A 55399-nucleotide genomic window follows, 5' to 3' on the forward strand; every position below is an offset into this window, starting at 1 on the left:
CGGAACGTGCCGTGCGGCCGCTTCGGCGTGCCCTCCGAGCGCGGGAAGAACTCGTACCAGGACCCGTACAGCGCCCGTTCCCGCTCGACGAGCAGCGGCAGCGGCTCGCTGCTGGTCACCAGGTCCCGCAGCGGATACCGGGCCAGGACCGCGTCCACCTCCGGCGTCAACGCCGCCGCCAGCCGCGCCGCGGTGGGCAGCGAGTCGTCGCGCAGTGTCTCCGCCGCGTCGAGCAGCACGGCGCGGCCGGCGTCCTTCGGCACGCCGGCCGCGGCCCGCTCGTGGAGTTCCGCGCCCTCCTCCAGGACCAGGCCCGGGTCGATGCCGGCCGGGACCTTGATGCCCGCCGTGTGACGCCAGGTGGCCACCGGATCGCTCCAGGCCTCCACCCGGTACGACCAGCGGCCGACGGCGTCCGCGGTGACCTCGGCGCCCCAGCGGTCGCTGCCCGGGACCAGCTCCCGCATCGGCGTCCACGGCCCGGGGCGGCCCTCGGGATCCTTCAGGACGACCTGGGCGGCGACCGCGTCGTGCCCCTCCCGGAACACGGTGGCGGTGACCTCGAACGTTTCGCCCACGACCGCCTTGACCGGCCGGTTGCCGCTCTCCACGGCCGGGCGGACGTCCCGTACCGGGATACGGCCGATGGCCCGGGTCCTCTTCATGGTCCTCACCTCCACCGTGCTCGAAAGCCGGACCGCGGGGTCCGGTTCAGGGGACAGGATGTGCGGGAAGGCGGCTACCTTCCGGCCGGGGATCTCTGCTCGGCCGCCGCCGGAGATCTCCGCTCCGCAGCGGGTGATCTCCGCTCCGCCGCCGGGGACCTGCGGTCCGCCGCCGATGGTCTTCGCGCGACCGCCGCGGCCGGGCGGGGCCGTTCGTCGAGTTCCTGCAGATAGGTGCCCTGGTTGGCGCGCAGGTACCGCTCGGCCGCGTCCGCCGCCTCCCGCGCGCAGCGCTTGCCCATCAGCACGCAGAGCGTGTAGCCGGAGTCCTCGAACGTGGTCCGCACCGTGCGGTCGTTCGGTGCCGCGAGCATCACGCGTTCCCAGGCCCGGTAACGCCGCAACTGCCGGGCGACTTCGGCTTTGGCGGGTAGCAGCATGGCGCCGATCACCTTTCGGGCTCGAGGGACACGGTCTCCCGACGGTCGGACGGCGGCCGCGCCACAGCGACACGGATCCGTAACGGCGATCGAGTTCTTCACACATGGTGCACGCGTGGCGACGCAGCGTCTTGTTGGTTCTTCAACCAGTAGCGGCCCGGATGGGCTGTTGGGGTCCCCCCTCAGCGCTCACCTGTGCGCCCCACCGCCTCAGGCGTGCACTCGTGTTGCACGAACGGGCTAGCACCCTCAGTCTGAAGGTGACTCAGAAGCGATACGCGCTCACGTTCCGTGTTCGGGGCTCGTCCGCAGACCGCGGACGAGGAGGAGCTGAGCTTCGCGGTGAGGAGCCGACCGATGAAGACCGCAGTGCCCTGCTACTACCACCTCGACGTGGAAGTCAGCCCGGAACGGGTGGGACAGGTCAGCCGCATTCTGGCCGCTCACCTGAGGTTCTGGGACCTGGACAACCTGATCCAGCCCGTCTGTGGCGGTGCCGAGATGCTGCTCAAGGCCATCGACGAGCACGCCACGGACAAGAACACGTCGATCGAGATGTGGTGGAACCGGCAGCACCTGATCACCGCCATTGGGGACAACGACCGTGCCCTGCGTCCGGACCAGGAGCTGCGAGGCTGCCTGGAGCACCTCGCGGCCATGAGCGACGGCTGGGGCTGCTGCGCCACCGAGACCGGCAGCAAGGTCATCTGGTTCTCGCAGCGCGCCCGCGCCGGCGAACGCGTCCCGCTGGTGCCGACCGCGCCCGCGCCCCGGGAGAGCGAGGGTCTCGACGTGCCCCGCGAGGTACCGGTCACGCGGCTGGCCGGCCCGGCCGTCACCGAGGACGAGATCCTGGAGGACGCCCGGTGACCCGCCGGCAGACACGGCAAGGGGTGTCCGCCTGGAGCGGGCGCCCCTACCCGCTGGGTGCGGACTACGACGGGGAGGGCACCAACTTCGCGCTCTTCAGCGAGGTCGCCGAACGCGTCGAGCTGGTCCTCGTCGACGACGACGGCATCCACACCGAGGTACCGCTCACCGAGGTCGACGGCTTCGTGTGGCACGGCTACCTGCCCGGCGTCGGCCCCGGCCAGCGCTACGGCTACCGCGTGCACGGGCCGTGGGCCCCGGCCGCCGGCCACCGGTGCAACCCGGCGAAACTGCTCCTCGACCCCTACACCCGCGCGGTGGACGGGCAGGTCGACAACCACCCCTCGCTCTACGAGCGGAACCCGGACGGTCCCGACCCGGCCGACAGCGCCGGGCACACCATGCTCGGTGTCGTGACCGACCCGGCTTTCGACTGGGGCGACGATGCCCGGCCCTGCCGGTCCTACGCCGACACGGTGATCTACGAGGCACATGTCAAGGGTCTGACCCGCACGCACCCCGAGGTGCCCGCCGAACTGCGCGGCACCTACGCCGGGCTGGGGCACCCCGCGATCGTGGAGCACCTCACCTCGCTGGGCGTCACGGCCGTGGAGCTGATGCCGGTTCACCAGTTCGTCCACGACGGCGTGCTGCACGACCGCGGCCTGTCGAACTACTGGGGCTACAACACCATCGGCTTCTTCGCCCCGCACAATGGCTACGCCGCCCACGACACCCGCGGCGGGCAGGTCGCCGAGTTCAAGCAGATGGTGAAGACGCTGCACGCGGCCGGGCTCGAAGTGATCCTCGACGTGGTCTACAACCACACCGCCGAGGGCAACGAGAAGGGCCCCACCCTGTCCTTCCGCGGCATCGACAACTCCTCGTACTACCGCCTGGTCGACGGCGACTGGGAGCACTACTACGACACCACCGGCACCGGCAACAGCCTGCTGATGCGCCACCCCTACGTGCTGCAGCTGATCATGGACTCGCTGCGGTACTGGGTGACCGATATGCACGTCGACGGGTTCCGTTTCGACCTCGCGGCCACGCTGGCCCGGCAGTTCCACGAGGTGGACCGGCTGTCGGCGTTCTTCGACCTCATCCAGCAGGACCCGGTGATCAGCCGGGTCAAGCTGATCGCCGAACCGTGGGACGTCGGCGAGGGCGGCTACCAGGTGGGCAACTTCCCGCCCCTGTGGTCGGAGTGGAACGGCATGTACCGCGACGCGGTACGGGACTTCTGGCGCGGCGAGGACCACACGCTCGGCGAGTTCGCCTCCCGGCTGACCGGGTCCTCCGACCTGTACCAGCACAGCCGGCGCCGGCCCCGCGCCAGCGTCAACTTCGTCACCGCGCACGACGGCTTCACCCTGCGCGACCTCGTGTCGTACAACGACAAGCACAACGAGGACAACGGCGAGGACAACCAGGACGGCGAGAGCACCAACCGGTCCTGGAACTGCGGCGCCGAGGGCGTCAGCCGCGACCCGGCCGTGCTGGAGCTGCGCACGCGCCAGCAGCGCAACCTCCTCGCCACGCTGCTGCTGTCCCAGGGCATCCCGATGCTCTGCCACGGCGACGAGCTCGGGCGCACGCAGGGCGGCAACAACAACGCCTACTGCCAGGACAACGAGATCTCCTGGATCGACTGGCGGCTCACCGAGGAGCAGCGCGACCTGCTGGAGTTCACCCGCCACGTCATCCGGCTGCGCACCGGGCACCCCGTGCTGCGCCGGCGCCGCTTCTTCCTCGGCGAGACCCTGACCCGTGCGGACCAGCCGCTGCCCGACCTCGTCTGGCTGGCGCCCGGCGCCCGCGAGATGACTGACGAGGACTGGCAGCGCGGCGACGCGCACTCCGTCGGCGTCTTCCTCAACGGCGACGCCATCGCCGAACCCGACCACCGCGGCAGCCCGGTCGTCGACGACTCCTTCCTCCTGCTGTTCAACAGCCACTGGGAGCCGATCGGCTTCCGCCTTCCGCCCGCCGCCTACGGCGAACGCTGGACGGCCCTGGTCGACACGGCCGCCCCGGAGGGCACGCCGGACGAAACGGAGCACAAGGCGGGCACGGCCCTGACGGTGGGCGCCCGAAGCCTGGTCCTGCTGTCCCGCCCCTCCCGGGCAGGCCGGGCGGGCCGGAGCGAGGCGAGGTGACGGGGGACCAGGACCGCTGTACGGCGAGGACCCTTGCCCCCGGCTGCCCGCGGGTGGTGGGTGGCGCGTCGCGCGCGTGTGCCCGGGGCGCGGGCGACGACAGGAGTGCCCGGTGGGAGCGGAGTTGGCCGGGGACGAGGGCCCTCGGCAGCCGTCGGGGGCCGACGGCCTGCTGAGCGCTCGCGGGTCCCCGGGGCCGTGCCGCGCGGCCCCGGAATGCCCCGGTCCAGTAGTCACGGCGCCCTCGGCGCAGGCTTCCTCCCCGGCAGACGCCCGGCATGAGCCCCGGCAGGGAACCGCCCTGGCGTGCCGCCACCGCGCCTGCTCGCCGTCACGGTCGACGGCACCACCCGGCCACCGCACCGTCCCGGCGCGGCGGCCCTTCGGCGCGCATCCGCCCAGCGGGAAGGAACCGGCTGAGGCCCCGCGGGGCCCGTCACCGCCCCCGGCGTGCCGTCACAGTGAACTGTGCCCCGTCGTGGTCGCGCAGCACCGCCTCCGTGCTGCCCTTCGACAGCACGCTGCCGCCGTGCAGTTCCGCGGCACGCGCGCAGGCCTCCACGTCGTCGACGGTGAAGTGGACCTGCCAATGCGGGCGGATCGCGGGGTCGGGGGCCGCTTCCAGGGCGCCCGACTCGATGCGGGCGACCACGTCGCCGCGGCTGCGGAGGACGACCTCGCCGCCCTCGTAGTGGACCTCGCAGCAGCCGGGGCTCTGCGACGCCCAGTCGAGGACCTCGCCGTAGAAGATGGCCGCGTCGAAGGCGTCCCGGGTGTGGAGCGTGATGAAGGCGGGCTGCGCGTTGCGCCAGGTCTCCCAGTCGGTGAAGAGGTCGCCCTCCCAGATGCCGAAGGTCGCCCCGTCCCGGTCGGCCAGCAGCGCCGCCCGCCCCGGCGCCAGGGAGATCGGCCCGACCGCGACCGTGCCCATGCGTTCCTGCACGCGCGCCACCGCGTCGTCCGCGCTGCGCACCGCGAAGTACGGCGTCCACGCCACCGCCATCTGCCACATGGTCGCCACCCCCGCGATTCCGGCGACCGGCGACCCGTCCGCCAGCGCGATCCGGAACCGGTCGCCGAGCTTGGCGGGCCGCCACTGCCAGCCCAGCACGGCCCCGTAGAACTCCTCGGTCGCCTTGACGTCCCGGCTGGTCAGGCTCACCCAGCAGGGCGCCCCGAACACGGAGTGCGAGGAGAGGACGTCCTTCGTTCTTGAGGGAGTGGACATGTCGTGGTTCATGGCAGTCGCGTCCTGATCTCGTCGGCCTGGCAGCCACCGAAGCAATGGCACCAGTGTCCAACCGGAACCGTTGTGGGCGCCTGCCGAGTACCCCGGCGGGGGCGCCGAAACGAAGTCGAGAACCGGCCTGGTCCGCCCCGGTGGCACCGGGCGCGCCGAGTGACGACGATGGATGGGTCGGACACTGCGTCAAGGTACTCAAGCACCTGATGAGGCCTCGGGGGCAGCGGCGCACCGGACCCGGAGGTGACCATGCCCACGGACGGGGGCTCGGAGCGGATCCTCGCACTGCAGGAAGAGATCCAGCAGCTGAAGGAGGCGGTCGTCTCCCACGCCGTCGTGGACCAGGCGATCGGAATGATCGTGGTGCTCGGCCGGGTCTCCCCGGACCAGGGATGGGTCGTGCTGAAAGAGGTCTCCCAGCACACCAACATCAAGCTCCGCAACGTCGCGGAACTGATCCTCGTCTGGGGGCGCACCGGCATGATGCCCCGGGAGATGCGGGCCGCGCTGGAGGACGCCCTCGATCGCACCGGCCCGACCCAGATCCCGGGAGACTCACCGGGTGTCGGTGAGCAGTTCCTCACGCAAGTGGGCGAAGCAGCTGCTGAGCAGCCGGGAGACGTGCATCTGCGAGATACCGAGCTGATCCGCGATGCGGCTCTGCGTCATGCCCCTGAAGAACCGCAGGTAGAGGATGATCCGCTCGCGCTCCGGCAGCGCCTCCAGGCAGGGCCGGACGGCGACGCGGTTGACGACGGTGTCGAACGCCGGGTCCGGCCCGCCGATCGCGTCCCCGAGGGCGTAGCCGTCGGTGCCGGGCATCTCCGCCTCCAGCGACAGCGCGGAGAAGCACTCCAGCGCCTCCATGCCGGTGCGCACCTCGCCCTCGGTGAGCTGGGCGTACTCGGCGATGTCGGCGACCGTGGGGGAGCGGCCCGCGGTGGTCTGCGACAGTTCCTTGACGGCGTGCCGCACCCGGTTGCGCAGGTCCTGGACCCGGCGGGGCACGTGCAGCGTCCACATGTGGTCACGGAAGTGGCGCTTGATCTCGCCGGTGACCGTCGGCACGGCGTACGCCTCGAAGGCGTTGCCACGCGCCGGGTCGTAGTGGTCGACGGCCTTGACGAGCCCGAGGGCCGCCACCTGGTACAGGTCCTCGAGGGCCTCGCCACGGCCGCGGAAGCGGACCGCGATCCGCTCGGCCATGGGAAGCCAGGCCTCGACCAGTTCGTCGCGCAGGGCCTTGCGCTCGGGCCCCTCGGGCAGTCGCGCGAGCCGCCGGAACGCCTCGGCGGTGTCGGGGGCGTCATCGTGGGGGTGCGTTCGGGTGCTGTCGGCGATACGCATGGTGCGCACCTCTCTGAGCAGGTGCGGAAGGGACGGACACCATGGGAAGCGCGGACTCGGACCTCACGGGGCACCCGGGGCCCGGCCGGCCGGCTCCCACGGACGTGCCTCCTGTCCGAAGCACTTCACTGCCCATTCCCGGGCAGGGGCATAACCAAACAATTCAGACAATACGGCATTCGGGGTGACTTGGTCCCGCCGACGTTTCGAGGCGTCGCTCGACCCCCGACCTCGCCTCGGACCCGCCGGGACTGTCACAGGGCTGACCGTGGCCGCACGGGCCGGAGACCTTCGCGAGGAGCCGGCCGGCGCCCTCGTCGGGGTCCAGCGGTTGATCCGGCGGCGCTCACGTGGTTGATCTTCACTCGGGGAAGTGATGTGCGGCACGCCGGAGCAAGCGCTTTCACGCGCCGCCCCCGGATAACCGCTGGGCACGGCTTGATCACCGATCAAAAGGGGTGAACTGCCTGGCCACAGCGCATTCTGCTCATTTGACAGTGCGCTGAGACCACAGATAGGAAGCAGCTTCCAGAGGTCGAGAGGGTGCAGCGTGTACGAGCCGAACGTGGTCGGGGACTGGCAGGAGTACGACGAGCATGCCGGTCTGCGCGTCCGCGTCCACCGTCTGGAACCGGCCGAGCCGCCCCGCGGCCGGGACGACGCAGCCGACGGGCTGACCTACTTCTGCCTCCGCGTGACGGTCGAGAACCGCGGCAGCCGGCATCTCGGCGTCCACCTCGAGGACGGGCAGATCGACGTGCGGCTCGGCCCCGACGGGGAGAGCGCCTTCATCGACTGGCGCAACTCGCAGTTCATCGAAGGCTTCGACGTCTATCCGCTGCGCCGGGCCACCGCGGTGCTGTACGCGGCGGGCGCCGAGGCGTCTTTGAGTCTGGTGGATGTCCAGGTCCAGCTGCGCGTCGAGGAGGAGTGGACCGACCGCCGGCTCTGGTCGGGCGGCATCGGTGTGCACGAGGGCCCTGCCGGGGCCCAGCAGGGCGCTGTGCGGGACAGTCTGGCGCACCAGGTGAGCGTCTTCCTGCGGGACCAGGCGGAGGAAGGCACCGCCTGATCCGGCGTCAGGGCGCCGCGGAGGTCAGTGCGCGATGCCGTCGATGATCTCGCGGGCGCCCTGCCGTAGCAGGGCCACGGCGACCGAGGTGCCGAGCGTGGCCGGGTCGAGTCGGCCCGCCCACTCGTGGGCGTTGAGCCGCGTCTTGCCGTCCGGGGTGAACACACAGGCCCGCAGGGACAGTTCGCCGCTGCGGTCGACTCGCGCGAACCCGGCGATGGGGCTGTTGCAGTGCCCCTGCAGCACATGCAGGAACATGCGCTCGGCCGTCGTCTCCCGGTAGGTGTCCGGATCTCCGAGGCCGCTCACCGCGTCGATCAGATCGGCGTCGTCCTCGCGGCACTGCAGCGCCAGCACGCCCGCGCCGATGGGCGGCATCATCGTCTCGGTCGAGAGGATCTCGCTGATCACGTCCTGGCGGCCGATGCGCTCCAGCCCGGCGACCGCGAGCAGCAGGGCGTCGGCCTCGCCGGCGTGCAGCTTCGCCAGGCGCCGGTTGGCGTTGCCGCGGAACGGCACGCACTCCAGGTGCGGGTGCGTGGCGGCCAGTTGCGCGACCCGGCGCACCGAGGAGGTGCCGACGCGCGTCCCTGCGGGCAGCTCGTCGAGGGTGAGCCCGCCCGGGTGGATCAGGGCGTCGCGGACGTCGTCCCGCTTCAGGAACGCGGCGAACACCGTCCCCGCCGGAAGCGGCCGGTCGGCGGGCACGTCCTTCACGCAGTGCACGGCGAGGTCGGCCTCCCCGGCCAGCAGCGCCGCGTCGACCTCCTTGGTGAACGCGCCCTTGCCCTCGACCTGGGACAGATCACCCATCCACTTGTCCCCGGTGGTCTTCACCGGGACGACCTCGGTGCGCACGGCGGGATGGGCGACGGCCAACTCGGCCCGGACGCGCTCCACCTGGGCGAGCGCCATGGGGGAGTCGCGGGAGACGATGCGGATCAGTTCGGGGACGGACATGCCGACACGATAGACCCTCCCGGGGGAACGTTCGTGCCGAACCTCCCCCGACCGTCCGGCGGCGCACGTCACTTCGGGACGAGCGGCTCGCTCAGCTCGACAGCGCGCAGAGCCGCGGTGAGGGCCCGCTCGTCACCGATGTCGAGGGCCGTGTCGGTGAGCTTGATGACGTGTTCGTCGCCGTGGGCGAGGGCGCGCTCCAGCACTTCCTCCGCGGTGCGGCCGGGCGCGGGGAGGCGGTCGGCGGGAGCGGTGGTGGCGTACATGGCGGTGACCGCCGCCGACGCGGTCCACGCCGCGTGCAGGCTCGGCACCCACAGCTCGGACGGCAGGGAACCGAGCACCCGCAGCACGGCGTTGGGAGCCGTCGCCGCGTGCACCAGCATCGTCTCCTCGCCGTGGCCGTGGGCGGTGTAGCGGTGGGTGGCGGCACGGACCAGCTCGGTGAGGCGAGCCCGGGCGGTGGCCGGGTCGGTCACGTCGCCCGCCCAGCGCGGCAGCCGTCGTACGGCCTTCAGCCGGTCGAGGAACCCGCCCCGCGGATCGGTGACCGGCGGCACGGCGTCCAGGGCCCGCGCCGCGCTCGCCGCGGCGGGCAGCGGGGCGATGCCGGACACGGGACGGTGCCGGGCCGCCCAGTAGCCCAGGCCGTGCGCGAGTTCGGCGAGCCGTGGCGCGTTCTCACCGGCTTCCAGGGCCCGTACGGCGTGCCCGACGCGGATGACGGGGTGGGTGGAGCCGCCGTAGAGCCCGGGCAGCAGGCGGGGCCACCAGGTGGCGAGGACGTCCCGCCACGGCTGTCCGGCGAGGGCGCGGGTGAAGTGGCCGATCCAGTCGGCGGCCCGGCGGGGATCGCCCAGCGCCTCGCGCCAGTCGGCGTCCGTCACCGCGGTCACGGGCGCGGGGAAGTCCTCCAGCTTGTGCCGGTACAGGTCCAGCCAGCGGTGCACGGCGTCCGCCCGGCCGTGCGCGGCGAGCGCCTCCACGACCATGGGGGCGTGGTTGGTGAGCCGGCCGAGCCGCTCCGGCCCCGAGGCGTGAAGACGGCCGAGGGCTTCTTCGAGGGTCCCCGTCGTGTCGTACGTGTCCATGCCGGGACGCTATGCGGCCGCCCGACGCCGCCGGATCGGCCGCCGGGCGGAAGCCGGGCCGGGCCGGGGACCTAATGCCGCGGCACCAGGCACCCGGCCGGGCCGCACGGGATCAGGCGTACGGGTCGAAGGCGATGCCGGAGGGCTTCGCCGAGGCGAGGTGGTTGGCGAAACTCCCGTCCTTCAGGCCGAAGTTGGCGCTGCCGAAGTTATGCGACGTGAGCTTGTCGCGCACCCCGGCGGGGTAGCCGTTCCAGCCGACCAGCGGCGGGTACTGCCAGGTGCCCTCGTGGTTCTCCGGCGGCTCGTCGCCCGAGTTCGCGAGGCGGAAGCAGTGGGTGCCGATCCCGTCCTTGTGATAGACGATCTTCGGGTGCGTGCCGTCGAAGCGGACCGAGGACGCCGCGTGCACGGAGAACGAGCCGTGGGCGGACGTCGAGACGTACTTGACCTGGTTGTCCTGCACGAACACCGCGACGTGCTCGAAGTCGTGCCGGTGGCCGCCGATGCTGCTGCCGGCCACGGCCTGGTCCTTCTCGAAGTAGAGGGCGTACAGGATCGCGCACCAGCCGTTGTTGCACTTGTAGCGCGAGTAGCCGTTGGTGTTGTCGAGGTCCGAGGCGTCCCGGCAGTTGCCGTTCAGGGCACCGGTCGGGCTGAGCCCGCCGTTCACGACACCGTCCGAGCCGATCGCGGGCGTGGCGTAGCAGCCGTCGGTGTCGTAGTCGTAGGCGGGCTGGTACGTCCGCTCCAGCGACTCAGCGTTGGCGGGCAGGGCCCGGGGCGGGGCCGCGAAGGCCGTGGCGGGGAAGGCGAGGACCAGGGCGGCGGCACCGGCCGCTCCGGTGAGCCATCTCCTGCGCGATGTGAACGGGCGTGACGACACTGCGTCCTCCTCTTGATCCGGGCGCAGCCCAACGGCTGTGGGGGAAAGGGAGGTTCAGCTTCCAGGTTGAGCGCGTTCATGCCAAGAGGGGCGAGGGATCTCAACGGTGAATCACAAGGCAACAATTGGCGTCCGGTGTCGTTTCAGACCAGGTCGTCCGGGATGTCGGCCGCCGCCTCCCCGGGCGCGAGATCCGGCCGGAGCCGGAGCCAGGACGGCTGCCGGAGCAGTCCCTCCCGGGTGTGGGTGCTGTAGCGGACCTCGCCCACCAGCCGGGGCACGACCCAGTGCGCGCCCGGAGCGCGCGGGGCCGGGTCGAAGGGGCAGGCGCCGGTCGCGGCGGCCCTCAGCAGCGCGGCGAGTTCCGTGCGTTCGGCCTCGCTCCAGCCGGTGCCCACGCTCCCCACGTACCGCAGCCGCCCCGCGGCACGCTGTCCGACCAGCACCGCGCCCGGCAGGCCGGTGAGCCGCCCCTTGCCGGGCTGCCAGCCGCCGACCAGGACGTCCTCGGTCCGCATGTTGCGGATCTTGATCCAGGCCCGGGAGCGGACCCCCGGTTCGTACACCGAGTCCAGCCGCTTGCAGACCAGGCCCTCCAGGCCGTGCTCGCGGGTGGCGCGCAGCGCCTCGGCGCCGTGGCCGACGATCGCGGCAGGGGTCGACCAGGAGGGGCCGGCGAGGCCGAGGTCCTCCAGTGCCGAGCGGCGTCGCGCGTAGGGGAGGCGGAGCAGCGACCGGCCCGCCAGGTGCATCAGGTCGAACAGCACGACCTGGACCGGCACCTCCGCCGCCCTGCGCGCGGCCCGGGCGGGAGCGTGGGCCAGGCCCATCCGGGACTGCAGCAACTGGAAGCTCGCACGGCCCTGTTCGTCCAGGGCCAGGACCTCCCCGTCCAGCACGGCCGGCGTGGCGCCGAGGGCCGTGCCCAGCGGCCGCAGCTCGGGGTAGGCGGCGGTGATCGCGTCGCCGGAGCGGGCCCGCAGCAGCACGCTGCCGTCGCCGGGGAGGTAGACCACCACGCGCTGGCCGTCCTGCTTGGTCTCATAGGCCCAGCGCGCGTCCTGCGCGGGGGGCGGCAGGGTGCCGGGCGTGGCGAGCATGGGCGGGATCAGCGGCAGGTCCACGGGTGAGTTGTCGACGAGCCGGCGGGCGGTCACGCGCGTTTCCCGCGTCTTTCCCCTGAACGGCCTTGACGTCGAAGGACACCGCCGGACGCGGCCTGAAGGTCCGGCTGGGGCCAGGCGATGTCCGGCTGCCTCCTGTCCGCCCCGGCGGGTGACGCCGGGGCGGCCGTCTCCGTTCTGTCCGGGGGACGAGGCCTGAGTCGGTCGCCTCCGGTCCGCTCCGGCTGGTGAGGCTTGGTCCGCTGTCTCTGGTCCGCTCCGGCTGGTGAGGTTCGGTCCGCTGTCTCCGTTCCGCTCCGCCGGGTGAGGCCTGGGCCGCCGTTTCCGGTCCGCCCTTGGCCGTCGGCCGCGGCTCTGCCACGCGCTGCGGATGCCGGCCGACCGCCTGCCCGTCATGACCGTCGCCCGCCGCTGCGGCTGATCGTCCGCGCGCGTTCATCGCCGTCTTCCGCCGCTCGTCCGGCTGCACGCCGGGCGCCCGTCGACGGCATCGGCAGGACCCGGCGGACCGACCTGTCTACCGTCCAGTAATATCGCGCGGCAGGCCATCAGAGGAGGAACCGTGTCCCGGTCCGAACGCTCACCCCTGCTGCTCGCCGGCCTGCTGGCCACCGCGGGGATCACCCACTTCGCCGCCCCACGCCCGTTCGACGCGACCATCCCGGGCGGCCTGCCCGGCACGCCCCGGACCTGGACCTACGCCAGCGGTGCCGCCGAGCTCGCGCTGGCGGCGGGCCTGGCGCTGCCGCGCACCCGCAAGGCGGCCGCCCTGGCCACCGCGGCCTTCTTCGTCGGGGTGTTCCCGGCCAATGTGAAGATGGCCGCCGACTGGCGCCACCGCCCCACGCCGCAGAAGGCCGCGGCCTTCGGGCGCCTGCCCCTGCAGGTGCCCCTCGTGCTGTGGGCCCGCGGTGTCGCTCGGAACGCGGGGGGCCGGTCGTGAGCGCGCACCCGGAGGCCGGGGACAAGGTCGAGGACTTCGCCCTGCCCGACGAGACCGGCACCGTCCGCAGCCTGTCGGAGCTGCTGGCCGAGGGCCCGGTCGTGCTCTTCTTCTACCCGGCCGCCCTGACCCCCGGCTGCACCGCCCAGGCCTGCCACTTCCGCGACCTCGCCGCCGAGTTCGCCGCTGTCGGCGCACGCCCCGTGGGCGTCAGCGGCGACGCCGTCGAGCGGCAGCAGGAGTTCGCCGGACGGCACTCCCTCGGCATGCCGCTGCTGTCGGATGCGGACGGCGCGGTCCGCGAGCGGTTCGGCGTGAGGCGCGGCTTCTCCCTGGCGCCCACCAAGCGGACGACGTTCGTCATAGCGCAGGACGGCACCGTCCTCGACGTGGTCCGCAGTGAGCTGCGCATGAACGCCCACGCCGACCGGGCGCTCGCCGCGCTCCGCGCGCCCAGGGCCTGACATCGTCACGAATGCTGCGCCGCGGTTGATACCCGGCGGCAAAGGGATAATCCTGGACGATATGGAGGACTCCTCCGCTGCTGCGATCATCGACGCCCGCGGCATGGTGACGGGGTGGAGCGAGGGTGCCCGGCAGCTGACCGGCTATCCCGCCGACGAAGCCGTGGGCCGGGCGCTGCGGGACCTGCTCGCCGAGGACGTGCCGCCCGAGGCGGTGTCCGCCTGGTCGGGCACCGTCATGGTGCGGCACCGCGAGGGCTATCTGGTCGGGCTCCGCGTCAGGGCGTGCGCCGTGTCGGGCCGGGACGGGGAGCCAGGCGGTTACGTGATCACCGCCGCGCCACCCGGCCGGGCGGAGACCTCGCTGGCGGGCCGCGCGTTCCAGCAGGCGTCCATGTCGATGTCCGTCTTCGACATCAGTCAGCGCTACCTGCGGCTCAACGACGCCGCCTGCCACGTGATGGGCGTGTCCGAGGAGACCCTGCTCGGCCGGCACTTCCCGGAGACCGTGGAGGAGGCCGAGCACAGCCGCGGCTTCGACTGGCATCTCCGGCAGGTCGTCGAGACGGGCCGGCCGCTGCGGTACGAGAGCTACACCGGTGCCCCGGCCCTGAACCGGGAGCACGCCTGGGTGACCGAGATGTGGCCGGTCAGGGGCGCCGACGGCGAGCTCGTCGGCACCGCCCTGGCTGCGTTCGACAGCACCGAGCAGTACTGGGCCCGGCAGCGGCTGGCCCTGCTCAACGAGGCCGCGGCCGCCATCGGCACCACCCTGGACGTGGTGCGCACGGCCGAGGAACTCATCGGGGTCGTGGTGCCCCGGTTCGCGGACTTCGCGAGCGTGGACCTGTTCGACTGGGTCCTCGGCGCGGACGAGCAGCCGGTGGCGCCGGCCCATGAGATCACCCTGCGGCGGGTCGCCCACGGCTCCGTCACCGAGGGCACCCCCGAAGCCGCCGTGCGTCTGGGGGAAGTCGACGTCTACCCCGCGTTCTCGCCGATCGCCCGGGCCATGCGGGAAGGCCGGGCCGTCCTCAGCCAGGCAGGGGAACCGGCGTTCATGCGCTGGGTCGCCGAGCGCAATTCCCGCGCCCCGGAAGGACGCCCCTACCGCAAAGGCGTCCATTCGATGATGGCCGTACCGCTGCGGGCCCGCGGTACCACGCTGGGGGTCGCCATCGCCGTACGCGTGGCGCAGCCCGACGACTACGCCGCCGACGACGCCGTGTTCGCCGAGGAGCTCGCCAGCCGGGCCGCGGTCTGCGTCGACAACGCCCGCCGCTTCGCCCGGGAGCGCACCACCGCCCTCGCCCTCCAGCACAGCCTGCTGCCGAGGGGACTGCCCGGCCAGGCCGCCGTTCAGGTCGCCCACCGCTACCTGCCCTCCGGCTCGGCGGCCGGCATCGGCGGCGACTGGTTCGACGTGATCCCCCTGTCCGGCAGCCGCGTCGCCCTGGTCGTCGGAGACGTCGTCGGGCACGGCATCCCCTCCACGGCGACCATGGGGCGGCTGGTCACGGCCGTCCGCACCCTCGCCGACGTGGACCTGCCGCCCGACGAGCTCCTCACCCACCTCGACGACCTGGTCACCCATCTCGCCTCGGACGAGGGCGACGAGGTCGCCGAGCTCGGCGCGACCTGCCTCTACGCCGTCTACGACCCCGTCACCCGCCGCCTGAACCTGGCCGCCGCCGGGCATCCCGCGCCCGCCCTGGTGCTGCCCGACGGGTCCGCCCGGCTGATCCCCATGAGCGCCGGGCCCCCGCTGGGCGTCGGAGGGCTGCCGTTCGAGGCGACGGAGCTCCAGCTGCCCGAGGGCTCCGTCGTCGCCCTCTACACCGACGGACTCATCGAGGACCGCGACCGCGACATCGACCACGCCACCGACGAACTGTGCCGCACCCTGACCGTGCCCGCCGACTCGCTGGACGCCCTGTGCGACAGCGTGCTGAAGGCAGTCCTGCCGGAGGAACCCGGCGACGACGTGGCACTGCTGCTGGCCCGCACCCGGGCGCTGGGCGCCGACCAGGTCGCCACCTGGGACGTCACCCCGGACCCCGCGCAGGTGGCCGCCACCCGGCAGGCCGCCACCGACCAGCTCACCGCGTGGGGGCTGGACGAGACGGCCTTCGTCACCGAACTCGTCGTCAGCGAACTGGTCACCAACGCCATCCGGTACGGCGCCCCGCCCATCCAGCTCCGCCTGATCCGCGACCAGACCCTCATCTGCGAGGTCTCCGACGGCAGTTCGACCTCCCCGCACCTGCGGCGGGCGCACCAGGACGACGAGGGCGGCCGCGGCCTGCTGCTGGTCGCGCAGCTCACCCAGCGCTGGGGGAGCCGGCAGACCACCCGCGGCAAGACGATCTGGTGCGAACAGTCACTCACGCCGCTGTTCTGACCGGCTCCGTCCCGCCGCCGCGCGGCCCCACGGGCCCTCCCGCACCACGTCACACGGCTTCTTGTCGGCCCGCAGGCCCGCAGGCCCGCCAGCCAGCGGGCCCCGCAGTGTTGGGCGCCCGTCAGAACTCCTCGTGCACCTCGGGGTCCCCGCCGACCCTCCTGTGCGCCCGGTCCGCGACCGCGGTCATCTCGTCCTCGCTCAGCTCGAAGCCGAACACCTCGAGGTTGGCGCGCTGCCGCTCGGGGTTCGCCGACTTCGGGATGGGCACCGCCCCCAGCTGCGTGTGCCAGCGCAGCGCGACCTGCCCGGCCGACACCCCGTGCCGCTCGGCGATCCGCACGACGGCCGGATCCTGAAGCAACGGCGTGCCCCGGCCCAGCGGACTCCAGCTCTCGGTGACGATGCCCTTGCCCGCGTGGAAGGCGCGCAGTTCGTCCTGCGGCAGGAAGGGGTGCAGCTCGATCTGGTTGACGGAGGGCAGCACTCCGGTCTCCTTCTCCAGCCGCTCGATGTGCCCGGCCGTGAAGTTCGAGACGCCGACCGACCGGACGAGACCGTCCTCGCGCAGCTTGATCATGGCCTTCCAGGAGTCGACGTACCGGTCCACGCGCGGCAGCGGCCAGTGGATCAGGTACAGGTCGACGTACTCCAGGCCGAGGCGGGCCCGGGACTCCTCGAAGGAGGCGAGGGTCTCCTCGTAGCCGTGGTGCCGGCCCGGGAGCTTCGTCGTCACCACGATCTCCTCGCGCGGCACCACGCCGGAGACCACGGCCCGCCCGACCCCCGTCTCGTTGCGGTAGTTCGTCGCCGTGTCGATCAGGCGGTAGCCCGTCTCCAGGGCCGAGAGCACCGCCTGCTGCGCCTCGTCGTCGCCGAGCGGCCAGGTGCCCAGGCCCAGGGCGGGGAGCGTCGTGCCGTCGTTGAGCGTGTGCGTCGGGATGCTGATCACCTTCGGACCTTCCCGTTGGCTGTGTCGTCTGACTGTGTCGTCCCTCCAGCGTCACGGACGGGGCGAGCATGATCAACCGGACAGGCGGGGAACGAGGGCGGCGGAGTGGTCGCCCTCGGCGCGGATGGCTGTCACGATCTTCGGGAAGGAAGACCACGCCCACGACCAGCGGAGTGCGCATGACGGCGGACAGCATGACGACGGACGAGGCGGCGCGGCAGGCGGGGGTGGAGGTGCGGCCGGTCGCCGGGTACATCGGGGCCGAGATCAGCGGGGTCGACCTGGCCGCGGACCTCGATGACGCCGTGGTCGCCGCGATCAGGGCGGCGGTGCTGCGGTGGAAGGTGGTGTTCTTCCGGGAACAGCGGCTCGATCACGCCGGGCACGTGGCGCTGGCGCGGCGGTTCGGGGAACCGGTCGTGCTGCGGCGGCGCGGCAAGGCCTCGCCGCCGGACTTCCCCGAGATGGAGACGACCGCCGACCGGCTGGAGCTGGGCGGGCGGTTCGGCATGGAGCACGATGAATGGCTGCGGCGCCGCCGCCACACCCTGCTGCGCGGCTGGCACTGCGACCACGGCGCCCGCGTCGACCCGCCCGCCGCGACGATCCTGCGCGCCGAGACCGTCCCGCCCTACGGCGGCGACACCACCTGGTCGAACCTCGCGGCGGCGTACGCCGGGCTCTCTGCGCCGCTGCGGCAGTTCGCCGACGGGCTGCGGGCCGAGCACCGGCTCGGCGTCGGCTACCAGCCCCGGCCCGGCGACGACGCCTACGTCCGTCACCTGCTGGACCGTCAGGTGGCCTCGCTGCATCCCCTGGTGCGTGTCCACCCCGAGACCGGCGAGCGGATCCTGTACGTCAACGGCTACTACGTGGAGCAGATCGCCGGCCTCTCCCGGCCCGAGAGCAGAGCGATCCTGGAGATGCTGCTGGAGCAGGCGGTCCGGCCCGAGTACACCGTCCGGTTCCGCTGGGAGCCGGGCAGCGTGGCCTTCTGGGACAACCGGGCCACGATGCACCTGGCCCCCGGCGACACCGCCCACCTCGACCACCCGAGGATCATGCACCGCGTGATGCTCGCCGGGGACGTGCCCGTCGGGGTGGACGGCACCCCGTCGGAGGCGATCGTCGGGAGCGCGCCCGGCCGTTGGTGATGTGCGGGTCACGGGCCCAGGGCCGGGCCGAGCCGCGTCGCCCTGTCGGTGAGGATCCGCACGCGGCCCTCCGGGATCAGAGCAGGGGAATGGTCACCTCGTCCTCGACCGGCGGGGCGATCTCCTGGGCGCGGTTGCCGGTGGCCGCGTAGCAGCGCAGGCGGAGGGACTCCGGGGAGACGTCCAGGCGCAGGAAGCACTTGAAGAACGGCGGGCTGTACGTCGCCGAACTCGGCGAGAACAACGACGTGTAGAGCTTTCGCACGGGCAGCCGGAACCGCTTGGCCCGGTCGGGGCGGCGGCCGGTGCCGAGCAGCCCCGCGACCAGCCGGACCCGCCGGGTGACGCGGGTCGAGGAGCCCGGGGTGCGGGCGGGCTTGATGCCGAGGCGTTCGGCGATCACGGCCGTCGCCTCGGCCTCGGTGAGGGTGAAGAAGCGGCGCAGCCGCAGCCGGCGGCCGTAGAGCCGGCTGTAGAAGGCCAGGGAGTCGCCGCGCAGCGGGTAGCAGCGGAAGTCCTGCTCGGTGACGTTCGCGACGTTTACGCGGGGGATGGTGTGGGTGGCGTGCGTGAACGCCCCGCCCCCGCCCGCGACGACGTACTGCAGCGTGCGCCCGTCGTCCAGCCGGACCGGGTAGCGCTGGTAGTTGTGGATGTCGCCGCCGATCGCCGCCACATAGTGGTGGGCCGGGTCGCGGACGATGTCGTCGACGGTGCCGCCCCCTTCGACGGCGCATGGCTCGTGCCGGCCGTCCACGTACAGGGGCGAGCCGGTGACGAGGATCTTGGGGCGGGGCCCCCGGGAGACCTCACGCAGCCAGGCGCCCTGCTCGGCGTCGAGGGTGCCGAGCAGGCCGGTGTCGATGCCGATGATCCGCACCGGTCCGGCGTCGATCGCCCAGTACGGGCCCGGCTGGACGGCTCGCTGTGCGGGTGCCGAGCGCAACGCGCGTGCCTCGGCGAGTCGCCGGCCGTCGTCGGGACGCGGCCGGTGCCACAGCAGGGACCGCAGCCAGGCCCGGGTGAGCGGACGCGGCCGGGGCTCGGGCGGCAGGGGCGGGGCGTCGTCGCAGAAGACACGCATGAAGCCGCCGAGGTCCTCGTACCAGTCGTGGTTGCCGGGTATCGCGTAGATCGGCGCCCGGTAGTCCTGGTACGGGCGGAAGAACTTGGTGCCGTAGTCGTCCGCGCTGCCCACCGGGTAGATCACGTCACTGGCCAGGACGGCGAAGCGGGTGTCCTGACCCGTCTTCAGCAAGCCCGGCACGACGGCGTACTGGGGGTCGTCGCCCTCGCCGGTGTCGCCGATGACCAGGAACGAGAAGCGGTCCGGGTCGTCGCGCCGGATCACCTTGTCGGCCGGTGCTCCGGCCGCCTCGCGCTGCGCCACCCACCGGCCGCGGATCCGGCCGGTGGGGTCCCCGAACCAGGAGGCCAGCACGCCGTTGCGGGCGGCCCACAGCGTCTTCGGGTCCAGCCAGGAGATCTTCTCGGCCTTCGGCGGCATCAACTGCTGGTACGAACCGCGTTCGGCGGTACCCCAGCCGGCGCCCTCGGCGGTATCGCGTGAGGAGTCGGACACCGGTGCACCGTAACAATCGATCTACGGGCCGTCCGCAAGCGGGTACCTCACCGCTCGGTCGTGGGTGAGGCCGCCTCCCGCCGCGAAGGGCGCGGTGGCGCAACGGAGTTGGAGGCCGGGGCGGCAGGGGGAGATGCTGACCGCCGCTCGCTCACCAGCAGCGGGTCGAACATCACCACCACCCCGGCCAGCAGCAGGAAGACGACCGGGCCCAGCAGCATGGGCAGCAACAGGGACAGGGGCGAGTCACCGGCCCACGTCCCGCCGCTCATGTCGTGCACATGGACGCTGACGGCGGCCATGCCCGTGTAGTGCATGCCGGACACCGCCACGCCCATCACCAGGCTGGCCCCGAGGCTCGTCAGGAAGCCGCGGATCGTGACGGCCGACCACAGCGCCGCGGTCGCGGCGCCGACGGCGATCAGCACCGACAGCGCGACCCCCACCGGGTCGTAGCCGATGTCGCCGTTGAGCCGCATCGCCGCCATGCCCAGGTAGTGCATGACCGCCACGCCCAGCCCCGTGACCCCACCCGCGACCGCCAGGGTGGCCCCGCTCGTGCCGCGGTAGCCGACGATGAACACGCCGATGCCGACCACGACGACGGCAACGACGAGGCTGAGCACCGTCGTGGCCGCGTCGTACCGGATCCGGGTCTCCTCCACGTGGAAGCCGATCATGGCGATGAAGTGCATCGTCCAGATGCCGCACCCCATGGAGGCGGCGCCCAGGGCCAGCCAGCCGGCCTTCCACGACTGCGCGTCGAGCACCGAGCGCACGATGCACCGCAGCCCCAGCGCCCCTCCTAAGCAGGCCATCACATACGCCGCCACTGGGGTCACCGCACCGTAGCGGAACCCGTCGACCGTGCCGTCCATGAGCCAACTCCCCCCGAGTCCTGGCTGGTGTCCAGCAAGGTCTACGCGCAGGGATCGCCGGAGGGCAAGCCCTTACCGTCGGTAGACGGGCAACTTCCGTTCCCGGGAGTCCGATTCGGGTCAGAACGTGCGCTTCAGCAGGTCGAGCAGCGCCGACCAGTGCCGCTCGTCGCCCTCCCGGTGGTACGCCGCGGTGTCGGCCTGCGTGAAACCGTGGGGCGCGCCCGCGTACACCTCACACCGGTGGCGGACGCCCGCCGCGGTCAGGGCCTCCTCCAGGCGGTCGATCTGCTCCTGCGGCAGCGACGGGTCCTGGTCGGCGTGGCCGAAGTACAGCTCGGCGGTGACCCGGCCGGCGACCAGGTGGGGGCTGTCCGGCGCGTCCGTCGCCAGCCGCCCGCCGTGGAAGCCGGCCGCCGCCGCGACCCGCTCCGGGTAGGTGCCGGCGGTGAGCAGGGAGAGCCGGGCGCCCATGCAGTAGCCGGTCACGGCGACCGGGCCGTCGGCCACGGCGGGCGACTCCGCCAGCCTGCGCAGATAGGCCCCGGCGTCCCGCATCGCCCGCTCGGGCGTCAGGGCCCGCATGACCGGCATGACGCGTTCGAATATCTCCGGACGCGCCCCCGGGTCGATGAACTCGGGCAGATCGAACAGCGGGGCGCGGCCGGCCCGGTAGAACACGTTGGGCACCAGCACCGTGTAGCCCACGGCGGCCAGCCGGTCGGCCATGGACCGCAGCTGCGGACGCAGCCCGAAGGCGTCCATGAACAGCAGCACCGCCGGATGGGCGGCGCCGTCGGCCGGGTGGACCAGATAGGCGTCGGCGGTGCCGTCCTCGGTGGGGATGTCCACTGCGGTTCCCTGTACAGCGGTCATGGCCGGGGTGCCTCTCTGCGGGGGTGTGGTCCGGGAACCCGCCCGCGTGACCGGACGGATCATGGTCATCGTGACACGCCGCTTCCCGGGGCATTTCGCCCACCCCCGGCGGGCGGCGAGACCGTGAACGACCCTTGGCCCGGCCTTTACTCGAACCGTGAGGTATCGCCCGCGCCGTGCCGCACGATCTCGGCCTCGCCGCCGGAGAAGTCGATGACCGTCGTCGGCTCGGTGCCGCAGTCACCGGAGTCGACCACCCCGTCGAGCACGTGGTCGAGCAGGTCCTTGATCTCCCAGCCCTGCGTCAGCGGCTCCTCCTCGCCGGGCAGCAGCAGCGTGCTGGACAGCAGCGGCTCACCGAGCTCGGCGAGCAGTGCCTGGGTGACGACGTGGTCGGGGATGCGGACCCCGACCGTCTTCTTCTTGGGGTGCTGCAGCATGCGCGGCACCTCCTTCGTCGCGGGCAGGATGAAGGTGTAACTGCCGGGTGTCGACGCCTTGATCGCGCGGAACACGTCGTTGTCGATCCGCACGAACTGGCCCAGCTGTGCGAAGTCCTGGCACACGAGGGTGAAGTGGTGCCGGTCGTCCAGCTTGCGGATCGTACGGATCCGCTCGATGCCGTCACGGCTGCCCAGGCGGCAGCCCAGTGCGTAACAGGAGTCCGTGGGGTAGGCGACCAGGGCGTCGGCGCGGATGCTGTCGGCGATCTGGCCGATGGTGCGCGGCTGGGGGTTGTCGGGGTGCACGTCGTAGTACTTCGCCATCCGCCGAGCTTATGCCGCGCGTGCGGGCCGGTGGCGCAGGGTGGGGTGTACGGGCCCGCGGGCGGATACCCGCGGGTGTCTGAGGTAACGTCCCCGACCGGTGCGCCGGAGGCGGCGCGAGGAGCGAGGGGAAGACCGAGGTGGCTGGCCGAGAGGACGGGAACCGGCAACGGGAGACGCGGCCCGGCGCGGATCCGGGATGGGCGCAGGAGCTGCTGGAGCATCTGCGCCCGGCCGGGCGCGACGTCCGCAGAGTCGTGGCCTGGCTCGCCGGCGCCGTGCGCGCGAAGGTGGCCCTGCAGGACGGCGCCGGCGGCCTCGTCGCCGGCCACCGTCTCCCGCTTGACGAGGACCTCGTCCGGGACATCACCACCGGCCGGATCGCCTCCGCCGCCTGGGAGAGCCAGGAACGCCACCTGCGCCTGGTCAGGGTGGAGCACCCCTCGGACGCGTACGTGCTGGCAGTCTCCCGCGAGACCCCGTTCGACCGGCGGGCCTCCGACGTCGTCACGCACACCGCCCAGGTGATCGAACTGCTGCTGAAGGCGCGCGAGTCGACCACGGCCGGGCGCCGGCTCCGGCGGGCCACCTCCGACCTGCGCCTGGCGATCCTGCAGCTGCTGATGGTCGAGGACACCATCGCCGCCCGCCGCGTCGCCGCCGGCCTCTGGCCCGGACTGCTCGACGCCGACACGGCGTGCGTGTACGTCGTCGAGTCCGACCCCGCCGTACGCGACCGCATCGCCGAGGAGTGCCTGGCCAGCACCCGGGAGGACGCTCTGGTCGTACGCTGCCCGGCGATGGACGGCCACGTGATCGTCGTCAGCCCCCGGGACACCACCGGCGACGCCCTGCGCTCCCTGGTCGGACGGCACCCGGAGCTCTTCCTCGGCGGCAGCGTCCGCCAGAGCCTCGCCCGGACCGCCACCGCGTACGGGCAGGCCGTCAGCGCCCTCGCCGTCGCGCACTTCCGGCCAGACAAGACGGCCGTCTACGTTGAGCGCACCCACCCCGAGCGCCTGATGGACCCGGTGGCGCTGCGCGGCTGGACGGGCCGCGTGCTGCGCCCGCTCGACACCCTGCCGCACCACACCCGCGCCGAACTCCTCGCCACCAACCGGCTCGGCCTGGAGTTCACCGCCGTCAACGCCGCCAAGGTCCTCGGCGTCAGCCGCAACACCGTCCGCGCCCGCATGGAACGCGTCGAGACCCTGCTCGGCACCGACTTCGCCGATCTCACGGCCCGGGCCGTCGTCCACCTGGCGGTCAACACGCAGATCGGCCTGCCCGACACCCAGTGCGCCGACGACACCGGGGACTGCGGGCTGCGGCTCGCCGACCTGCTGTCCGGCCCCGCCGTGCGCACCTGGGCGCGGGATCTGCTGGGCCGGCTGGACGCGGACGCCAGGAACCCGCGCCGGACGCTGCGCACCTGGATCGCCGCCGGCGGCAACGCCGAACGGGCCGCCCAAGCCCTGGGCGTGCACGCGCAGACCGTGCGCGAACACGTCCGCAGCGCCGAACCCGTCCTGGAACGCCAGCTGCTCGCCGCGGGCACCGACCTGTACGAGGTGGTGCTGGCCCACCTTGCGCTGGGCGAACTCGACCTGCCCGATTTCCAGCCGCGCGCCTGACCGGCCGGCCTCCCGGTTGTGCCTTCCGGCCTCCCGGCTGTGCCTCCCGGACAACCGGTTGGCCAGGTCCGGACGGGACAAAACCGGGCCATCCGGACTCGGCTGTGCACAGGTGAGCCTCGGTGAGCGTGCAACGGGCATCGACGCGGTTCACAAGAACTCGGCCAGGGACGTAAGTTCAACGCACCGCGGGGGCACGACCGGAACGGGGGACCGGTCGCGCTCCCGCGAGCTGCACCGGTTGAGGCGTCGTACCTCCTGGTGGTCTCAGCTTCGCAGCCGCACCGGGATCTCCTGCCAGCCGAACGCGATGAACGACGGCACCTGCCGCAGACCCTCGTCGCCGACGGCCAGGCCGAGGTCCGGGAACCGGTCGAACAGCGCCGGCAGCGCGGTCAGCGCCTCCAGCCGGGCCAGCGGGGCGCCGATGCAGCGGTGGACGCCGATCCCGAACGCCAGATGGTCGTCGGCGGCGCGCGTGGCGTCGAAGACGCCGGCGTCCGGCCCGTAGTGCTCGGGATCGAGCCCCGCGGCGGCGTACGTCGTGATGATGGCGTCGCCGGCCGGGACCGTCACGTCGCCCACGGTGAGGTCGCTGACGGCGAACCGGAGCGGCAGCGACGCGATCGACGGGTGCGCGCGCAGCGTCTCGTCGACCACGGCGTCCCAGCCGATCTCCCCGGACCGCACGGCCGCCAGCTGTTCGGGGCGGCGCAGCAGGGCGACGACCGCGTTGCCGATGAGGTTGACTGTGGTCTCGAACCCGGCCCCGATGACCAGCAGCAGGGTGTACAGCAGCTCCTCGTCGCTGAGCCGGTCGCCGTCCTCGTCCCGGACCCGGATCAGCTCCGTCGTCATGTCGTCCCCGGGGTGCTCGGTCCGGTGGGCGATCAGCGCGGGCAGCACCGTCCCGATCTGCCGCTGCACCGATGCCGCGTGCTCCGGGCTCGGGTCGGAGGTGTCCATGATGTCCGCGATGAGCCGGCCGGTGTCCTCCCGCAACGCGTCCGGTACACCCATCAGTTCGCAGATCATCCGCATCGGCAGCGGATGGGCGAGTGCCTCCTTGATGTCCACGACCTCGTCGTCGGCGGCGTCGAGCGCGTCCAGCAGCTCCGCCGTGATGGCCTCCACCCGGGGCCGCATCGCCTCGGTGCGGCGGTGCGTGAAACTGGGCGCGACCAGCCGGCGCAGCCGCGTGTGGTCCGCGCCGTAGGTGGAGAGCATGTTGACCACGCCGACCCAGCCCAGGATCCAGCCCCAGGACGGGTGCTCGCCGATCTCGGGCCACAGCCGCCAGTGCAGCCGCGGGTCCTTGCTGACCCGCGGGTCGAGGATGAGCTCCTTCAGCGTGTCGTAGCGCGTGGGCGCCCAGGCGGGGATGCCGCCGGGCAGCTCCACGGGCACGATCGGGCCGAGGGCGCGCAGCCGGGCGCTCTCGCCGGCGATGTCGGCGCCGAACGGGTCGAGTGCGATGCGGTAGGTCATGGTCATGGTCGTCCTCCTGGCTGGTCGGGGGAGCGGGGGCGGAATCGGACGGGCAGTGCCGTCAGCGAGCGGTGGAACGGGCCGGGCCGCCAGGTGAGCCGCTCGCGGGGCAGCACGGGTTCGAGGTCGGGCAGCCACTGGGTGAGCCGTTCGACCGCCTCGGTGGCGATGAGCAGGGTGTGCTGTTTGACCGGACAGGCGTGCGGGCCCGCCGACCAGGACAGGTGGGAGGCGTCCCCCGGGTGGCGGTCCGCGCCCCGCTCCTGCTCGGCGGCCTGCGCCAGCGCACCGTAGGAGATCACCACCGGCACCGCGGCCCTGATCCACACGCCGTGGAAGGTGACGGGCGTACGGGCGTAGTGGATGCCGTAGTTGGCGAGTGGCGTGTCGTGGTGCAGGACCTCCAGCACCGCGTCCGCCACGGGGCGGGCGCCGCTGGTGAGGGTCGAGTAGTAGGCCGGGTTGCCGAGGATCCTGGACAGCGCGTTGGACACCAGGTTGGCCGTGGGCTCGTGGCCCGCGCCGAGGGTGAGGAACACCTGCCAGGTGACCTCCTCGGGGGTCAGCCCCGCCGGATGGTCCAGCAGCCAGCTCGGCAGGTCGTCGCCGCGCCGCTCGGTCTTGGCGGCGATCAGCTCCAGCACGTACCCGCCGAACTCCGCCTCGCCCTCCGCCGCCTGGGCACCGCCCTCGATCAGCTTGCCGAGGGCGGCGTCGAGCCGGTCGCTCGCGCTGTCCGGCAGCCCGAACAGGCTGTTGAACACCAGCGCCATCAGCGGCCGGGTGAACTCCCCGACCAGGTCGGCCTCGCCGCGCGGCCCGATCCGGCTCACCAGCAGGTGCACCGCCCGGTGCACCCGGGCCCGCAGATCGTGCGGCTCCACCAGGTCGAAGGCGTCGATCAGGGAGGTCCGGTAGCGGAGGTGGGCGGCGCCGTCGGCGAACAGGGTGTTGGGCCGCCAGCGCATCATGCCGAGCACCGGGGAGTCGTCGGGGACGGTGGCCTCCCACGGCCTCGGGTCGTGCGAGAAGGTCTCCGTGTCGTGCAGCAGCTCCAGAGCCGCCCGCCGGCTGGTGACGACGTACGCCGGCACCCCGGGCGCGAGTTCCGCCCAGCCGACCGGCCCCTGGGCGCGCAAGGAGGCGTAGTAGGGCTGGGGATCGCGGGCGAAGCCGTCCTCCCACAGGCGGACGGGCGCCGCGAGGGAGAAGGCCTGCTCGGCGGGGGAGGGATGGGTCACCGGGGCTCCGGGAGGTGGTCGTCGATCAGGTGCTGCACCAGCGCGAGCAGGGCGTCGATCGAGGAGTCCGCCTCCCGCGCGTCGCAGGTCACCATCGGGGTCGCGGGCTCCAGGTCCAGAGCGGCGCGCAACTGCTCGTGCGTGTGGTGGCGGGGCGCGTCCGGGAAGGTGTTGAAGGCGACCGCGTACGGCAGTCCCGACTCCTCCACCAGCCCGAGCACATCGAACGAGGCGTCGATCCGGCGGGCGTCGACGAGGACGAGCGCGCCCAGCGCCCCGTAGGCGATGTCGTCCCACAGCGACCGGAACCGCTCCTGGCCGGGTGTGCCGAACAGGTACAGCACGATTCCGCCCGGCAGGCTGATCCGGCCGAAGTCGATGGCGACCGTGGTGGTCGACTTGTCCCGCACGCCGGCGAGATCGTCCACCTGCGCGGACGCCTCGCTGAGCCGCTCCTCCGTGTGCAGCGGGCGGATCTCGGAGACCGAGCGGATCAGGGTGGTCTTGCCCACCCCGAAGGGCCCTGTGACCAGGATCTTCACCAGCTCCCGGGCGGTGTCGGGGAGGTGGATGCCCGTCCCCTCGGGCCGGTCGTCAACGGTGCTTGAGGTCGCGGAGGCCATCGGCCACTCTCTTCAGCAGGTCGGGGTCGAAGCGCCGGGCGGGCGGGATCGGCGCGCGGGCCAGCACCAGGTCACGGTCGAGGAGGTCGGCGGCCAGCACCCGCACCGCGGAGACCGGAAGCCGCAGCAGGGCCGCCGCCTCCACCACGGTCAGCGACCCGGACTCCAGCTCCTCCAGCAGTGCCGCCTGGGCGGCGGGCAGATCGGGCGGGGCCGGCTCGCCGCTGCCGGCGAGGACCGACAGCCGCTCCAGATGGGCACGGCTGGGCCGGGCCACGCCACCGGTCGACAGGTACGCGGGAACCAGGGGACGGCCGCCTCGGCGGCCGGTCATGCCGCCGTGTCGCCGTCGGCACCTCGGGGCCCGGTGGCCATCGCCTTCTCGCCGAGCCGCGCCACCTGCGAGTGCACCCGGTGGGCGAGCAGGTCAAGCCGCACCTCGGGATCGCCGTACGCGGCCACGCAGGTGCCGTGGTCCGTGGGCACGATGAGCACATAGCCGTGGTCCGACTCGATGACGACCTGCCGGATGTCGGCCCGGTCGGTGTCCGCGAACGCCGCCGCCGCGGTACGGCAGGCGCCCTGCACCGTGCTGGTGATCGCCGCGACCCGCTCGGCCGACGGCTGCGACAGCGCGTCGGTGTAGCCCGTCACGAAGCCGTCCCGGGTGAGCAGGACGGCGGCGACGACGTGCGGCACCTCCAGGACCGGTTCGAGCACCCATGCCGTGTCCCCCGCTGCGCGGCTGGTCATCGAGCCGTTCCCCCTTCGTGATCGTTGCTGTCGGTGTCGTCGGACGCCGCGTCGGCCGTGGTCGCGGCCGGGGCACCCTCAGATACGGCTGGAACGGCGCAGGTGTTCGATCCGGCGGCGGAACGCGCGGCCGCCGTACCGGACTGGAGGGCACCGAGAGCGGCGGCGGCCTCCTCCGGAGGGCGCCGCGGTGCCGCTTCGGGTGCGGGTACTCCGGCCGGAGCCGCGCTCCGGCCGCGGCGGCGCCGCTGGGGAAGACCGCCGGTGTCCCGCGGACGGTGGCCGGAGGCTAGGCCGTCCTGTTCCGTGTCGTAACCGTGATCGTCGTCCGGGGCGGCGGGAGCGGGGCGCGGCTCCGGCTGCGGGGGCGTGGTGGCCGGCTCGGACACGTCGGCCGGCTCGGACACGTCGGCCGGTGTGGCCGGCCGGGCCGGTGGGGCCGCGACGGCCGGGGCGGGTGTCTCCGGTCCGCCACCGCCCGGTGAGGCGGAACCGCGCGGTGCGTCCCGGGCGGCCGCCCTGCGGGTCGACCGCGGGGCGGCCGCCGCCGGAGGCAGTTCCTCGGGATCGATCTCCGTCAGCAGGTGACTGCCGACGCGCAGCACCGCCCGCACCCCGCCGTACGGCGACGGGGAGGACAGGTCCACGCTCAGATCGAACTGCCGGGTCAGCTGGCCGACGGCCGCGAGTCCCATGCGCGGCGGGTCACCGAGCTCGGTGAGCAGGATCGGCTCGGAACCGGCGACCATCCGCTGGGCCCGGGCGCGTTCGTCCTGCGTCATGCCCAGCCCGGCGTCGTCGACGGTGACGCACGCACCGTGGTGGACGGCCTCGAGGTTGACCACGACATCGGTGTCGGGCGCGGAGTGCCTCAGCGCGTTGTCGAGCAGCTCGGCGACGATGATGGCGACCGGCTCGACGGCGTGGGACACCAGGGCCGTACCGGCCGGCAGGTGGTTGTGGACCCGGACGCGCCGGTAGCCCGCGAGCCGGGCCTGACCGCCCGTCACCGCGTCCACGAGGTGGGACTCCTCCCGGGCGAGCCCCACCCAGGCCCCGCACACCACCGCGGCGATCTGGGCGCGCCGCAGCGACTGCTCGTTCTCGTGGTCCAGCTCGAACAGGGTCTGCGCCAGCTCGGGATCGTCGTAGCGCTGCTGCAGACCGCGCAGGGCGTCCTGCAGCCGGTACAGCGCCGCCTGGATCTCCCGGGTGGCCCCGCGCATCCCGGCCTGTGCCGCCGCGTCGATCCGGGTGCGCTGCGCGGCCAGCTCGGCGTGCAGCGCCTTCAGTACCTGCTCCAGGGCGGAGCCCAGCGGCGAACCGGCCAGCTGCGCGCTGAGCGGGCCGGGCACGGTGACGTGCGGATGCGCGGTCTGCCGGGCGGCCGCGGGCACGCGCCGCGCCGCCAGATGCTCGACCTCGGCCGTGAAAGCCCTGGTGGTGCCGTCGAGTTGCGCCCGCAGCGCGGCCGTCTTGGCGCGCTGCGCGGCCAGTTGCCGCCGGGCGCGCAGCAGCCCGCCTCCGAGGGCGAACGCGGACAGCGTGCCGAGCGCGAGACCACCGACGGCCAGGTCCGGTATGTCGATCATCGAGTCGATTCCAGTAGGGAGCCGGGCAGGGCGGAGTCCGAGGTGCTCTGGCGAACCACCCGCAGCACAGTACACACCGTCATTGACTGGTCTCGCACCGTGGAGCGCGACTTCGTACCGAAAGTGATCGGTGCCGCTGTGCTTCTGTGGCATCTGTCGGAATTGCCGTGCGGGGGAGGGGAGTTGGCTGTGTGGTCGGCCCTTCCCCGCCGCCCGGGGGCTCGTGTCCGGTACGTCACGGAAGTGAGAGGGGCGGGCTGTGTGTCCGTTCGGAGGGCGGGTACCCGTTCGGCGCCTGAAGAGGTCCGCTCGAGAAGGAGGTCCGGATGACCAGCGAGACGGAGACCGGCGGCGTGACCGGTACGCAGGACAAGGACTACAACCTGATCTGGTACGTCGAGGCGTGCCTGGCCAACGCCCTGCGCCTGGAGAGTTACATCCAGGACGCGGAGCGCGCCAAGGACACCGAGGTCGCGGATCTGTTCCGCAAGGCCCAGGCGGACAGCCGCAAGGGTGCCGAACTGGGCAAGGGGCTGCTGCGCGCACGCCTCGACGGCGGCTGAGGCCCACCGGCCCGCCGAAGGCCCGGACCTCGTGAGGGTCCGGGCCTTCTTCCGTTCCGAGGACACGAGAGACCCTCCCCCGGCCGGCCGGAAACCGCAGGAGACCGCGTAGGGCCGCACGGAATCAGAGCCGGAACACTCGGCTCACCCGCTCGGCGAGCTCGTCCTCCGTCATGGTGGGGGCGAGGTGAGGGCGGGCGGCCGGAGGCGCGGTCTCCTCCCGGAGCCGCCTGGTGAACAGGACGTCCGCACGGCGGGATTCGGTTCGCAGCGGGGCGCTTCTTCGGCGGTGGTCCGGCGAGCGTGATCCGCCATCATCTCGTCGGTCGCGTACAGACGCCAGCCGTGCCGGGCGGCGAGCCGACGCGCGATCGTGGACTTGCCCGCGACGCTCCGGCCGCCGATCCAGCAGACGTTCCGCATGCTGGGCGCTCCCGTAGTCATGGTGCGAGGGTCCGTGGCCCAGGGCCACGATGCCGACAGCTCACCCTTCCATCCCCGGCCCGGGGGACGGCACCGTCAGTGAGGACCGGACGCGATCTCCGATCCACGGCAGGTGAGTGGCCCCGCCGCTCCGGGTACCCGGGCGGCCCCGCCACGACCGGCCGGGCGGCTGCTCGCGGCGCCGACCCGGTCGGCCGCCGGCCCCGAGCCGAAGGAGCCCACGCACATGACGGACGTATCCGGTACCGGCCCCGCTCCGGGCGACGACCGCCAGGTACTCACCAACCGCCAGGGCCATCCGGTCTACGACAACCAGAACCAGCGCAGCGTCGGCGCCCGCGGCCCCGCCACGCTGGAGAACTACCAGTTCCTGGAGAAGATCAGCCACTTCGACCGGGAGCGCATCCCCGAGCGCGTGGTGCACGCGCGCGGCGTCACCGCCTACGGCCACTTCGAGGCCTACGGCACCTGGGGTGACGAGCCGATCAGCCGCTACACCCGGGCCAAACTCTTCCAGGAGCGCGGCAAACGCACGGACGTCGCCGTCCGCTTCTCCACCGTCATCGGCGGCCGCGACTCCTCCGAGGCCGCCCGCGACCCGCGGGGCTTCGCGGTGAAGTTCTACACCGAGGACGGCAACTGGGACCTGGTCGGCAACAACCTGGGCGTCTTCTTCATCCGTGACGCCATCAAGTTCCCGGACGTCATCCACGCCCTCAAGCCGGACCCGGTGACCTTCGAGCAGCAGCCCGGGCGCATCTTCGACTTCATGTCGCAGACGCCCGAGGCCATGCACATGCTGGTCAACCTGTTCAGCCCGCGCGGCATCCCCGCCGACTACCGCCACATGCAGGGCTTCGGCGTCAACACCTACAAGTGGGTCAACGCCGACGGCGAGACCAAGCTGGTCAAGTACCACTGGATGCCCAAGCAGGGCGTGCGCAGCATGACCGAGGAGGACGCGGCCAACGTCCAGGCCGACACCCTGGGTCACGCGACCAAGGACCTGTACGAGGCGGTCGCCCGCGGGGACCACCCGCAGTGGGAACTGCTCGTCCAGATGATGGACGACCACGACCACCCTGAGCTCGACTTCGACCCGCTGGACGACACCAAGACCTGGCCCGAGCAGGACTTCCCGCCGAAGCCCGTGGGCCGGATGGTCCTCGACCGGATGCCGGAGAACTTCTTCGCCGAGAACGAGCAGATCTCCTTCGGCACCGGCGTCCTCGTCGACGGCCTGGACTTCTCCGACGACAAGATGCTCGTCGGCCGGACCTTCTCCTACAGCGACACCCAGCGCTACCGGGTCGGCCCGAACTACCTGCAACTCCCCGTCAACCAGGCCAAGAACGCGGACGTGCGCACCAACCAGCGCGACGGCCAGATGGCCTGCCACGTGGACGGCGGGGGAGAGAACCCGCAGGTCAACTACGAGCCGTCGATCACCGGAGGCCTGCGCGAGGCCGCGTATCCGACACACGACGAACAGGGCCCGGAGATCACCGGCCGGCTCACCCGCAAGCGCATCCCCCGCACCAACGACTACCTCCAGGCCGGTCAGCGCTACCTGCTGCTGGAGGACTGGGAACGCGACGACCTGGTGAAGAACTTCATCGGTCAACTGTCCCAGTGCGACCGGGCGATCCAGGAGCGCATGGTCTGGCACTTCCTGCTGGTGGAGAACGACCTCGGCCTGCGGGTCGGCGAGGGACTGGGTATCGGCCCGGAGGACGTGGCCGGTCTGGAGCCGCTGGCGAGCCAGGACCTCACGGACGAGGACCGTGAACGCCTGTCCCACCTCGGCAAGAACAAGCCGCGTGACGTCGGGGGGCTCGTCATGACCCACTGCGTCCCCGACGAACGGCATGTGGTGACGCGCTGACCGCTCACCCCGCCAGGGCCGTACGGGCCACCGCGAGGGCCTGCTCCGCGTAACCCCGGCCGAACAGCACGGCGTGCACCAGCAGCGGGAACAGCTGGTGCACGCCGACGCGTTCCTCCCAGCCGCCGGCGAGCGGCGCCGCCCCCTGGTAACCGTCCAGCACCTGCTCCAGGTGGGGACAGCCGAAGAGCCGCAGCATCGCCAGGTCGGTCTCGCGGTGCCCGCCGTGCGCGGCCGGGTCGATCAGCCAGACATGCCCGTCCGCCGCCCACAGCACGTTGCCGCTCCACAGGTCGCCGTGCAGCCGCGCGGGCGGCTCGGCGGGCCCCGCCAGACCGGGCAGTCGCTCACACAGCCGCTCCACCACGGCCGCCTCGCCCGGGCGCACGGTGCCCTGGTCGACGGCACGCCGCAGGTACGGCAGCACGCGCTGTTCGGCGTACCAGCCCGGCCAGTCGGCACCGGGTTCGTTGCGCATCGGGGCGAGCCCGATGTACGCGTCCGCCGGCCCGTCCGGTGGAGGCGCCCCGAACGCGGGCGCCCCGGCGGCGTGCAGCCCGGCCAGCTCCCGGCCGAAACGAGCCGCCGCCTCCCTGCTCGGCCTCCCGTCCGCGACCCGGTCGACGACCAGCCAGCTCCCGTCGTACCCGTGCACCACCGGCACCCGCACATTCCCGGACCCGGCCAGCCACCGCAGCCCGGCCGCCTCGGCCCGCGCCGCCCCCGGCTCCTCGGACCGTTTGACGACCACGACCCGTCCGTCGTCGAGAGTGACCTCGCAGAGAGACCCGGACAGGGGCCTCTCGCGGCCGACGGCCCGTCCGGTGATCCGGGCCACGGCATCCGCACGGGCGGTCATACGCGCGCCTCCTCGACTCGGAGCTTGAAGCTTGATCAACATTCAGCGTACGACCGCCCCCCGGGCACCTGCCCATCCCTCTTCGGGGTGCGATGCCGCGGAGCGGCGTTCCGGGACATTCGCCGCGCACCGGTCACGCGGGACGGTGAAATACCGTCCTCCACCGACAGAACCGGCCGCCGCCGGGGGAGCAGTCGGGTCATGACGAGTTCACCGTTCCAGCGCACCATCGCCCTGCCCGCCCCGGTGTGCGAACAGGTCACCCAGCACCTGGAGCAGGCCGCGCACCGGGCCATCGACGGAGTCGCGATCCCCCTGAAGGCGTTCCGCTCGGCGGCCGACAGCGACTTCACCCTGCCGCTGTCGGTGGTCGAGCAGGCGGCGGGCTGCCTGCTGGTCCTCGCCACCGAGACCGCCCAGACGGTACGTCCCTCCGCCCTGCGCGCCACCATCAGTGTCGCGCTGCGGCTGCGCGACGCCGTGCACCTGGCGCACCAGCCCGCCCTCAGCAGCCGGTTCTGGTGAGCCGACGCCGCCCCGCTCAGGCTTCGCGGAAGGCGACCTCGACCTGCTTGCGGCGCAGGTCCTCCAACGTGGTGTACTGCCGCCGGGCCCGTTCGACGAGGCCGTCGAGCTGCCGTGGGTCCAGGCGGGCGTCCGTGGCGGCCAGTTCGCGCAGCGTCTGCCAGCACGCCGTCTTGCCCTCCACCCCCAGCCGCAGCGCCTCCAGCTCCCACAGGGTGCTCAGCGGTGACCGGCGTACCAGGCTGCCGTTGCTCTTCAGCCGCCCCACCTGCTCGGCCGCCCGGCCCGCGTAGACCTTGTAGCGGCGCACGGGCACGTCGAGCCGCCTCATGACGTGCAGCAGACTCGCCCGGTCCTCGGCGATCTCGGCGGCGACCGGGGCCAGCGCGTCGGCGAGCGGCGTGTCCCGGCACGAGCGCAGCAGGTAGCCCGCCCGGGCGCTGCCGGCGGTGGCGCCGGCGAGATGGTCGTTGAGGTAGATGCCCAGCAGGGCCATGTCCGTGGCCGGGGTGCCCTGGGCGCCCGGCGCGCCCGCTCGCTGTTCCGTCATCAGGCCGCTCCTGTCGTACTCAGGCCCTGCTCCACCGTCACCGTCGCGGTGACGCGTACGAGGCAGGGGCCGCGGGGCGTCGAGCCGGACCCGAACCGCACGGGCGGTTCGACCGGGGCGAGGGCGCCGAGGCTCTCGCCCCCGTAGCCGACGACGGCCGAGGTGACCGGGTGCAGATCCCGGGCGCCGTACCACTGGTGCCGCCCGTCCCGGGCGCCGGCGTGGGTGCGGGCGCCCAGCAGCAGACGGGCGGGCCGGTCCCACAGCGCCAGCCACCCCGCCCGGGCCGCGAGCCGGCCCGGTACGGCCCGCAGCGCGAGACCCGGCAGGCCCCTCCGGCCGGTGCTGAAGCACAGGTCGAGCGGCCCTGCCGCGACGGTCCAGTGCCGACGGCCGGCGATGTGCACCCGGACCGGTACGACCCGGACCTCGTCGAAGACGTACGTGCCGGCGACGAAGTCCGCCGTCTCCCGTGAGGGTGCCAGCAGCAGCCGCCGTCCGTCGGCCCGTTCGACCATCACATCGCTGAACGGCCCGAACGGCGACCTCGGCCAGTGTCCGAGCACCACGCGGGCACCGGACGCCGTGCCGATCCCGGCGATCCAGCCGTCGAAACGCAGCGTGCGCACCGGCGACCGGGTCCGACCAGCGAATTCGTGGAAGAGCACGTCGCCCGGGTGCCCGGCCGCTCTGCGGCGAAACGGCACGGTGTCCGCCGCGCGGCCCCCGCCGATGTGGCCGAGGCCACGTCCCGGACGAGGTACCGGTCACGTCCGGGTGCGCGACCTGGCAACTACCGTCTACGACCAGATCCCCGCCCCCTCCCCCTCGGACGGCCCGGCAGTGCAAGCAGATCTCTCCCCGGTCATAGCGGCGACCGCCCAGTGGCTGACCCGCGCCTTCCCCGCCTCCGGCGGCGCGCTGGCCTCCGTCCTGTGCGAGGTACAGGCCCGGCAGGCCGTCACGGTCGCGGCGTGGCTCAGGTACCCGACGGCGATGGACGCCGCCCTGCTCGGCTTCGCGGGCCCCGGCGGCTCGGCGCGCCTCGACTGGGTCGCGGGCGCCGACGCGGCCCAGGGCGACGGCGCGGCCCAGGGCGCCGACGTGAACGCGCACGCCTGGCGCACCTGGGTGGACGAGGTCGTGGCGAGCTGGGCGGCCTGCCTGCTCACCGAACCGGAGCTGGCCGCCCGGGCGGTCGCCGCGCTCGCCGACGGCAGTCACAGCACGGGGACACCGGCCGAGTACCGCCGTCTCCTCGCCCCGGACGACAGCGACCGGAGGGCCGCCGCGCTGCTGCGTCACCCGGACCTGCTGGCCCCCGTGGCCGAACTCCACCACGCCCAGCTCGTCGACCGCCTGAGCCAGGGCCGCACGCTGATCGCCTGACGCCACCGGCGACCGGCGACCCGCGGTTCGCGATCGCCCCCCTTCCCGGGCGAGGCGTGCACCGCCGGGCCAGGACACGGTGGGCACTCGGCCCGCACATGGTCCTCCGCGTCGAGGTGGGGAAAGCCCGCCCGGCCCGGACACGCCGCCCCACGAGCCGGGCCCGCGCCTGCCCGGCGGGCCGGGGGAGCGCTCCGGGCCGGACCGGACCGTTCCCGGATCCGCGCCCGCCCTACCTGACCTGCCCGGCACTCGGTCGCCCGCCCCTCCTCACTCTCCGTCACTCACCGGATCGCCGTAAGCAACCGTGCCCCGCCCCCACGGTCGGCGGAACCTGAGCGTGGGCTCGACGGCCTCCCGCCCCCTGCCGGCCCCGAGGCGCAACCGTCGTGCCGGGCAGTGATGCCGCTGACGCTGACGGAGGAGAGACCGACATGACCACCGCCTTCTCACGGAGCTGGAAGCACGCCGTCGTCACCGGCGGCGCCGGGTTCGTCGGCTCCCATCTGTGCGCCGCCCTGCTGGACGCGGGTGCGGCCGTCACCTGTGTGGACGACTTCAGTACCGGCCGGCCCGAGAACATATCGCCGCTGCTCGAACAGCCCGGCTTCACGCTGGTGCAGGCCGACGTCACCGAAGGACTGCGGATCAAGCGGCCGCCCGACCTCGTCCTGCACTTCGCCTCCCCGGCCTCCCCCGCGGACTACCTGCGGCTGCCGCTGCACACCATGGAGACGGGCAGCCTCGGCACCCGCAACGCCCTGGAACTCGCGCACTCCTCCCGCGCCCGCTTCGTCCTCGCCTCGACCTCCGAGATCTACGGCGACCCCCAGCAGAACCCTCAGGACGAGCGCTACTGGGGCAACGTCAACCCCGTCGGACCGCGCAGCGTCTACGACGAGGCCAAGCGCTTCGGCGAGGCGCTCACCACCGCCCACGCCGAGACCCACGGCACCGACACGTGCATCGTGCGGCTGTTCAACACCTACGGCCCCCGCATGCGCGGACACGACGGACGCGCGGTGCCGACCTTCGTGCGGCAGGCCCTGGCCGGCGAGCCGCTCACCGTGACCGGCGACGGCCGGCAGACCCGGTCGCTGTGCTACGTCGACGACACCGTGCGCGGCATCCTCACCGCGGCCGCCCACGGCATGCGCGGCCCCGTCAACATCGGCAACCCGACCGAGATCACCATGCTCGATCTGGCCCGCCTGGTCGTCGAACTCGCCGGATCGCCCTCGGAGATCCGCTACATCGAACGCCCGGTGGACGACCCGGCCGTGCGCTGCCCGGACATCACCCTGGCCCGCGACAAGCTCGGCTGGGAACCGCGGGTACGCGCCGAGGACGGGCTGCGGCGCACCATCACCTGGTTCCGCGAGGACGGAACGGACGACTGACCCGGTCACCCGGGCATCTCCGCACCACCGCCTCCGGATTCCTCCCGACCGCCGAAAGGTCCGCCTCCCCATGCGCATCCTCGGAATCAACGCCCTCTTCCACGACCCCGCCGCCGCCCTGGTGATCGACGGCCGGACCGTCGCCGCCGCGGAGGAGGAGCGGTTCTCCCGCCGCAAGCACGGCAAGCGTCCCCTGCCGTTCTCCGCCTGGGAACTGCCGGAGAAGGCCGCCGCCTGGTGCCTTAGACGAGCCGGGCTGCGCCCGCAGGACCTCGACGCGGTCGCCTACTCCTTCGACCCGGAACTCGCCCGGCCCGCCGGCGACATGGGCCTGGACGACCCGTGGGACCACTTGCGGCTCACCTACGCCCGCGAGGCCCCCGGCTTCCTGCGCGCGGCCCTGCCCGGGCTCGACCCCGGCATCGTCCGGTTCGTACCGCACCACATGGCCCACGCCGCCTCCGGCGCCTTCGCCGCCCCGGACGCCGGCACCTCCTCCGTCCTGGTCCTCGACGGCCGCGGCGAACGCGCCTCCCACCTGGCCGCACGCCGGGTGGGCGACCGGCTGGAGGCGCTGCACGCCCAGGAACTGCCGCACTCGCTCGGCCTGGTCTACGAGGAACTCACCGAACACCTCGGCTTCCTGCGCTCCTGCGACGAGTTCAAGGTGATGGCTCTCGCCTCCCACGGCACCCCGCGCATGCTCGCGGAACTGCGCCGCCACGTGTACCCGACCGGCGACGGCGGCTTCCACGCCACCGGCGTGGCCTGGCACGAGCTGTGCGCGCCCCGCGGGCCCGACGAGCCGTGGACGCGGGCCCACGCCGACGTCGCCGCCAGCGCCCAGGCCGTACTGGAGGAGACCCTGCTCGACCTGGTGCGCTGGCTGCACGGGCGGACCCACGACCAGGTGCTCACCCTCGCCGGTGGCGTCGCCCTCAACTGCGTCGCCAACTCCCGTATCGCCCGCGAGGGGCCCTTCTCCCGCGTGTGGGTGCAGCCCGCCGCCGGGGACGCCGGTACCGCCCTGGGCGGCGCCCTGCTGCTGTCCGCCTCGGAGGGCGACGCGCCGGAGGCCATGACCGGGGCCGACCTCGGCCGGGACTGGTCCGACGCGGAACTCGGAGCCTGGCTGAAGACCGCCGCCGTGCCCTTCGAACGGCCCCCGGACATCGCCGCGACCGTGGCGCGCGCCCTGGCGGACAACGGGATCGTCGCCTGGTTCCAGGGCCGCTCCGAATACGGCCCCCGGGCGCTCGGCCACCGCTCCCTGCTGGCCCACCCCGGGCACGCCGGCAACCTGGAACGGCTCAACGACGTCAAGGGACGCGAGCAGTTCCGGCCCGTCGCCCCGATGGTGCTCGCCGACCGCGCCGCCGGGATCTTCGACGGCCCGCTGCCCAGCCCGTACATGCTGTTCGTGCACGACGTGGCCCCGGCATGGCGGGAGCGCATCCCCGCCGTGGTCCACGTCGACGGCACCGCCCGCATCCAGACCGTCGACCCGGAACGCGAACCCCTGGCCGCCCGGATGCTCGGCGAGTTCGAGCGGCTCACCGGGCTGCCCGTGGTCGTCAACACCAGCCTCAACACGGCCGGCCGCCCCATGGCCGACGACCCGCGCGACGCCCTGGAGTGTTTCGGCTCCTCGCCCGTCGACCTGCTGGCCATCGGCCCGTACGCGATCCGGCGCGGCGACCTCTTCCGCGCGGACTGCCGTACCGACTCCCGTATCGCCGACGCCGGAGGCCCGCGATGACCGAACCCGACCCCGTCACCAGGGACGCCGAGTACGCCGTCGTGATCCCGACCCTCGGCCGGCCCAGCCTCGGCGCCTGCCTCAACGCCCTCGCCGAGGCGGCCGGCCCGGGGCCGGACCGGGTGGTCCTCGTCGACGACCGGCGCGACGCGGCCCGGGTGCCGCTGACCGCCGACGTTCCGCCGTCCCTGCGCTCGCGCACCATCGTCGTACCCGGCGGGGCGCGTGGACCCGCCGCCGCGCGCAACCTCGGCTGGCGGGCGGCCGGTGACGCGCCCTGGATCGTCTTTCTCGACGACGACGTCGTACCCGGCGCCGCCTGGGGCGACGACCTGACCCTCGACCTGGCCTCGGCGACCGGGCGGACCGCCGGGATCACGGCCCGGATCGACGTGCCGCTGCCCGCCGGCCGGCGCCCCACGGACTGGGAACGCAACACCGCCGGACTCGCCGGCGCCCACTGGATCACCGCCGACATGGCCTACCGCCGGGCCGCGCTGGTGGCCGTCGGCGGATTCGACGAACGCTTCCGGCGGGCCTTCCGGGAGGACGCCGACCTCGCCCTGCGGATGCTGGACGCCGGCTGGACTCTCACCGCGGGCCGGCGCACCACCACCCACCCCGTCCGGCCCGCCGGCCGCTGGGTCTCCGTCCGGCTCCAGGCAGGCAACGCCGACGACGTCCTGATGACCCGGCTGCACGGCCGCCACTGGTGGCGCCGGGCGGGAGCGCCGCGCGGGCGTCTGCCCGTGCACCTGGCGGTGACCGGGGCCGGAGTGACGGCACTCGGCTGCGCCCTGCTCGGCCGGCACCGGGCCGCCGCCGCCTGCGCCGCCGCGTGGCTGGCCGGCACCGCCGAGTTCGCCCTCGCCCGGATCCTGCCCGGGCCGGGCACCCGCGACGAGGTGCTCACCATGACCGTGACCAGCGCGCTCGTCCCGCCCGTCGCGACCTGGCACTGGCTGCGCGGCCGAGTGGTGCACCGCAAGGCCCGGCCGCACACCCCGTCCGGGACCCGGGAACCGGCGTCCCCGACCCGCCCGGCGGCCAGGGAACGGCTGCGGTCATGACCCGCGTGACCGGCCCCTGGCTGCTCGCCGGGGCGCACGAGCCGGCCGACGTGCCCCCGCGGGGCCCCGGCGGCCCGCTTCCCGCGGCGGTCCTCTTCGACCGCGACGGCACGCTCGTCGCCGACGTCCCCTACAACGGGGACCCGGCGCGGGTCGCGCTCATGCCGGGCGCGCGGGAGGCCGTGGACGCCGTGCGCGCCGCCGGAGTGCCCGTCGGGGTCGTGACCAACCAGTCGGGTGTGGCCCGGGGCCTGCTGACCCGCCGCCAGGTGGAGAGCGTACGGCTGCGGATGGAGGAACTGCTCGGGCCGTTCGCCGTCTGGGCCGTCTGCCCGCACGGGCCGGGGGAGGGCTGCGGCTGCCGGAAACCGGCTCCCGGCCTGGTACTGGCGGCGTGCCGCCGGCTCGCCGTCCCGCCGCAACGCGCCGTCGTCATCGGCGACATCGGAGCGGACATCGCGGCCGCGCGTGCGGCCGGGGCCCGAGGGGTCCTGGTCCCGACAGCTGTCACCCGGGCCGAGGAGATCATGGAGTCCGACGTCACGGCAGCGGACCTCCCGGAGGCGGTACGCCTCGTCCTCGACCAGACCGTGCCGACCGGGGAGGCGCGATGACGCCCGCGCTGTCCCGCAGCCGCCCGCCCCGCACCCTCGTGGTCCGTCTCGACAGCGCCGGAGACGTGCTCCTGGCCGGACCCGCCGTACGAGCCGTCGCCGCCGGATCCTCCTACACCGCGCTGCTCTGCGGACCCCAGGGCGCCGCGGCCGGGCGGATGCTGCCCGGCCCGGACGACGTGCTGACCTACGACGCCCCCTGGGTGGGCCTGGAACCGCCGTCGGTCACCCGGGCGGCCACCCGGCGGCTGATGGAGACGCTCACCGCGCGCCACTTCGACCGGGCGCTCGTGCTCGTGTCGTACCACCAGAGCCCCCTGCCGATCGCCCTGCTGCTGAAGCTGGCCGGCATCGGATGGACCGCCGCCGACAGCGAGGACTACCCCGGCGCGCTCCTCGACCTCAGGCACCGCAGGCGCCCGCACCGGCACGAGGTGGCGGCCGCCCTCGATCTCGCCCGGGCGGCGGGCTTCCCGCTTCCCCCCGGCGACGACGGCGGACTCGCCGTCACACCGCCGCCGTGCACGGTCCGCCTCACCGGCACCGAGCCGTACGTCGTCGTCCACCCGGGCGCCGCCGTGCCCGCCCGTGCCTGGACCCCCGGGCGGGCGGCACAGGCCGTGGCCGCGCTGTCCGCGGCGGGACACCGGGTGGTCGTCACCGGCGGGCGCGCCGAGCGCGAGCTGACCGCACGGGTCGCCGGACGGCATGCCCTGGACCTCGGCGGCGCCACCGGCCTGCCGCAGCTGGCCGGGGTCCTGGCCGGAGCCCGGGCCGTGGTGGCCGGGAACACCGGCCCGGCGCATCTCGCCGCCGCCGTCGGCACACCCGTCGTCAGCCTCTTCGCACCGGTCGTGCCGGCCGAACGGTGGGCCCCCTACGGCGTACCGCACGTCCTGCTCGGCGACCCGCACGCCGCGTGCGCGGACACCCGGGCACGGCACTGCCCCGTGCCCGGGCACTCCTGCCTCGACGGCATCAGCGACGCCCAGGTGCTCGCGGCCGTGGCCGCTCTCACGGACCCCCTGGCGGGCCAGGGAGAACAGACGGAGCGAGGAGCGACCGTATGAACATCCTGCTGTGGCACGTGCACGGCTCCTGGACGACCGCGTTCGTCCAGGGCCCCCACACCTACCTCGTCCCCGTCACCCCGGGACGCGGCCCGGACGGCCGCGGCCGGGCCCGCACCTTCTCCTGGCCCGCCTCGGTCCGCGAGGTCACCCCCGAAGAGCTCCGCGACACGCCCGTCGACCTGGTCCTTTTCCAACGGCCGCACGAGCCGGAGCTGGCCGAGCGCTGGCTCGGCGGACGACGGCCGGGCCGGGACGTACCAGCGCTGTACCTGGAGCACAACGCGCCCGACGGCGACGTACCGGACACCCGGCACCCGTGCGCCGACCGCGCCGACCTGACCCTCGTGCACGTCACGCACTTCAACCGGCTGTTCTGGGACTGCGGAACCACCCGGACCGAGGTGATCGAACACGGCATCGTCGACCCGGGGCACCGCTACACCGGACGGCTCGCCCGCGCCGCCGTCGTCGTCAACGAACCCGTGCGGCGCGCCCGTCACACCGGCACGGACCTGCTGCCCGCCCTGGCCGAGGCCGTGCCGGTCGACGTGTTCGGGATGGGCAACGAGGGCCTGGCCGGGCACCTCGGCCTGCCGCCGGACCGGTGCCGCACCGCCGACCTGCCCCAGAGCGAACTCCACACGGCCATGGCCGAACGCCGCATGTACCTGCACCCGGTGCGCTGGACCTCCCTCGGCCTGTCCCTGCTGGAAGCCATGCACCTCGGCATGCCGGTGCTGGCGCTCGCCACCACCGAGGCGGTCGAGGCCGTCCCGCCCGGGGCAGGCGCCCTCTCCACCCGCCCCGACGTCCTGGTCCGCGCCGCCCGCCGCTACCTCCACGAACCCGAGGCGGCGGCCGAGGACGGCGCCCGTGCCCGGCAGGCGGCCCTCGAACGCCACGGACTCAAGCGCTTCCTGGCCGACTGGGAGCGCCTGATCACGGAGGTGTGCTCATGACCCCGCCCCTCACTCCCTTCCCCGCCGGGCCGCTCGGCGGCGCCCCCCTCGACCCGGGCGTCCTCGCCATCGCCCTCGTCTCCGAGCACGCGAGCCCCCTCGCCGCGCTCGGCGGGGTCGACGCCGGCGGGCAGAACGTCCACGTCGCCTGCCTCGCGCGCGCACTCGCGGACCGGGGCCACCGCGTCACCGTCCACACCCGCCGCGACGCGCCCGACCTGCCCGGCCGGGTGGAGCTGCGGGACGGCGTCGAGGTCCACCACGTGCCCGCCGGACCGGCCGAGCCGCTTCCGAAGGACGCGCTGCTGCCGCACATGGCCGAGTTCGGTCGCTGCCTCGCCCGCAGCTGGCGCACCCGGGCGCCGGACCTCGTCCACGCGCACTACTGGATGTCGGGACTGGCCGCCCTCAGCGCGACGCGCGAACGGGGGCTGCCGCTGCTGCACACGTATCACGCTCTCGGGACGGTGAAGCGACGGCACCAGCGGCACGCCGACACCAGCCCGCCGGAACGGATCCCCGCGGAGATCGAGATCGGGCTGGGCTGCGACGGCGTCGTCGCCACCTGCCGCGACGAGGCGCACGAACTGGCCCGCATGGGCATCCCCCCGCACAAGGTCGCCGTCGTGCCGTGCGGTGTCGACACCGACCGGTTCACCCCGCAGGGCCCGGCCGCGCCGCGCGGACCGTACCCGCACCGGCTGCTCCAGCTGGGGCGCCTCGTGCCGCGCAAGGGCGTCGCGGTGACCATCGCCGCGCTGGCCCGGCTGCCCGCGACCGAGCTGGTCGTGGCCGGCGGGCCGCCCGCGGACCGGCTCGACGGCGATCCGGAGGTGTGGCGGCTGCGCGGCATCGCCCGGGACGCCGGCGTCGCCGACCGGGTCCGCTTCGCCGGCGCCGTGGCCGCGGAGGAGGTACCGGCGCTGCTGCGCTCCGCCGACGTGGTGGTGTGCCCCGCCGACTACGAACCCTTCGGCCTCGTCCCGCTGGAGGCCATGGCCTGCGGCGTGCCCGTCGTGGCCAGCGCGGTCGGCGGGCAGCTCGACACCGTCGCCGACCCGGGCACCGGACGGCTGGTGCCGCCCCGCGACCCGGAGGCCCTCGCCCTCGCCGTCGCCGGGCTGCTCGCCGATCCGGCGGTCCGGGCGGCGTGCGGGGCGGCAGGCCGCCGCCGGGTCCTGAGCCGGTTCGGCTGGGGCCGGGTCGCCGCGGCCACCGAGGCCGCCTACTGCGAGGTCCTCGACACCGAGCCCGCCGCGACCGGCACCGGCTGACCCGGACCCGCCCGCGGGCCAACCGCGACCGGCACGGAAGCCGGCCTGCACCGCCGCTTCACCACCCCCGCCGCCGGGACGTACCACCGACATCCGCAGACGCCCGAAATCCGAAGGAGGTGTGGGTCCGTCGCCGTTCCCCCTCCGGCGGCACGCCCGATCCGCATGAGCGAGCCCCCCGCACACCCCGCCCTTGACGCCGCGCGTCTGCACTGCCGGTCCCTGGAGGAAGCCCTCGGCCGGTTCCGCCGGCACGGCCCGGACCGGGTCGCCGACTGGGGCGGCCGGCTCGCCGACGTCCTGACCGGCGGAGGCCGGCTGCTCGCCGCGGGCAACGGCGGCAGCGCCGCCCAGGCCCAGCACCTCACCGCCGAGCTGGTCGGCCGCTACCGCCAGGAACGCCGCGCCTACTCCGCGCTCGCCCTGCACGCCGAGACGTCCAGCATGACCGCCATCGGCAACGACTACGGCTTCGACCACGTCTACGCCCGCCAGGTCACCGCCCACGGCCGCCCCGGCGACGTCCTGCTGCTGCTCTCCACCTCGGGCCGCAGTGCCAACCTCATCGCCGCCGCCGTGACCGCCCGGCAGGCCGGCCTGCGCGTCTGGGCGCTCACCGGGCGCGGCCCGAACCCCCTGGCCGAAGCCGCCCACGAAGCCCTGTGCGTCGACGCCGACGGCACCGCGAACGTCCAGGAGATCCACCTCGTCGCCGTCCACCTGCTCTGCGAATGCTTCGACTCGGCTGTGGCCACGCCCGTCGCACGGCGTACGGTCCTCACCCGCGGGCGGGCGTCATGACCGGCCCGAAACCCCTCGCCGTCGTCGGGGACGTCCTCCTCGACGAGGACATCGAAGGCGTCTCCACCAGGCTCTCCCCGGACGCCCCCGCCCCCGTTGTCGACGTCACCGGCGACCGGCGCCACCCCGGCGGAGCCGGCCTCGCCGCCGCCCTCGCCGCCCGCGGCGGCCGGGACGTCGTCCTGGTGACCGCGCTCGGCGACGACGACGCCAGCGAGGCCGTACGCCGCGACCTGCGCGCCCGGGTCCGGCTGCTGGAGATCCCGCTGAACGGCACCCTGCCGGTGAAGACCCGCGTCCTGGCCGGCGGCCGGCCCGTCGTCCGCATCGACCGGGGCGGCGGCTCGCCCGGTGAGCCCGGCGAACCTGACGACGCGGTTCGCGAAGCGCTGTCCCACGCCCGCGCCGTCCTGGTCGCCGACTACGGCCGCCATACCGCGGGCGCCCTGCGGCCGCTCCTCGAGGACGCCGCCCGCCGCACCCCCCTGGTGTGGGACCCGCACCCCGAGGGCGACCTGCCGGTGCCCGGAGCACGTCTCGTCACCCCCAACGCGGCGGAGGCCCGGGCCCTGCACCCCGCGTCCGGAGGCACCTCCCTGGGGGCGTACGCCGAGCGCGGGGCGCGCCTCGCTGAACGCTGGCGCGCGGCCGGTGTCGCCGTCACCCTCGGCGAGCGCGGCGTGCTGCTGGCCCGGCCCGGCTCCGGCACGCCGATGCTCGTCCCCGTGCCCTACCGGGCCACCGGGGACCCGTGCGGGGCGGGCGACTGCTTCGCCGCGACGGCGGCGGCGGCCCTCGCCGACGGCCTGCTGCCCGAGGAGGCGCTGCAACGGGCCGTCGCCGAGGCGGCCGCGTTCGTCGCGGCGGGCGGCGCGGGCAACCCCGACCTATGGCGGACCGAGCCGGCGCCCGGCTCCGCCGACGACCCCGCAGCCGGCCCCGCGACCGACGCGTTCGGCCTCGCGGAGAGGGTCCGGGCCCGCGGCGGCACCGTCGTCGCCACCGGTGGCTGCTTCGACCTGGTGCACGCCGGTCACGTCGGCCTGCTGGACAGCGCCCGGCGCATCGGCGACTGCCTCATCGTGTGCCTGAACTCCGACGCGTCCGTCGCCCGCCGCAAGGGCCCGGGCCGTCCGCTCAACCCGGCGGTGGACCGCGCCCGCGTCCTCGCAGCGCTCGGCAGCGTCGACGCCGTCGCGGTCTTCGAAGAGGACACCCCGCAGGCCGTACTGTCCCGGCTGCGGCCGGACGTCTGGGTCAAGGGCGGCGACTACTCCGTCCAGGACCTGCCCGAGGCTGAGGTGCTCCGTACCTGGGGCGGCCAGGCCGTGGTCCTGCCCTACCTCGACGGCCGCTCCACGACCCTGCTGGCACGCCGCGCGGCGAAGGCGGCGTCGGAGGCGGGGCTTCGGCCGTCGGGGTCCTGATGCGGTCGGAGCGCTGGGGTCGATGGCGCTGCCGGTTGCCGGCTCGGGCGCCGGGCAGCGGGGGCGGATCGGACCTGGCTCCGCCTGTGCGCCACCGGTGACAGGCGCGGTCCGACGGCTCCCCGAGGACCTCGCCGGGCGGCGCCGGGCACCGCGGCCGGACGCAGCCGGAAGCGAGCACCGCGGCCGGAAGAGCGGCCGGGCCTTCGATCGCAGCCCGACAAGCGCCCACGCTGCCCGCCGTGACCCCCGAAGACCCCGCAGGAGGGCGGCTTGCTGGTCAGCCGGGCTGTCCGAAAGGGCCCCTGAACCGTGCCCGACAGCCCGACAGCCCGACGGCCCGGCCGTCCCTCAGGCCACCGTGCCCAGCGTCGGCCGGCCCGGTACGTCGCCCTCCTTGCGGAGCACCACCGGTGCTGTGGCCCGGCGCTGCCGCAGCAGGTGGCCCGCCCCGATGGAGCCGGCGATGAGCAGTCCGCCGGTGACGAGGGCGCCGCGGGCCCCGGCCAGCTCCATCAGCAGCCCCAGTGCGGGCGGGCCGCCCAGGCCCCACACCGTGGCGATGCTGCCCCACACACCCAGCACGCGTCCGCGCAGATGCGCGGGCGGATCGGTCTGCAGGACGGCCGTGCCGGCGGTGTCGGAGACGGACTCCACCACGGCCATCGGCAGCACCAGCACGATCAGCACCGCCAGCGACGGCGACAGCCCCGCCACCACCTGCAGCAGCGCCCCGGCCGCTGCCAGTGTGCCCACGAGCCGTACCGACGGCCGCCGCAGCCGGGCACCGAGCAGCGCTCCGAGGATGCCGCCGATCGCGAGCACCGTCGACACCGTGCCGAACGCCCCGGCACCCCCAGCGAGCGGCCCGGTCACGAGCACGGCCAGGGTGAGCCCGTAGTTGCGGCCGAACACCGCGCTGATCCCGGTCACACCGGCGAGCGCGACCAGGCGCGGCCGCCGCGCGAAGTAGGCCAGCCCCTCCCGCACGGTCATGTCGGAGCCGGTGCGCTCCGGGTTCACGGGCGGCTGCCGCACCGCGCCGGCAGCCGGACGCAGGAACGGGATGACCGAGGCCACGAACAGGAACGACAGCGCGTTCGCGAAGTACGCGGCGGACGTGCCGAGGAACCCGACCGCCACACCGGCGAGAGCCGCGCCCGCCAGCCGGCCCGCCTGATGGACCAGCGCCCCGACGCCGATGGCCGAGGGCACGTCCTCCGCCGGGACGAGATCGTTGCCGAGCAGCGCGCACGCGGGGTTGTCGACGGTCGCGACGACACCCGTGACGGCGGCCAGCACCATCAGCGAGGTCATGTCGATCCGGTCCAGCGCCACGAGGACGGCCGTGGTGAAGGCGATCGCGCCGAGCAGTGCCTGGCTCACGGCGGCCGTCAGCTTGCGGGGCCACCGGTCGACGGCGGCCCCGCCCAGGACGCTGATCAGCAGGGCAGGGGCGGCCTGCACGGACATGGACAGCCCGGTCGCGGCGGCGGAGCCGGTGATCTGGAGGACCAGCAGGTTCTGCACGGTGAGCTGCATCCACGTACCGGCGTTCGACACGAAGTTCGCGACGGACCACCAGCGCATGCTGCGGTACCTCAGAGACCGCCAGGGCGAGCGCGAGGCGGACGGGGCGGGGGAGGGCGAGGAAGGCACAGTGCGGTACTCGCAAGACGAGTCCGAGGACTCAGCAGGAGGGGGCGAGGGGAAGGACGAGCACCGGCCGCGCTGCACGGTGATGTCCCTCGCCGGGTACGGCGCCGACCATCGTGACAGAGGGCAACCTCCCGTCGGCTCCGTCAGCACCTCGTCCATCGCCCACGCACTGTCCAAACGCCCTCAGGCCAGAAGCATTTGCGACCCCGAGTGGGGTTGATCACAGCTGTCGGTCATGGGCCTCGACCGGGTCACAGCACGTGACGACGGCCACAGAGCACGCAGAAGGGCCCGTCGCCTGGGCGACGGGCCCTTCTCTCGTGCGGCGGAGGCCGCGCTACTCGGACTTCCCCCGGCCGGACAACGCGTCACGCAGCCGGTCGACCATCCCGGTGCCCGGAGCCAGGAGCTTGTTGGCCGGAGGCTTGTCGGGGGCGGCCGGGTGAGGCCGGGTCGGGGCGGTCTTCTTCGCCTGGCGCACCTTGTCGCCCAGTTCGTTGAGCGTGTCCATCGGACAGGCCTGCCGCAGCCGTGGGAGGAGGTTCCCCTCCTCGTCGGCGATGTGCGAGCGGATCTCGCTCATCAGCATGCCCATGAGCCGGTCGAAGTCGGCGTCGCCCGCGTCGCAGCCCTCAAGGTCCTTCATGATCTGCTCGGCCGTGGCGTGGTCCTTCAGCTCCTGGTCGGCGAGGGCGTCCCCGCCCGCCACGTGCTCGCGTACGGCCGGGTAGAGGTAGGCCTCCTCGGCCACCGAATGCCGTACCAGCTCCATCGTGACCTGGTCGGCGTACACCTTGCGGTCCTGGTGGCCGGACGGCAGTGCTTCGATCCTGCCGAACATCTCCTCGACCTCGCGGTGATCGGTCACCAGCTCGTCGATGATGTTTCCTCCGTGTCCCATGTTCCTTCACCTCCGGCCCCCCGGGTCCCCTCGGCCCCGGGGGGCTAACGCGCTGGTCGGGCGGTGCACTCAGAGACCTCAGGCACCGCGGATGCCACGCAAGCCTCGGACGCCTCAGGCGGGGAGCTTGGCCCGGATTCGGCCGGCCGCGGCGGCGGGGCGCGCGGTGGCACGGACGGAGTGCCGTACCAGGCCCGCTTCACGCCGCACGCCCCGGGCGGCGTGGGTACCCCGCCACAGCACCGAGGGGCGCGCGCCGGTGTCGTCGGCGGCGATCAGCAGCCCGCCGAGCATGGACATGTTCTTGAAGAAGTGGATGCGCTGCTGGGCCCGCTCCGAGGGGTCCTCCGCTTCCCAGAAGCGGTGCCCGGCGAGCGTCGTGGGCACCAGCGTGGCCGCGATGGCCAGCGCGGCCGGACGCGGCATACGCCCCGTGGCCAGCATCAGCCCGGCAACGACCTGTACGGCTCCGTTCAGCCGTACGACCTGCTCGGTGCGGTCGGGCAGCGCCGAGACGCGTTCGGTGACGGGTTGGACGACAGGCTCGGCGGCCGCGGCGACCTGCCCCGGATCGCGGACGGAGTTCATGCCGCCCGTGAGGAACATCGAGGCCAGCATGGGACGGCCGAGCGCACGCAACAGACTCATAGGCCCTCTCCAGAGTGTCGGTGGGGTCCGGTGCCGGCCGGGTTCCCCAGCGGCGGTCGAACCACTCACGCCGCAGGAACCGACCGGCGTCCGAGTGCCGACATCGAGGCGGCACTCGACCCGACAGAACTCGACGGCGTCTACCGCGACAGCCGCGAGTGCGCAGCCCTGGCACTGTCCTCCGGGGCAACCAAGCTGCTGTCGCCGCCGACTCCGCGCCCGAAGAAGGGCTGGTGATCGACGGGAGTAGTCAATGGAGCAGTCTGGCACTCCGACCCTCCTGCAGAGCGCGGTGCAGGACCTCGCCTCCAGTGTGGTCTCCGCCCTCCGGGGCGTCACACACACGGTGCTCCACCTCACCGACTGGGGCGAGAATCCGGAGGGCCTGCCGCCCGGCATCGCCGACTACCTCGCCACCTGGCTGCCCGTCTGGATCGACGACCGGCTGGACCTGGAGCGCTGGGACCTGCTCGGCGAGCTGCTCGTGGTCGACGCCTGCCTGCCCCGTCCCACCCTGGACGAACGGGCCCGGCAGGCCTTCGCCGCCGCGGAGCAGCCCGATGGGGCGATGCCCGCGATCCGCACGATGCCCGAGGGCACGCCCGACGAGGTGTTCGACATCGTCTACCACCCCACGCTGGTCGCCGCGGTCGCCTCGGTCCTCGCCACGTCCCGGTCCCTGGCCGAACTGGCGCACGCGTCATGACGGGCCGTCGGTTCACCGGCTGGCCGGGCGAACCTCTCGACGACGAGGAGACCTCACCTCCGCGCGTGCGGACAACGCGTTCCCCGCGCGTCCCGCGGACGGACGTCTCCCCGGCCGGCCGGCCCCTCGCCGGGCGACTCGCCGACGCCGTCAACGCCGCCGACGCCCCCGACGTCGTCTTCGCCCTCTCCCGCCACGGACACCGCACCGTCCTGATCGGCGGCACCGCCGAACCCCCGCCGCTGCCCCGCGAGAACCTCCGCTACGAGATCGGCTCGGCCACCAAGACGTTCACGGGCCTGCTCCTGGCACAGCTGATCAACCACGGCGCACTGACCGGCGGTGAACCGGCCGCCGCCCTCCTGGACGGCGGCAGGGCCCTCGGCGCGACCCCGGTGACGCTCGCCCACCTGATCACCCACACCTCCGGACTGCCCGCCCTGCCGCCCGGCTTCCTCCTCCGGGGCCTGCCCGCCTGGCACACCAACCCCTACGCGCGCTTCCCGGCCGACCGGGTCGTCGACGCCTTCCTGCGCCACCGGCAGTGGCATCGCCCCGGCACCCGGTGGCGCTACTCCAACTACGGCGTCGCCGTTCTCGGGCACGCCCTGGCCGCCGCGACCGGCACCCCCTGGGAGGACCTGCTCACCGAGCAGGTGCTGCACCCGCTCGGCCTGACCGGCACGGACCCGTACGCGGACGATCCGGAACGCGACGCCGTCGGGTACGGCAAGGACGGCGAGACATCCGTGCCCCCCTTCGACGCCGGCGGTTTCCAGGCGGCGGGGGCCGTACGGGCCACGCCGCACGACCTGCTCACGTTTCTCGAAGCCCACCTGGTCCCCACCGGCACCCCCGGCGCACCACCGCACCTGGCCGCCGCCCTGCGCTCGGTACGCCGCCCCGTGCTCCGCCGCGGCCTTGGGCACCGGCACGTGCACACCATCGCCTGGTTCCGTCACCCCACCGACGGCGGGCCGATGTACTTCCACAGCGGTGCGACCCTCGGCCAGCAGGCGTTCCTGGGATTCCGCCCCGGCACCGGCACGGCACTGGCCGCGGTCTGCACCCGCCGCTTCCGCGCCCACGACCCGTTCGTCGCCACCGCGTACGCGCTGCTGGCAGGGGAGTAGCGGGGCCGGCCCGGCGCCGACGGCAGGTGCCGCGCCGGCGCCGGGCAGCCCTGACCCTTCGTCACACCCGCTGCCACAGGGCCGGCGTGCGGGAGGGCGCCCAGGGGTCCTGGGCCTGGTGGGTCTGCAGGCACTGGTAGCGCACACCCGCGTGCGTCACCGTGACACCGGCCTCGTAGACCCGGCCCGTGGCCCACGTCTGCGCGACATTGCCCTGCGGTGCCGGGGATTCGGCGTCGGCGGTCTTCAGGGTGAGGCCGAAGTCGCTGAGCAGCGGGTTGATCGGCTGGTAGAACGTGGTGCCGCCGGTCTTGCAGTCGCCGGTGCCGCCGGACGTCACGCCCTGCGCCTGGACTCCCGCCACGTACGGGCCGCCGGAGTCGCCCGGCTCGGCGCACACCGCCGTCCGGGTCAGCCCGTCGACCGTGCCCTCGGCGTAGCTGACGCTCGTGTCGTGCTGCTCGACCTCGCCGCAGTGCCACCCGGTGGTGGAGCCGGAGCGGCAGACGGCCGCCCCCACGAGGGCCTGGACCGAGCCGGTGATCTGCACCTTCTGCTCGCCCTCGCCCTTCACGTTCGGGGTGGCCGTCCACGGGTCGTCGACGGCCACCCACGACATGTCCTTGCCGGGGAAGGTGGAGGCCTGGAAGGTGCCCTGGTCCGCCTCGTTGTGCCCGGTGGTCTTCGCGCCCTGCTTGCCGCAGTGGCCCGCCGAGGCGAAGCCCTCCTGCTCGCCCTTGGTGACGGAGAACCCGACGGAGCAGTGGGCGGTGCCGTCGACGTAGTAGGCGTCGCCGCCGGTGAGGTCCTCCATGAGGCGCGGCCGGTTCGCCGTCACCCTCACGCCCACGCTCTTGCCGTCCAGACCCGCGGCCTTGAGGAACGCGGCCGCCGCGGCCTTGTTCCCGGCCTCCACCACGACCCGGTTCGCCGGGATGTCGACGTACCACAGGGGTGTGTCACGGGTGCTGACCCGGGCCGCCGCCGCGTCCAGCTTCTGCTTCGTGCTCCCCAGGTCGCGCAGGGTCTTCTTCACGACGGCCGCCTTCGCGCCCTGCGCCTCGATGGCGGGCACGTCCGCGGCGTCCGTGGTCGCCACCACGAGCTCCTGCGACGTCGTGCCGCGCAGCCAGGCCCCGGCGAAGCGGTCGCCCAGGGCGTTGCGCAGCCTGCCCGCCCGGGTGCCCGCCTCCGCCTCGTTGACCAGCCGCCGGGACGCCTGGGCCGGGGTCAGCCCCAGATCGCGCTGCAGTGCGCGCAGCAGCTGAGCCGACGGCCGGTCGGCGCCGAGCGTCTGGGCGGCCGAGAGCGGCGAGCCCGCCGCGGGCGTCGGCTCGGCCGCCACGGCGGAGGGGATGCCGGTGGCGACGAGCGCGCCGAGTGCGGTCAGGGCCGCCCGGCGACCGGTCACGGCATGTCTGTGGGCCATGCGATGTGTCTCCTTGGGTCACGGTGTCTGATACGGATGTCGATCACGGTGAGGCTTCCGCACAGGCCTTGCCGGAACGGCCCGGCGCGATGTCGGGGGGCCGTCCCGTTTCGCGCTCAGGTGCCGGGAAGGGCGCCATGTGCGGTCCGGGCGGGCGCCTCAGGCGGACTTCAGGCCGGGTAGGCCCGCCTCCGTGACGAAGGACGCGGACGTGGAGATGCCGGCCCCGGGCGTCGTGATGGCGGAGACGGTCCGGAAGTCCACCTGGGCGTTGTCCCGGCCCAGGCCGACCCGGACGTAGCCACGCCGGCCGTCGAAGTGCTTCATGTGGGGGTTGGCCTTCATGTAGGTGTCCCAGTCGCCCGGCTTGGCGGTGCCGTTCCCGCCGCTGGCGATGGAGGTGCAGGTGAACTCCGTGCCCACCGTCTTCGAGGCGGGGTCGTCGAAGTCCTCCTTGATGTCGAAGGCGTAGCCGACGTGGACGTCGCCGGTGAGGACCATCCAGTTGTCGATGCCCGCGGCCTTCGCGCCCGCCATGACGCGGTTGCGGGAGGCGCGGTAGCCGTCCCAGGCGTCCATGCAGACCCGGGCCGGCGCGGCCAGGTCGAACTTGCGCTGGGAGAAGCACACCTGCTGGGGCATCACGTGCCACAGCGCCGCGGAGTCCCGCCAGCCGTCCAGCAGCCAGCGTTCCTGCGCGGCGCCGGTGAGAGTGCGGGCCGGGTCGTCCGACTCGGCGCCCGGCGCGTGCGGCCGGTCGTTGTAGGCCTGGTCGGAGCGGTACTGGCGGGTGTCGAGGATGTCGAACTGCGCGAGCGAGCCCCAGGCCAGCCTGCGGTACAGCCGGGCGTCGGGCCCCTGCGGCAACTGCGCGGCACGCAGCGGCTGGTTCTCCCAGTAGGCCCGGTAGGCGGCGGCCCGCCGCACCAGGAACTGATCAGGAGGACTGCCCTTCTCGTCGACGGCGCCCGCGTAGTTGTTCTCGGTCTCGTGGTCGTCCCAGGTGACGACGAAGGGGTGCTGGGCGTGCGCGGCCTGCAGGTCCGGGTCGCTCTTGTAGAGCGCGTAGCGCAGCCGGTAGTCCGCCAGCGTGGTCGTCTCGCAGTTGAACACGTCGGGCAGCTTGCGGTCGGTGTAGCGGCGCGCCCCGCCGGCGGAGTCCACCGCGTACTCGTACAGGTAGTCGCCGAGGTGGAAGACCACGTCGACGTCCTCCTGCGCCAGATGGCGGTGGGCGGTGTAGTAGCCGTCCTGGTAGGCCTGACAGGCGACGGCGGCCAGCCGCATGCTGTCGGCGTCACTGCCCTCGGCCGGTGCCGTCCGGGTGCGGCCGACGGGGCTGATCCAGGCGCCCACCCGGAACCGGTAGTAGTAGGTGCTGTCCGGTGTCAGGCCCTTGACGTCGACGTGCACGCTGTGGGCGTACTCGGGGTGGGCCGTGGCGACGCCCCGGTGCTCGACGATGGCGAACCACTCGTCCATGGCAACTTCCCAGTAGACGACGACCCGCTGCTGGGCCAGGCCGCCGTCCTCCGCGAAGGGCTCGGGCGCGAGCCGGGTCCACAGGAGCACCGAGTCGGGCAGCGGGTCCCCGGAGGCGACGCCGAGGGTGAACGGGTCGTCGATGACCCGGGCGGCGTCGAGTTCGGGAGCGGCGGTGGCGCCGCGGGCCGGCCGGTTGGTCCCGAAGGCGAGCATGGCGGCGGCCGCGGTGACGGTCAGGAAGCGACGGCGGGCGACGTGCGGTGCCGCGGTGCGCAGTACGGCGTCGTGCGGGGAGAAGGCATGCTCGGACGGTGCTCTTTGACGGCCCGTCAGCGCCATCTGATGTCCTCTCGTACGAGGCAGAGCGCCCCGGGCGGACGCGTGGGCACATCCCCGACGTGCGGAGCGCGGAGCTCGCATGCTAAGCAGACAAAATGCCTGAAACGGGCACGACGTGCGGGGTGTTCACACCAGAGGGGGTACGGGAGCGGCCGCAGGCGGCAGCGCGCAACGGAAACCGCCGCCGGCGGATGCCGGCGGCGGAGGGGGAACGGGGTTGGCTCAGTGGGCCTGTTGTGCGGCGGCGCCGGTCGCGGCGGGCTCCCGCACCGGCAGGTGGTAGACGTGGAAGGCCCGCCCGATGACCGGCTGGGCGACGTTGCGCACCCGTACACCGCCCGTCGTCATGCCGTGTTCGGTGCCGGCGTGCGCGTGCCCGTGCACCGCGAGGTCGGCGCCGGCGGTGTCGATCGCCTCGGCCAGCAGGTAACTGCCCAGGAACGGGTAGATCTCCAGCGGCTCCCCCGCCAGCGTGTCCGCGACGGGGGAGTAGTGGGTCAGCGCGATCCGCGCCTCGCAGCCTTCCTCGCCCAGCCGCTCCAGGGCGGACCGCAGGCCGTCGGCGCTCCGGCGCGAGTACCGGACGAACTCCTTCATCACCGGCTCGCCGAACTCCCCGGCGCAGCGGCCGACGAAGCCGCCGCCGAACCCCTTGGTGCCGGCCACGCCGATCCGGGCCCCGCCGCTCTCCACGACCGTCCCCTGCCCTTCCAGGACCTGCGCCCCGGCGTCGCGGAGGATGGCGGTGACCTCGTCCGGCCGGTCGTCGTGGTGGTCGTGGTTGCCCAGGACGGCGACCACCGGCACGCCGAGATCCCGGACCTCCCGGGCCACCACCCGCATCTCCTCGGGCGTGCCGTGCCGGGTGAGGTCCCCGGCCAGAAGCAGGAGATCGGCGCACTCGGGCAGGGTCTCGAAGGCGGGGCGGAGCACGCCCTGGCTGTCGGGGCCCATGTGGATGTCTCCGACGGCTGCGATCCGGATCATGAGAGTTCCTCCGCGTGGTCGGGGGAGGACGCCTCGGTGACCACGAGGTCGCTGTGCACCGGGAAGCCGGCGAGCTCCTCGTGGACGGTACGCAGGATCTCGTCGCGGCAGGGCGCCGAGGGCACGGTGCCGGTCAGCAGCACCGTATGGCCGCGGGCCTCGACCCGGACGCCCAGTTCACCGAGTTCGCCCGAGGCGAGACGGTCATGGAGGTGGGCGATGCGGTAGTCCAGGTTCTCGGCCGGCGGCCCGCCGCCCGTGTCCTGGGAACCGTGGGTGCTCATGGGTGCTCCTTCAGATGACGTTCAGGCG

The 55399-nt window shown here is 73.6% G+C and carries 52 protein-coding genes and 3 pseudogenes (1 of these 55 cut by a window edge); 24 read left to right on the top strand and 31 right to left on the bottom strand.

All coding sequences use genetic code 11. From position 1 onward, the window contains the following. Together ACZ5TL_RS29240 and ACZ5TL_RS29245 are read right to left on the bottom strand one after the other, a co-directional pair. The coding region (locus ACZ5TL_RS29240) for a maltotransferase domain-containing protein (RefSeq protein ID WP_468593533.1) at positions 1 to 665 on the bottom strand (665 nt) is incomplete at its 3' end. A gap of 149 nt (positions 666 to 814) precedes the next feature. Next, positions 815 to 1105: pseudogene (locus ACZ5TL_RS29245) on the bottom strand (DUF5133 domain-containing protein); the annotation flags it as partial. Positions 1106 to 1462: 357 nt separating this feature from the next. Between ACZ5TL_RS29245 and ACZ5TL_RS29250 the strand changes: the two are divergent. Beyond that, positions 1463 to 1975 carry a pep a2 gene (locus ACZ5TL_RS29250; protein ID WP_468593535.1) on the top strand — a complete coding sequence of 171 codons (513 nt, stop codon included), beginning with the start codon at positions 1463 to 1465 and terminating at the stop codon, positions 1973 to 1975. Continuing rightward, the gene (glgX, locus tag ACZ5TL_RS29255; RefSeq protein WP_468593536.1) at positions 1972 to 4137 is read left to right on the top strand and encodes a glycogen debranching protein GlgX; all 2166 of its coding nucleotides are present in this window, start codon (positions 1972 to 1974) and stop codon (positions 4135 to 4137) included. The genes ACZ5TL_RS29250 and glgX overlap by 4 nt, the downstream gene beginning before the upstream one ends. Before the next feature lie 436 nt (positions 4138 to 4573). Here glgX and ACZ5TL_RS29260 read toward each other — a convergent pair whose 3' ends face one another. Further along, positions 4574 to 5377, bottom strand: a complete 804-nt coding sequence (locus ACZ5TL_RS29260; RefSeq protein WP_468593537.1) for a VOC family protein — start codon at positions 5375 to 5377, stop codon at positions 4574 to 4576. A gap of 252 nt (positions 5378 to 5629) precedes the next feature. Here ACZ5TL_RS29260 and ACZ5TL_RS29265 point away from each other — a divergent pair. Continuing rightward, positions 5630 to 5941 (top strand): annotated as a pseudogene (locus tag ACZ5TL_RS29265) (ANTAR domain-containing protein); the annotation flags it as partial. On the opposite strand, the gene ACZ5TL_RS29270 reads toward ACZ5TL_RS29265, so the two are convergent. Beyond that, positions 5936 to 6727, bottom strand: coding sequence for an RNA polymerase sigma factor SigF (locus ACZ5TL_RS29270; RefSeq protein ID WP_468593539.1), 792 nt, complete (start codon positions 6725 to 6727; stop codon positions 5936 to 5938). The pseudogene ACZ5TL_RS29265 and the gene ACZ5TL_RS29270 sit on opposite strands and share 6 nt — an antisense overlap. A 550-nt stretch (positions 6728 to 7277) precedes the next feature. Between ACZ5TL_RS29270 and ACZ5TL_RS29275 the strand changes: the two genes are divergently transcribed. Beyond that, entirely contained in the window at positions 7278 to 7799 is a 522-nt protein-coding gene (locus ACZ5TL_RS29275; RefSeq protein WP_468593540.1) for a hypothetical protein, read from the top strand. 24 nt (positions 7800 to 7823) lie between these two features. Here ACZ5TL_RS29275 and hemC read toward each other — a convergent pair whose 3' ends face one another. The 4 genes from hemC to ligD all read right to left on the bottom strand — a co-directional run bounded on the left by hemC (position 7824) and on the right by ligD (position 11860). Further along, on the bottom strand, positions 7824 to 8759 hold the full coding sequence (gene hemC / locus ACZ5TL_RS29280; protein ID WP_468593541.1) for a hydroxymethylbilane synthase: 936 nt from the start codon (positions 8757 to 8759) through the stop codon (positions 7824 to 7826). 68 nt (positions 8760 to 8827) lie between these two features. Further along, a complete protein-coding gene (locus ACZ5TL_RS29285; protein WP_468593542.1) occupies positions 8828 to 9850 on the bottom strand; it encodes a questin oxidase family protein in 1023 nt (340 codons plus the stop codon). Between the two features lie 112 nt (positions 9851 to 9962). Next, on the bottom strand, positions 9963 to 10736 hold the full coding sequence (locus ACZ5TL_RS29290) for an NPP1 family protein (protein ID WP_468593543.1): 774 nt from the start codon (positions 10734 to 10736) through the stop codon (positions 9963 to 9965). Positions 10737 to 10879: 143 nt separating this feature from the next. Then, positions 10880 to 11860, bottom strand: coding sequence for a non-homologous end-joining DNA ligase (gene ligD / locus ACZ5TL_RS29295; protein ID WP_468593700.1), 981 nt, complete (start codon positions 11858 to 11860; stop codon positions 10880 to 10882). 562 nt (positions 11861 to 12422) lie between these two features. Here ligD and ACZ5TL_RS29300 point away from each other — a divergent pair. From ACZ5TL_RS29300 to ACZ5TL_RS29310, 3 genes are all read left to right on the top strand, one after another. Then, positions 12423 to 12803, top strand: coding sequence for a DoxX family protein (locus ACZ5TL_RS29300; RefSeq protein ID WP_468593544.1), 381 nt, complete (start codon positions 12423 to 12425; stop codon positions 12801 to 12803). Further along, entirely contained in the window at positions 12800 to 13267 is a 468-nt protein-coding gene (locus ACZ5TL_RS29305; protein ID WP_468593545.1) for a peroxiredoxin, read from the top strand. The genes ACZ5TL_RS29300 and ACZ5TL_RS29305 overlap by 4 nt, the downstream gene beginning before the upstream one ends. 61 nt (positions 13268 to 13328) lie before the next feature. Then, entirely contained in the window at positions 13329 to 15668 is a 2340-nt protein-coding gene (locus ACZ5TL_RS29310; protein WP_468593546.1) for a SpoIIE family protein phosphatase, read from the top strand. A gap of 121 nt (positions 15669 to 15789) precedes the next feature. Here the strand turns inward: ACZ5TL_RS29310 and ACZ5TL_RS29315 are convergent, their stop codons facing one another. Further along, positions 15790 to 16620: an aldo/keto reductase gene (locus tag ACZ5TL_RS29315; RefSeq protein ID WP_468593547.1), complete on the bottom strand. Its 831-nt coding sequence runs from the start codon at positions 16618 to 16620 to the stop codon at positions 15790 to 15792. A gap of 179 nt (positions 16621 to 16799) precedes the next feature. Between ACZ5TL_RS29315 and ACZ5TL_RS29320 the strand changes: the two genes are divergently transcribed. Further along, positions 16800 to 17774 (top strand): TauD/TfdA dioxygenase family protein, encoded by a 975-nt coding sequence (locus tag ACZ5TL_RS29320; RefSeq protein ID WP_468593549.1) that lies wholly within the window; start codon positions 16800 to 16802, stop codon positions 17772 to 17774. Positions 17775 to 17850: 76 nt separating this feature from the next. On the opposite strand, the gene ACZ5TL_RS29325 is transcribed toward ACZ5TL_RS29320, so the two are convergent. The 4 genes from ACZ5TL_RS29325 to ACZ5TL_RS29340 form a co-directional block, all read right to left on the bottom strand. Then, positions 17851 to 19356 (bottom strand): metallophosphoesterase family protein, encoded by a 1506-nt coding sequence (locus tag ACZ5TL_RS29325; RefSeq protein WP_468593550.1) that lies wholly within the window; start codon positions 19354 to 19356, stop codon positions 17851 to 17853. Positions 19357 to 19403: 47 nt separating this feature from the next. Continuing rightward, positions 19404 to 20234 (bottom strand): MHYT domain-containing protein, encoded by an 831-nt coding sequence (locus ACZ5TL_RS29330; protein WP_468593551.1) that lies wholly within the window; start codon positions 20232 to 20234, stop codon positions 19404 to 19406. 120 nt (positions 20235 to 20354) lie between these two features. Beyond that, the gene (locus ACZ5TL_RS29335; protein ID WP_468593552.1) at positions 20355 to 21110 is read right to left on the bottom strand and encodes a dienelactone hydrolase family protein; all 756 of its coding nucleotides are present in this window, start codon (positions 21108 to 21110) and stop codon (positions 20355 to 20357) included. A 146-nt stretch (positions 21111 to 21256) separates the two neighbouring features. Further along, positions 21257 to 21877, bottom strand: coding sequence for an L-threonylcarbamoyladenylate synthase (locus ACZ5TL_RS29340; RefSeq protein ID WP_468593553.1), 621 nt, complete (start codon positions 21875 to 21877; stop codon positions 21257 to 21259). A 140-nt stretch (positions 21878 to 22017) separates the two neighbouring features. Between ACZ5TL_RS29340 and ACZ5TL_RS29345 the strand changes: the two genes are divergently transcribed. Further along, complete coding sequence (locus ACZ5TL_RS29345) at positions 22018 to 23511, top strand: helix-turn-helix domain-containing protein (RefSeq protein ID WP_468593554.1); 1494 nt, start codon at positions 22018 to 22020, stop codon at positions 23509 to 23511. Between the two features lie 267 nt (positions 23512 to 23778). Here the strand turns inward: ACZ5TL_RS29345 and ACZ5TL_RS29350 are convergent, their stop codons facing one another. Genes ACZ5TL_RS29350 through ACZ5TL_RS29375 form a run of 6 tightly spaced genes read right to left on the bottom strand, consistent with a single transcriptional unit; the run spans position 23779 to position 29208 of the window. After that, positions 23779 to 25005 (bottom strand): cytochrome P450 family protein, encoded by a 1227-nt coding sequence (locus ACZ5TL_RS29350; protein ID WP_468593555.1) that lies wholly within the window; start codon positions 25003 to 25005, stop codon positions 23779 to 23781. Then, complete coding sequence (locus ACZ5TL_RS29355) at positions 25002 to 26240, bottom strand: cytochrome P450 family protein (RefSeq protein WP_468593556.1); 1239 nt, start codon at positions 26238 to 26240, stop codon at positions 25002 to 25004. Before ACZ5TL_RS29355 ends, ACZ5TL_RS29350 begins: the two co-directional genes overlap by 4 nt. After that, a complete protein-coding gene (locus ACZ5TL_RS29360; RefSeq protein WP_468593557.1) occupies positions 26237 to 26863 on the bottom strand; it encodes a GTP-binding protein in 627 nt (208 codons plus the stop codon). The genes ACZ5TL_RS29355 and ACZ5TL_RS29360 overlap by 4 nt, the downstream gene beginning before the upstream one ends. Next, the gene (locus ACZ5TL_RS29365; protein ID WP_468593558.1) at positions 26835 to 27197 is read right to left on the bottom strand and encodes a DUF742 domain-containing protein; all 363 of its coding nucleotides are present in this window, start codon (positions 27195 to 27197) and stop codon (positions 26835 to 26837) included. Before ACZ5TL_RS29365 ends, ACZ5TL_RS29360 begins: the two co-directional genes overlap by 29 nt. Beyond that, positions 27194 to 27616, bottom strand: coding sequence for a roadblock/LC7 domain-containing protein (locus ACZ5TL_RS29370; protein ID WP_468593559.1), 423 nt, complete (start codon positions 27614 to 27616; stop codon positions 27194 to 27196). The genes ACZ5TL_RS29365 and ACZ5TL_RS29370 overlap by 4 nt, the downstream gene beginning before the upstream one ends. Next, positions 27613 to 29208, bottom strand: coding sequence for an ATP-binding protein (locus ACZ5TL_RS29375; protein ID WP_468593560.1), 1596 nt, complete (start codon positions 29206 to 29208; stop codon positions 27613 to 27615). The genes ACZ5TL_RS29370 and ACZ5TL_RS29375 overlap by 4 nt, the downstream gene beginning before the upstream one ends. A 326-nt stretch (positions 29209 to 29534) precedes the next feature. Between ACZ5TL_RS29375 and ACZ5TL_RS29380 the strand changes: the two genes are divergently transcribed. Next, complete coding sequence (locus ACZ5TL_RS29380) at positions 29535 to 29771, top strand: hypothetical protein (RefSeq protein ID WP_468593561.1); 237 nt, start codon at positions 29535 to 29537, stop codon at positions 29769 to 29771. A 171-nt stretch (positions 29772 to 29942) separates the two neighbouring features. On the opposite strand, the gene ACZ5TL_RS29385 is transcribed toward ACZ5TL_RS29380, so the two are convergent. Then, entirely contained in the window at positions 29943 to 30215 is a 273-nt protein-coding gene (locus ACZ5TL_RS29385; RefSeq protein ID WP_468593562.1) for a hypothetical protein, read from the bottom strand. 226 nt (positions 30216 to 30441) lie between these two features. On the opposite strand from ACZ5TL_RS29385, the gene ACZ5TL_RS29390 reads away from it, so the two are divergent. After that, positions 30442 to 32100, top strand: a complete 1659-nt coding sequence (locus ACZ5TL_RS29390; RefSeq protein ID WP_468593563.1) for a catalase — start codon at positions 30442 to 30444, stop codon at positions 32098 to 32100. Positions 32101 to 32104: 4 nt separating this feature from the next. Here the strand turns inward: ACZ5TL_RS29390 and ACZ5TL_RS29395 are convergent, their stop codons facing one another. Then, positions 32105 to 32959, bottom strand: a complete 855-nt coding sequence (locus ACZ5TL_RS29395) for a fructosamine kinase family protein (protein WP_468593565.1) — start codon at positions 32957 to 32959, stop codon at positions 32105 to 32107. A gap of 201 nt (positions 32960 to 33160) precedes the next feature. Between ACZ5TL_RS29395 and ACZ5TL_RS29400 the strand changes: the two genes are divergently transcribed. Continuing rightward, the gene (locus ACZ5TL_RS29400; RefSeq protein WP_468593566.1) at positions 33161 to 33484 is read left to right on the top strand and encodes a hypothetical protein; all 324 of its coding nucleotides are present in this window, start codon (positions 33161 to 33163) and stop codon (positions 33482 to 33484) included. A 16-nt stretch (positions 33485 to 33500) separates the two neighbouring features. Here ACZ5TL_RS29400 and ACZ5TL_RS29405 read toward each other — a convergent pair whose 3' ends face one another. Both ACZ5TL_RS29405 and ACZ5TL_RS29410 read right to left on the bottom strand, forming a co-directional pair. After that, on the bottom strand, positions 33501 to 34034 hold the full coding sequence (locus ACZ5TL_RS29405; RefSeq protein ID WP_468593568.1) for a hypothetical protein: 534 nt from the start codon (positions 34032 to 34034) through the stop codon (positions 33501 to 33503). Next, complete coding sequence (locus tag ACZ5TL_RS29410; RefSeq protein ID WP_468593569.1) at positions 34034 to 34663, bottom strand: hypothetical protein; 630 nt, start codon at positions 34661 to 34663, stop codon at positions 34034 to 34036. The genes ACZ5TL_RS29405 and ACZ5TL_RS29410 overlap by 1 nt, the downstream gene beginning before the upstream one ends. Positions 34664 to 34877: 214 nt before the next feature. Here ACZ5TL_RS29410 and ACZ5TL_RS29415 point away from each other — a divergent pair, with 214 nt between their 5' ends. From ACZ5TL_RS29415 to ACZ5TL_RS29460, 10 genes are all read left to right on the top strand, one after another. Continuing rightward, complete coding sequence (locus ACZ5TL_RS29415) at positions 34878 to 35423, top strand: hypothetical protein (RefSeq protein ID WP_468593701.1); 546 nt, start codon at positions 34878 to 34880, stop codon at positions 35421 to 35423. 434 nt (positions 35424 to 35857) lie between these two features. Further along, positions 35858 to 36823: an NAD-dependent epimerase/dehydratase family protein gene (locus tag ACZ5TL_RS29420; RefSeq protein WP_468593570.1), complete on the top strand. Its 966-nt coding sequence runs from the start codon at positions 35858 to 35860 to the stop codon at positions 36821 to 36823. Between the two features lie 70 nt (positions 36824 to 36893). Then, on the top strand, positions 36894 to 38582 hold the full coding sequence (locus ACZ5TL_RS29425; RefSeq protein ID WP_468593572.1) for a carbamoyltransferase family protein: 1689 nt from the start codon (positions 36894 to 36896) through the stop codon (positions 38580 to 38582). After that, a complete protein-coding gene (locus tag ACZ5TL_RS29430; protein ID WP_468593574.1) occupies positions 38579 to 39652 on the top strand; it encodes a glycosyltransferase family 2 protein in 1074 nt (357 codons plus the stop codon). Before ACZ5TL_RS29425 ends, ACZ5TL_RS29430 begins: the two co-directional genes overlap by 4 nt. Next, positions 39649 to 40266 carry a D-glycero-alpha-D-manno-heptose-1,7-bisphosphate 7-phosphatase gene (locus tag ACZ5TL_RS29435; RefSeq protein WP_468593575.1) on the top strand — a complete coding sequence of 206 codons (618 nt, stop codon included), beginning with the start codon at positions 39649 to 39651 and terminating at the stop codon, positions 40264 to 40266. The genes ACZ5TL_RS29430 and ACZ5TL_RS29435 overlap by 4 nt, the downstream gene beginning before the upstream one ends. Then, positions 40263 to 41336, top strand: a complete 1074-nt coding sequence (locus ACZ5TL_RS29440) for a glycosyltransferase family 9 protein (RefSeq protein ID WP_468593576.1) — start codon at positions 40263 to 40265, stop codon at positions 41334 to 41336. Before ACZ5TL_RS29435 ends, ACZ5TL_RS29440 begins: the two co-directional genes overlap by 4 nt. Next, positions 41333 to 42298, top strand: coding sequence for a glycosyltransferase (locus tag ACZ5TL_RS29445; protein ID WP_468593577.1), 966 nt, complete (start codon positions 41333 to 41335; stop codon positions 42296 to 42298). The genes ACZ5TL_RS29440 and ACZ5TL_RS29445 overlap by 4 nt, the downstream gene beginning before the upstream one ends. Further along, the gene (locus ACZ5TL_RS29450; RefSeq protein ID WP_468593578.1) at positions 42295 to 43572 is read left to right on the top strand and encodes a glycosyltransferase; all 1278 of its coding nucleotides are present in this window, start codon (positions 42295 to 42297) and stop codon (positions 43570 to 43572) included. Before ACZ5TL_RS29445 ends, ACZ5TL_RS29450 begins: the two co-directional genes overlap by 4 nt. A 165-nt stretch (positions 43573 to 43737) precedes the next feature. Next, positions 43738 to 44373 carry a D-sedoheptulose-7-phosphate isomerase gene (locus ACZ5TL_RS29455; RefSeq protein ID WP_468593579.1) on the top strand — a complete coding sequence of 212 codons (636 nt, stop codon included), beginning with the start codon at positions 43738 to 43740 and terminating at the stop codon, positions 44371 to 44373. Next, entirely contained in the window at positions 44370 to 45800 is a 1431-nt protein-coding gene (locus ACZ5TL_RS29460; RefSeq protein WP_468593580.1) for a PfkB family carbohydrate kinase, read from the top strand. Before ACZ5TL_RS29455 ends, ACZ5TL_RS29460 begins: the two co-directional genes overlap by 4 nt. 351 nt (positions 45801 to 46151) lie before the next feature. Here ACZ5TL_RS29460 and ACZ5TL_RS29465 read toward each other — a convergent pair whose 3' ends face one another. The 3 genes from ACZ5TL_RS29465 to ACZ5TL_RS29475 form a co-directional block, all read right to left on the bottom strand. Beyond that, positions 46152 to 47459, bottom strand: coding sequence for an MFS transporter (locus ACZ5TL_RS29465; protein ID WP_468593581.1), 1308 nt, complete (start codon positions 47457 to 47459; stop codon positions 46152 to 46154). Between the two features lie 337 nt (positions 47460 to 47796). Further along, positions 47797 to 48360, bottom strand: a complete 564-nt coding sequence (locus ACZ5TL_RS29470) for a hemerythrin domain-containing protein (RefSeq protein ID WP_468593582.1) — start codon at positions 48358 to 48360, stop codon at positions 47797 to 47799. Between the two features lie 114 nt (positions 48361 to 48474). Further along, a complete protein-coding gene (locus ACZ5TL_RS29475) occupies positions 48475 to 49008 on the bottom strand; it encodes a DoxX family protein (RefSeq protein ID WP_468593583.1) in 534 nt (177 codons plus the stop codon). 334 nt (positions 49009 to 49342) lie between these two features. Here ACZ5TL_RS29475 and ACZ5TL_RS29480 point away from each other — a divergent pair. Both ACZ5TL_RS29480 and ACZ5TL_RS29485 read left to right on the top strand, forming a co-directional pair. Beyond that, positions 49343 to 49714: pseudogene (locus ACZ5TL_RS29480) on the top strand (DUF6895 family protein); the annotation flags it as partial. Further along, complete coding sequence (locus ACZ5TL_RS29485; RefSeq protein WP_468593584.1) at positions 49711 to 50847, top strand: serine hydrolase domain-containing protein; 1137 nt, start codon at positions 49711 to 49713, stop codon at positions 50845 to 50847. The pseudogene ACZ5TL_RS29480 and the gene ACZ5TL_RS29485, both read left to right, overlap by 4 nt. Positions 50848 to 50908: 61 nt before the next feature. Here the strand turns inward: ACZ5TL_RS29485 and ACZ5TL_RS29490 are convergent, their stop codons facing one another. From ACZ5TL_RS29490 to ACZ5TL_RS29510, 5 genes are all read right to left on the bottom strand, one after another. Then, the gene (locus ACZ5TL_RS29490; RefSeq protein WP_468593585.1) at positions 50909 to 52276 is read right to left on the bottom strand and encodes an alpha-lytic protease prodomain-containing protein; all 1368 of its coding nucleotides are present in this window, start codon (positions 52274 to 52276) and stop codon (positions 50909 to 50911) included. Positions 52277 to 52435: 159 nt separating this feature from the next. Next, on the bottom strand, positions 52436 to 54100 hold the full coding sequence (locus ACZ5TL_RS29495) for an alkaline phosphatase D family protein (RefSeq protein WP_468593586.1): 1665 nt from the start codon (positions 54098 to 54100) through the stop codon (positions 52436 to 52438). A gap of 222 nt (positions 54101 to 54322) precedes the next feature. Beyond that, positions 54323 to 55087, bottom strand: a complete 765-nt coding sequence (locus ACZ5TL_RS29500; protein ID WP_468593587.1) for a metallophosphoesterase family protein — start codon at positions 55085 to 55087, stop codon at positions 54323 to 54325. Further along, a complete protein-coding gene (locus ACZ5TL_RS29505; protein WP_468593588.1) occupies positions 55084 to 55371 on the bottom strand; it encodes a BON domain-containing protein in 288 nt (95 codons plus the stop codon). The genes ACZ5TL_RS29500 and ACZ5TL_RS29505 overlap by 4 nt, the downstream gene beginning before the upstream one ends. Before the next feature lie 10 nt (positions 55372 to 55381). After that, positions 55382 to 55399 carry the 3' end of a nucleotidyltransferase family protein gene (locus ACZ5TL_RS29510; RefSeq protein WP_468593589.1) on the bottom strand. The gene runs 660 nt beyond the window's last position, so 18 of the gene's 678 nt are visible here — the last part of the coding sequence; its start codon lies beyond the right edge, outside the window; it ends in the stop codon at positions 55382 to 55384.

Source organism: Streptomyces sp. NPDC033136, assembly GCF_055578235.1.

Bases quoted from the DNA above. Each gene is read 5' to 3' on its own strand.
- ACZ5TL_RS29360 (WP_468593557.1), bottom strand. From the start codon at position 26,863: ATGGCCTCCGCGACCTCAAGCACCGTTGACGACCGGCCCGAGGGGACG.
- ACZ5TL_RS29430 (WP_468593574.1), top strand. From the start codon at position 38,579: ATGACCGAACCCGACCCCGTCACCAGGGACGCCGAGTACGCCGTCGTG.
- ACZ5TL_RS29330 (WP_468593551.1), bottom strand. From the start codon at position 20,234: ATGGACGGCACGGTCGACGGGTTCCGCTACGGTGCGGTGACCCCAGTG.
- ACZ5TL_RS29370 (WP_468593559.1), bottom strand. From the start codon at position 27,616: ATGACCAGCCGCGCAGCGGGGGACACGGCATGGGTGCTCGAACCGGTC.
- ACZ5TL_RS29485 (WP_468593584.1), top strand. From the start codon at position 49,711: ATGACGGGCCGTCGGTTCACCGGCTGGCCGGGCGAACCTCTCGACGAC.
- ACZ5TL_RS29385 (WP_468593562.1), bottom strand. From the start codon at position 30,215: ATGACTACGGGAGCGCCCAGCATGCGGAACGTCTGCTGGATCGGCGGC.
- ACZ5TL_RS29425 (WP_468593572.1), top strand. From the start codon at position 36,894: ATGCGCATCCTCGGAATCAACGCCCTCTTCCACGACCCCGCCGCCGCC.
- ACZ5TL_RS29495 (WP_468593586.1), bottom strand. From the start codon at position 54,100: ATGGCGCTGACGGGCCGTCAAAGAGCACCGTCCGAGCATGCCTTCTCC.
- ACZ5TL_RS29375 (WP_468593560.1), bottom strand. From the start codon at position 29,208: ATGATCGACATACCGGACCTGGCCGTCGGTGGTCTCGCGCTCGGCACG.
- ACZ5TL_RS29460 (WP_468593580.1), top strand. From the start codon at position 44,370: ATGACCGGCCCGAAACCCCTCGCCGTCGTCGGGGACGTCCTCCTCGAC.
- ACZ5TL_RS29405 (WP_468593568.1), bottom strand. From the start codon at position 34,034: ATGACGGAACAGCGAGCGGGCGCGCCGGGCGCCCAGGGCACCCCGGCC.
- ACZ5TL_RS29440 (WP_468593576.1), top strand. From the start codon at position 40,263: ATGACGCCCGCGCTGTCCCGCAGCCGCCCGCCCCGCACCCTCGTGGTC.
- ACZ5TL_RS29505 (WP_468593588.1), bottom strand. From the start codon at position 55,371: ATGAGCACCCACGGTTCCCAGGACACGGGCGGCGGGCCGCCGGCCGAG.
- hemC (WP_468593541.1), bottom strand. From the start codon at position 8,759: ATGTCCGTCCCCGAACTGATCCGCATCGTCTCCCGCGACTCCCCCATG.
- ACZ5TL_RS29380 (WP_468593561.1), top strand. From the start codon at position 29,535: ATGACCAGCGAGACGGAGACCGGCGGCGTGACCGGTACGCAGGACAAG.
- ACZ5TL_RS29285 (WP_468593542.1), bottom strand. From the start codon at position 9,850: ATGGACACGTACGACACGACGGGGACCCTCGAAGAAGCCCTCGGCCGT.
- ACZ5TL_RS29340 (WP_468593553.1), bottom strand. From the start codon at position 21,877: ATGGCGAAGTACTACGACGTGCACCCCGACAACCCCCAGCCGCGCACC.
- ACZ5TL_RS29260 (WP_468593537.1), bottom strand. From the start codon at position 5,377: ATGAACCACGACATGTCCACTCCCTCAAGAACGAAGGACGTCCTCTCC.
- ACZ5TL_RS29350 (WP_468593555.1), bottom strand. From the start codon at position 25,005: ATGACCATGACCTACCGCATCGCACTCGACCCGTTCGGCGCCGACATC.
- ACZ5TL_RS29365 (WP_468593558.1), bottom strand. From the start codon at position 27,197: ATGACCGGCCGCCGAGGCGGCCGTCCCCTGGTTCCCGCGTACCTGTCG.
- ACZ5TL_RS29450 (WP_468593578.1), top strand. From the start codon at position 42,295: ATGACCCCGCCCCTCACTCCCTTCCCCGCCGGGCCGCTCGGCGGCGCC.
- ACZ5TL_RS29310 (WP_468593546.1), top strand. From the start codon at position 13,329: ATGGAGGACTCCTCCGCTGCTGCGATCATCGACGCCCGCGGCATGGTG.
- ACZ5TL_RS29320 (WP_468593549.1), top strand. From the start codon at position 16,800: ATGACGGCGGACAGCATGACGACGGACGAGGCGGCGCGGCAGGCGGGG.
- ACZ5TL_RS29395 (WP_468593565.1), bottom strand. From the start codon at position 32,959: ATGACCGCCCGTGCGGATGCCGTGGCCCGGATCACCGGACGGGCCGTC.
- ACZ5TL_RS29435 (WP_468593575.1), top strand. From the start codon at position 39,649: ATGACCCGCGTGACCGGCCCCTGGCTGCTCGCCGGGGCGCACGAGCCG.
- ACZ5TL_RS29270 (WP_468593539.1), bottom strand. From the start codon at position 6,727: ATGCGTATCGCCGACAGCACCCGAACGCACCCCCACGATGACGCCCCC.
- ACZ5TL_RS29420 (WP_468593570.1), top strand. From the start codon at position 35,858: ATGACCACCGCCTTCTCACGGAGCTGGAAGCACGCCGTCGTCACCGGC.
- ACZ5TL_RS29455 (WP_468593579.1), top strand. From the start codon at position 43,738: ATGAGCGAGCCCCCCGCACACCCCGCCCTTGACGCCGCGCGTCTGCAC.
- ACZ5TL_RS29470 (WP_468593582.1), bottom strand. From the start codon at position 48,360: ATGGGACACGGAGGAAACATCATCGACGAGCTGGTGACCGATCACCGC.
- ACZ5TL_RS29400 (WP_468593566.1), top strand. From the start codon at position 33,161: ATGACGAGTTCACCGTTCCAGCGCACCATCGCCCTGCCCGCCCCGGTG.
- ACZ5TL_RS29490 (WP_468593585.1), bottom strand. From the start codon at position 52,276: ATGGCCCACAGACATGCCGTGACCGGTCGCCGGGCGGCCCTGACCGCA.
- ACZ5TL_RS29335 (WP_468593552.1), bottom strand. From the start codon at position 21,110: ATGACCGCTGTACAGGGAACCGCAGTGGACATCCCCACCGAGGACGGC.
- ACZ5TL_RS29500 (WP_468593587.1), bottom strand. From the start codon at position 55,087: ATGATCCGGATCGCAGCCGTCGGAGACATCCACATGGGCCCCGACAGC.
- ACZ5TL_RS29250 (WP_468593535.1), top strand. From the start codon at position 1,463: ATGAAGACCGCAGTGCCCTGCTACTACCACCTCGACGTGGAAGTCAGC.
- ACZ5TL_RS29445 (WP_468593577.1), top strand. From the start codon at position 41,333: ATGAACATCCTGCTGTGGCACGTGCACGGCTCCTGGACGACCGCGTTC.
- ACZ5TL_RS29390 (WP_468593563.1), top strand. From the start codon at position 30,442: ATGACGGACGTATCCGGTACCGGCCCCGCTCCGGGCGACGACCGCCAG.
- ACZ5TL_RS29475 (WP_468593583.1), bottom strand. From the start codon at position 49,008: ATGAGTCTGTTGCGTGCGCTCGGCCGTCCCATGCTGGCCTCGATGTTC.